Origin of the sequence: Streptomyces bikiniensis (assembly GCF_000716625.1) — a bacterium.
Lineage (GTDB): Bacteria > Actinomycetota > Actinomycetes > Streptomycetales > Streptomycetaceae > Streptomyces > Streptomyces bikiniensis.
This window is the reverse complement of record NZ_JNXJ01000041.1, coordinates 1-52,437: the sequence shown is the minus strand read 5'-3', so window position 1 is coordinate 52,437 and position 52,437 is coordinate 1. Positions and strand designations below refer to the sequence as shown.

The following is a 52,437-nucleotide window of genomic DNA, read 5'->3' as shown; positions in this document are numbered from 1 at the left end:
CCCCCCGGGCCCCACCCCCTGCCGCAACCCCGCCCCTGCCCCGCCACAATGGGAACGTGAACGAGCACATCCCCGTCGTCCGCGAGGTCGACCAGGGCACCGCGCGCCTCATGCCCGACGTGGACCGGGAGCGGGCCTGGCTCCTGACGGTCGACGGCGCACCCCAGTCGTACGTCGACCTCGACGACCCGGCGTACCTGGAGTTCGAGTACGCGCGCCGGCTCGCCCACGTCGTCGACGGCGCGGCCGGCGAGGGCGAACCGCTGGACGTCCTGCACCTGGGCGGCGGGGCGCTCTCCCTGCCCCGGTACGTCGCCGCCACCCGGCCCGGCTCACGCCAGGACGTCGTGGAAGCGGACCGAGGTCTGCTCGCCCTGGTCGCGGAGCACCTGCCGCTGCCGGAGGGATCGGGGATCGCCGTGCACGGCGCGGACGCCCGGCGCCGGCTGGAGGAGGCGCCCGCCGCCTCGGCCGACCTGATCGTCGGCGACGTCTTCAGCGGCTCGCGCGTCCCCGCCCACCTCACCTCCGTCGAGTACGCGCGCGAGGTCCGGCGCGTCCTGCGGCCCGGCGGCGTCTACGCCGCCAACCTGGCCGACGGCGCCCCCTTCGCCTTCCTCCGCTCCCAGCTCGCCACCTTCGCCGCCGTCTTCCCCGAACTCGCGCTCGTCGCCGAACCGGGCGTCCTGCGCGGCCGCCGCTTCGGGAACGCCGTCCTGGTCGCCTCCGCCCGCGCGCTCGACACCGCCCGCCTCGCCCGCCGGGCCGCGGCGGACGCGTTCCCCGCGCGCGTGGAGCACGGGGACGCGCTCGCCCGGTTCACCGGGGACGCGGAGCCGGTCGGGGACGCCGGGGCCGTGCCGTCACCCGTTCCCCCGGACGGCGCGTTCGGCATCGGCTGAGCGGGGCCCCGGCACGGCCGGGAGCTCCTTCCCGGTGGGCGGGGGCGTGGTTCCGTGCGGACGCCGGGTCAGGTTCCGCACGTCCGGCACCAACAGGACGAGGGCGGTGACGAGCACCATCAGCGCCGCCGCGCCCCACAGCGCCCCGCTCCGGCCGAACGCCCCCTCCGCCGGGCCCGCGAGCGCCGTGGTCAGCGGCAGCAGGGCCGTCGAGCCGAACCAGTCGTAGGCGGAGACCCGGGACAGCTTCTCCTCGGGGATCTCCTGGTGCATCGTCGTCATCCACGAGACGCCGAAGACCTCGATCGCCACCCCGCTCACGAACATCGCGGCCGTCAGGCCGATCGCGGGCAGCGGCACTGCGAGCGCCGCCGAGGGCAGCGCGATCGGGAAGACGCCCAGCGTCCCGACGAACAGCATCCGGCGCGGCTTCCACCGGGTCATCAGGACCGCGCCCGCGACCGTCCCCACCCCGTACGCGGCGAGCGCGAAGCCCCAGGGGCGCGCGCCGCCCAGCTCCTCCCGGGCGACCAGCGGCCCGTACACCGCCTCGACCGCCCCGATCAGGCCCACCACCACGGAGAACTGGGCGACGATCGACCACAGCCAGGGGCGGCCGACGAACTCCTGCCAGCCCTCCTTCAGGTCGGAGAAGAGCCCTCCGCCGGGGGCGCGCTCGGGGACGCCCTTCACGTCGAGGAAGGCCCGCAGTCCGCCCGCGACGGCGAAGGCGACGGCGTCGACCACGAGGACCCAGCCGGGCCCGACGAAGGCGACGAGCGCGCCGCCGAGCGCGGCACCGCCGATGGAGGCGCCGTGCATCGCCATCCGGAAGACGGCGAACGCCTTGCTCGCCTGCTCCCCGCTGACCGTGGCCAGGAGCATGCCCTCGGCCGCCGGGTTGAAGAAGGCCTGGCCGGTGCCGCAGAGCGCGGTGAGCACCATCATCTGCCAGACGCGGGCCTCGCCGGAGAGGACGAGGGCGGCGAAGACGGCCTGCGACACGCAGTTGAGGGCGTTGGCGGCGACCATCACCCGGTGCCGGGGCAGCCGGTCGGCGACGGCGCCGCCGACGAGCAGGAAGAGGACGAGCGGCAGGAAGCGCGCCATCGCCACGAGGCCGACGTCGCCCGCGTCGCCGCCGGAGTCGAAGACCGCCCAGGTGGTGGCGATCAGGGCGCCGTGCGTGCCGAGGTTGGTCACGACCGTGGCGGCGGTCAGCAGGAGGTAGTTCCGACCGGCCCACTCGGGGCGGCGGGCGCGGGTCGGAACGGGGGAGGGGGAGGAAGAGGGAGAGGAGGAGACGGGGGAGTCGGGGGAGCCGGCGGGTGATGTCACCCCGGGACTATCCCCGCCGCCCCGCCGAAGTGCCAAACCGATATCCGGGCGGGGTGGGGCGCCGGCCGCCGGGACGACGGGCACCGGCGGCCCACGGGCCCTGGTGGCCGGGCGCCCCCGATGTCACGATTCGCCCGCCGTCACGAGTCCTCGGCGAGGCGGACCGTGGAGAGGATCTGCTGGATCGTGGCGTCCGGCAGCTCGTCGGCGACGCCGTCGGCCGCGTTGAGGACCCAGGTCGAGAAGTCGTTCTTCGCGTTCTTGAAGGTGAAGGCGATCGCCTTGCCGTCCGACTCGCACTTGTTGCGCTTCTTGACGTTCGGGGCGGTGGCCGTCGACACGCTGCCGGTGAGACCGGACTTCGTCGTGTACGGCACGGCCTTGGTGATCTTGATCGTGTTCTGCGGCATGTGCTGCGCGTAGCCGCCCCACACCCACGTACCGGCCTCGTTGTACGCGGCCTCCCCGGTGCTCTTGGCGCCCTGGCCGCCCTTGGTGCCGGCCGACGCCAGGCTCCAGGACTCCTCGCTGCCGTCCTTGTCGGTGTCGTAGGTGCACCACTTGTCCTTGAGGTGCGTGGGCCCGGACATCGTGACGAGGGGGCTGCCGTCGCCCTTCTTCTCGTCCTCCAGGAAGCTGATCGTCCCGGGCTTCGACACCTCCCACTCCGGCGGCACGTCGAAGAGGGTGCCGTACTTCGGGTTGTGGACGACCTTCCAGCCGGGGATCGTCGGCTGCCGCGCGGCGCCGTCGCGCGGGTTGTCGAGCTCGGACGACCGGCTCGGCTCGGGGGCCGCCGACGGATCGACGGAGGCGGTGTTCGTCGCGGACGGCTTCGGGTCGGCGGCGGTCGGCTCCTTGTCGTCCTCGCCGAGCACCAGGTAACCGGTGACGCCGGCCGCGACGACCACGGCGGTCGCGGCGAGGACCGCCACGAGGGCCGTCTTCTTCTTCCCGCCGGGACCGCCGGGACCGGGCCGCCCCGGACCCGGGACCGCGTACTGCTGCGGCACGGTCGGCTGCTGGTACGGGTTCGGCTGCCCCGGCTGCGGGCCGTACCCCTGCTGCGGGTACCCGGGCGGGACCGGCGGCTGCTGGCCGTAACCCGGCTGCGCCGGCGGCTGCTGCGGGTATCCGGGCTGGGCCGGCGGCTGCTGGTACGGGTTCGGCTGCTGGTACCCCGGCTGCTGGTAGGGGTTCTGACTCTGGTCCTGCGGGTTCTGCTCGCCCCCGGGCGGCTGCTGTCCTGGCCACATGGCCAGTAACCATAGAGGTGCGGGGGCCGCCCGGCCACGCCCGCCCCCGGTCCGGGAGGGACGCGGGGGATGGCCAAGGGTGCTACTCGCGGGTAACATCACGCTCCATGAGCGCAGACCAGATGACCGTCGGCGAGATGCTCGCCGCGACGGTTCCCATGGCCGGAACCCTGAACCTCGAGTTCCTGGAGACCACCGCCGAGCGCGCCGTCGTGCGCCTGCCGGACCAGCCCGCCTACCACAACCACGTCGGCGGCCCGCACGCCGGAGCGATGTTCACGCTCGCCGAGTCCGCCAGCGGCGCCATCGTGCTCGCCGCCTTCGGCGACCAGCTCAGCCGCGCGGTCCCGCTCGCCGTCAAGGCCGAGATCGGCTACAAGAAGCTGGCCATGGGCGTCGTCACGGCCACCGCCACCCTGGGCCGCCCCGCCGCCGAGGTCGTCGCCGAGCTCGACGCCGGACAGCGCCCGGAGTTCCCGGTGCGGATCGACATCACCCGCGAGGACGGCGCCGTGACCGGCGAGATGACCGTCGTCTGGACCCTGCGTCCGAACGCCTGAGCCGGCCCGGCCGCACGCCTCCGCCCCCGTACCCCTTCCGGCACGGGGGCGGACGCGTTCCCGGCCCCGGGACAGGTCCCGACCGCGGCCCCGGCTCCGACCCCGACCACGGCCGTGGAACCGGCCCCGGCCCCGTCTTCCGCTGCGAGGTCCGTCTGTCCCGACCGGGTAGGCTGCCCCGGCGTGCCCGCCGAGGCGCACGCCGGCGCCACGCCCCCGACCACGGGCGGGGCGCGACAGGGGAGCCGAAACGGGAGGAAGCCGCGTTGCACGTCCAGGAGTGGCTGGAGACGATCCCCCCGATCGCCGTCTACGTCCTTGTGGGCGTGGTGATCGGCCTCGAGAGCCTGGGCATCCCGCTGCCCGGCGAGATCGTCCTCGTGAGTTCGGCGCTGCTCGCCTCGCAGCACGGCGACATCAACCCGTACGTGCTCGGCGCCTGCGCCACCGCCGGCGCGATCATCGGGGACTCGATCGGTTACGCCATCGGCCGCAAGGGCGGCAGACCCCTGCTCGCCTGGCTGGGCGGGAAGTTCCCCAAGCACTTCAGCGAGGCCAACATCGGACTCGCGGAGAGCTCCTTCCGGAAGTGGGGCATGTGGGCGGTCTTCTTCGGCCGCTTCGTCGCGCTCCTGCGCATCTTCGCCGGACCGCTCGCGGGCGTCCTGCAGATGCCGTACTGGAAGTTCCTCGTCGCCAACGTCTTCGGCGGCATCCTGTGGGCCGGCGGCACCACGGCCGTCGTCTACTCCGTCGGGATCGTCGCCGAGGCGTGGCTGAAGCGCTTCTCCTGGCTCGGCCTCGTCCTGGCCGTCCTGATCGGCCTCACTTCGATGCTGATCATCAAGAACCGCGCCAGGAAGGCGGCCGCGGAGCGGGCCGCCGCCCCCGTCGCGGAGCCAAGGCCTGAGCCGGAGCCGGTCCTGGCGGACTGAGTCCGTCCCGTACGGCGAGGAGGGCGGCACCCCGACCGGGGTGCCGCCCTCCGTCCGTTCCCGCGCACGGGACGCGCTCAGTCCTCGAAGGCCTCCGCGTGGTCCTTGGCGAGGTGCAGGTACATCTCGGCGTTGAGCCGGATGCCCGCCTGCTCCTCCTCGGTCAGCGGGCGGCGCACCTTCGCCGGTACGCCCGCGACCAGCGAGCCCGGCGGGACCTGCATGCCCTGCGGGACGAGCGCCTGGGCGGCGACGAGCGACCCGGCGCCGATCCGGGCCCCGTTGAGGACCGTGGCGCCCATGCCGACGAGCACGTCGTCCTCGATGACGCAGCCGTGCACGGTGGCGTTGTGGCCGACGGTCACCCGGGCCCCGATCGAGACGGGGAAGCCGGGGTCGACGTGGACCGTGCAGTTGTCCTGGACGTTGGAGTCCTCGCCGATCCCGATCGGGCCGCAGTCCGCCCGCAGCACCGTGTGGTACCAGATGTTCGCGCGGGCGCCGAGGGTGACCTCGCCGAGGACCACCGAGGTGGGGGCGGTGAAGGCCGTCGGGTCGATCCGCGGCTCCTTGCCGCCCACGCCCTTGATCAACGCCTCTGTCATGGTTCTTCGCTCCTGGTCGTCGGCCGTCGTGTCGCGCCCGGGGGTCTCCCCGGGCCGCAGCCTATGCCGTGCTCATGACGGACATCACAGCGCACGGCGGTGATCGGGCGCGACGGCGCCGACTACCGTGGCCGGGTGCCCAGGAACAGAAACACGTTCTCATCCCTCGCCGCCTGGCGGCGCCGGGCCGTCGCGCACGCCCTCCAGGGCGGCTGGCGCTGGGCGCAGCGGGCCGGCGCCGTCACCGCCGAGCACCAGGGGAGGCTGCGCTTCCGCCGGCTCGGCGAGGGGACCCGGCTCGCCTTCCCGCAGGGCACGGTCTTCGGCGAGCGGTGGATCGAGATCGGGGCGTGCTGCATCATCGCCGAGCAGGTCACGCTGACGGCCGGGATGCTCCCGGACCTCGACCTCGGGACGGAGACGGTCCTGACCCTCGGCGACGGGGTCGTCCTCGGCCGGGGCAGCCACGTCATAGCCGACGCGGAGGTGACGATCGGCTCGGACACGTACTGCGGCCCGTACGTCTACATCACCTCGACCAACCACAGCTACGACGACCCGGACGAGCCGGTCGGCCGCCAGTGGCCCCGCTCGGCACCGGTCTCCATCGGCCCCGGCTGCTGGCTCGGCACGGGCGCGGTGGTCCTGCCCGGCGCGCGCCTCGGCCGGAACGTGGTCGTCGCGGCGGGCGCGGTGGTGCGCGGCGAGGTCCCGGACCACTCGGTCGTGGCGGGCGCCCCGGCGAAGGTGGTCCGCAGCTGGAACCCGGAGAACGGCTGGCAGCCCCCGCTCCGCACCCCCGCCCCCGTCCCGATCCCGGAGGACGTCACCCCCGAGCAGCTCGCGGCGCTCGCGGAGTGGGAGATCGAACAGGCGGGCACGGCGGCGACCTGACGGGCGCGTGCGCGTACGCCTGTACGCGACTCCGCCCGCGTACGCCTGGACGTGCCTCCGCCCGCGTACACACCTACGTGCCTCCGCCCGCACCCCCGCATTGCGCGCCCCTGCCCGTACACGCGTACGCACCCCCGCCCGTACTCCGAGACGGCCCCGCCCGCCCCGGCACCGGTTGTCAGCGTGACGCACATGCGCGCACCCATCGGAGACTTCACCGACGCCCGGCCCGCCCCGGACTGCCTCGACCTCCTGACCGGCCCCGTCGCCGCCGCCGTCCGCGCCCGGACGGGCCCCGTCCCGGCCGACCAGGTGCTCTACGTCGACACCGACCCGGCCATCGCCGACACCGCCGTCTTCGTGGAGCACCACGGCGCCGACCTCCTCGACGCCTCCGCGAACTGCGTGGTCGTGGCGGCCGGGCGGGGCGGCGACACGACCCTCGCCGCCTGCGTCGTCGGCTCCGCCACCCGCGTCGACGTCAACGGGGTGGTGCGCCGTCACCTCGGCGCCCGCAAGGCCTCGTTCGCCCCGGCGGACACGGCCACCGGCGAGAGCGGCATGGAGTACGGCGGCATCACCCCCGTCGGCCTCCCCGCCGACTGGCCGCTCCTCGTGGACGCCGCCGTGGTCGACACGCCCTGGGTCCTCGTCGGCAGCGGCCGCCGCCGCGGCAAGCTCGTCCTCCCCGGCAAGGCCCTCGGCCGACTCCCCGGCGCGGTCGTCCTGGAGGGCCTCGGCGTCCCCGCCGCCTGACCCCGCTCAGCCCAGGCGCGGGATCTCGATCGCCGGGCAGCGGTCCATCACCATGTCCAGGCCCGCCTCGCGGACGCGGGCGAAGGCGGCCTCGTCGATCACGTCCAGCTGGAACCAGACCGCCTTGGCGCCGATCGCCACGGCCTCGTCCGCGACCCCGCCCGCCAGGTCGCTGTTGACGAAGACGTCCACGACGTCCACCGGGAAGGGGACGTCCGCCAGGGACGCGTAGCCCCGCTCGCCGTGGACCGTCTCCGCCTTCGGGTGGACCGGGACGACCCGCTTCCCGAAGCGCTGGAGGACGGCCGCGACCCCGTAGGCGGCCCGCGCCCGGTTGTTCGAGAGGCCCACCACCGCCCAGGTGTCGCCCGTGGACGTCAGGATCCGTCGTACCGCCTCCGAGGCGGAGTACCCGGCGGTACCGGTGGTGGTCGTGCTGTCGGCGCTCATCGTCTCTGCTGCCTCTCCTCGGCGCGGTCCGTCTCCCGGGGGAACGAGCCGCGCCGGCCCTTGATTCCCGAGGCCCCCCACCGGCCGCCGGGGAGCACCGGGCCGGCGGAACGTAGGCTGGTCGGATGCAGGAGCAGTACCGCACCCCGGCCCGCGAGGGCGTGCACGAGACCGAGATCAACCGCTCGCGCTTCCTCTGCGCCATCGCGCCCGTCGCCGACGAGCGGGAGGCGCAGGAGTTCGTGGCGAGGATCCGCCGCGAACACCCCACGGCGACCCACAACTGCTTCGCGTACGTCATCGGCGCCGACGCCTCCGTGCAGAAGGCGAGCGACGACGGCGAACCGGGCGGCACGGCCGGCGTCCCCATGCTCCAGATGCTGCTGCGCCGCGAGACGCGGTACGTCGCCGCCGTCGTCACCCGCTACTACGGCGGCGTGAAGCTCGGCGCGGGCGGTCTGATCCGCGCGTACGGAGGCGTGGTCGGCGAGGCCCTCGACGCGCTCGGCACCGTGACCCGGCAGCGCTTCCGGCTCGCCACCGTCACCGTCGACCACCAGCGGGCGGGCAAACTGGAGAACGACCTGCGGGCGACCGGCCGCGCCGTCCGGGACGTGCGGTACGCCGACGCCGTCACGATCGGGATCGGCCTTCCGGACGCCGACGTCGACGCCTTCCGCGCCTGGCTCGCCGACGCCACGGCGGGCACGGCGACGTTCGAGCTCGGCGGCGAGGCGTACGGCGACGTGTGACGCCGGACCCCGGTGCTCCGTCACCCGGACGGCCACCCCCGCACCCTGCTCGGGATAGCGTGGTGGGCGCACACGAACGAAGACCGGTGCGGGCACCGGTGGGGGAGGGACGGCACACATGCGGGGTGGGACGGCACCGTGAGGCTCCTGCACACCTCGGACTGGCACCTCGGCCGGTCCTTCCACCGCGTCGGACTCCTCGGCGCCCAGGCCGCGTTCCTCGACCACCTCGTGGCCACCGTCCACGAGCACCGCGTCGACGCCGTCCTCGTCGCCGGCGACGTCTACGACCGGGCCGTGCCCCCGCTGTCCGCCGTCGAACTCTTCGACACCGCCCTGCACCGCCTCGCCGAGGCCGGCGTCCCCACCCTCATGATCTCCGGCAACCACGACTCGGCCCGCCGCCTCGGCGTCGGCGCCGGACTCATCGAACGGGCCGGCATCCACCTCCGCACCGACCCGGGCGGCATCGGCACCCCCGTCGTCCTCACCGACGCCCACGGCGACGTCGCCCTCTACGGCCTGCCCTACCTCGAACCCGCCCTCGTCCGCGAGCGCCTCGGCGCCGGGAAGGCCGGCCACGAGGCCGTGCTCACCGCCGCCATGGACCGGGTCCGCGCCGACCTCGCGACCCGGCCCGCCGCCACCCGCTCCGTCGTCGTCGCCCACGCCTTCGTCGCCGGCGGCGCCCCCAGCGACAGCGAGCGGGACATCACCGTCGGCGGCGTCTCCGCCGTCCCCGCCGGGATCTTCGACGGCGTCGACTACGTCGCCCTCGGCCACCTCCACGGCAGCCAGACCCTCACCCCCCGCGTCCGCTACTCCGGTTCCCCCCTCGCGTACTCGTTCTCCGAGGCCGACCACCGCAAGACCATGTGGCTCGTCGACCTCGGCCCCGCGGGCCCCGAGGGCGCGGACCTCGACGCCGAACGCCTCGACTGCCCCGTCCCGCGCCCCCTCGCCCGGCTCCGGGGCCGGCTCGACGACCTCCTCGCCGACCCCGCGCACGCCCGCCACGAGGGCTCCTGGGTCGAGGCCACCCTCACCGACCCCGTACGGCCTGCCGACCCCATGAACCGGCTCGCCGAACGCTTCCCGCACACCCTCAACCTCGTCTTCGACCCCGAACGGACCGGGAGCGACACCGGCGCCTCCTACGCCCGGCGGCTCCGGGACCGCAGCGACCAGCAGATCGCGGAGGACTTCGTGGCCCATGTGCGCGGCGGCGCGGTGCTCGACGGAGCGGAACGGGCCGTCCTGTACGGCGCCTTCGACGACGTACGGGTCGACACGGCCGAGCGCGAGGTGGGCCGGTGAGGCTGCACCGCCTGGAGATCACCGCGTTCGGCCCCTTCGGCGCCACGCAGACCGTCGACTTCGACGCCCTGTCCTCCGCCGGTCTCTTCCTGCTCCACGGGCCGACCGGCGCGGGCAAGACCTCCGTCCTCGACGCCGTCTGCTTCGCCCTCTACGGAAGCGTGCCCGGCGTCCGCCAGACCCCCGGCACCACCCTGCGCAGCGACCACGCCCCCGTCGGCACGTACACCGAGGTCCTCCTCGAACTGACCGTGGGCGACCGGCGGTTGGAGATCACCCGCCGCCCGGCCCAGCAGCGGCCCAAGCGGCGCGGCACCGGCTTCACCACCGAGAAGGCCCAGACCTGGCTGCGCGAGTACGACCCGGCCACCGGCGCCTGGAACGGCCTCAGCCGCTCCCACCAGGAGACCGGCGAGGAGATCACCCAGCTCCTCGGCATGAGCCGCGAGCAGTTCTGCCAGGTCGTCCTCCTCCCGCAGGGCGACTTCGCCCGCTTCCTGCGCGCCGATGCCGAAGCCCGGGGCAGGCTCCTCGGCCGCCTCTTCGACACCCGCCGCTTCGTCGCCGTCGAGGAACGCCTGGCCGACCTGCGGCGCGTGGCCGAACAGCGGGTACGGGAGGGGGACGAGCGGCTGCTCGCCCTCGCCCACCGCATGGCCCAGGCTGCCGGCGGACTCGACGCCGCCCGCACCCCGGTCGAGGGGGCCGCCGGAGAACCCGGGCTCGCCGCCGCCGTCCTCGCCTGGGCCGCCGTCGCCCGCACCGAGGCGCGGGAGGCCCTGGACGTCGCGGGCCTGCGGCTCGCCGCCGCCGAGCGCCGCCGGGACGACGCCCGCGCCGCGCTCGACGCCGAGCGCGACCTCGCCGCCCGCCAGGCCCGCCACGCCGACGCCCTCCTGCGCCGCGAGCGGATCACCGAGCGGGCCCCCGAGCGCGACCGGCTCCGGGCCGTCCTCGACGGGAGCGTCCGGGCCGACCGGGTCGCCCCCGCCCTGGCCCTGCGCCGGGACGCCGAGCGCGAGCAGGCCGCCGCGCGCACCGCCCTCGCCCGCTCCCGCGCCCGGCTGCCGGCCGACCTCGCCGACGCCGGGGCCGAGCAGCTCGCCGCCCTGGAGAACCGGCTGCGCGGGGAGCTCGGCGGACTCGAACCGGCCCGCCGCGCCGAGCACCGCGCCGCCGCCGTCGCCGAGGAACGGGCCGTACTGGCACGGGAGGCGCGCGCCGACGAGGAGGCCCTGCGGGACGCGGCCGACTGGCTCGCCGGCTGGGAGCCGCGCCGCGCCCGGCTCGCCGGACACGCCGAGGCCGCCCGGGACGCCGTCGCCCGCGCCGAACACCTCGCCGGACGGCTGGAACCCGCCCGCCGCCGGCTCGACGCGGCCCGCCGCCGCGACGCCCTCGCCCGGGGCGCCGAGGCGGCCGAGGCCCGTCTGACGGAGGCCCGCGAGCGGCGGAACGACGCCCACGAGACCTGGCTCGACGTCAAGTCCCGGCGCCTGGAGGGCATCGCCGCCGAACTCGCGGCCGGCCTGGAGGCGGGCGCCCCCTGCCAGGTCTGCGGCTCCACCGACCACCCGGCCCCCGCCCGCACCACCGCCGGCCACGTCGACCGCGCCACCGAGGAGGCCGCCTACGAGGCCTACACCGCCGCGGAGGAGACCCGTACGGCCGCCGAACGCGAACTGGCCGTCACCCGCGGGTCCTGGGCGGCGGCCCGCGCGGAGGCCCGGCCCGCCCCGGACGGCGCCCCGGCCACCGCCGACCGAGCCACTGACCAGGCCGTCGACCACACCATCGGTCACACCATCGACTCCGTCGCCGACTCCGCCGCCGACCCCGCAGTCGAGGAAATCGCCCGCGAGGTGGAGGAGTTGACCCGGCTCCACGCCGAGGCCCACGCGCTCGCCGGACAGGCGCACACCGCGCGCCAGGCGCTCGCGCGGGCCGAGCACGAGCACGGGGAGCGGGTGGCGGCGCAGCGGGCGGCCGAGCGACGGGTCGCCGCCCGGACCTCGCGGCGCGAGGCCCTCGACCGGGAGCGGGCGGCGCTGGACGAGGAACTGGCCCGGGGCCGCGGCGCGTTCGCCACTGTGGCCGAACACGCCGCCCGCCTGGAGCGGCGGATCGACCTCCTGGCCGAGGCCGCCGACACCGTGCGCGCCGCCGAACTCGCCGACCTGCGCCTCAAGGAGGCCGACGCCCGGCTCGCCGACGCCGCCTACCAGGAGGGCTTCGCCACCCCCGACGAGGCCGCCGGGGCGCTCCTGGGCGAGGGGGAGCGGCGCGGCGTCGAGGAGCGCCTGGACGCCTGGCAGGCCGAGGAGGCCGTCGTCGCGGACCGGCTCGCGGAACCGGGCACCGCGGCCGCCGCCGCGCTCCCGCCCGCCGACCTCGCCGCAGCCGAGGCCGTCCACGCGGCGGCCGAACGCGCCCTGCGCGCGGCCGACTCCGCCCTCGCCGCCGCCCGCGAACGGGTCGCGGACCTCACCGAGCTCTCCCGGCGGGCCGCCGCCGAGGTCCACCGCCTGGGGCCGCTCCGCGAGGAGCACGAGCGGGTGGCCCGCCTCGCCGCCCTCACCGCCGGCACCTCCGCCGAGAACGAGCGCCGGATGCGCCTGGAGTCGTACGTCCTGGCCGCCCGGCTCGAACAGGTCGCGGCCGCCGCGACCGCCCGCCTCCTGCGCATGTCCTCGGGCCGCTACACCCTCGTCCACTCCGACGCCCGCTCCGGCGCCAAGCGGGCCGGCCTCGGGCTGCACGTCGTGGACGCCTGGACCGGCAGCGAGCGCGACACCGCCACCCTCTCCGGCGGCGAGACCTTCTTCGCCTCCCTCGCCCTCGCCCTCGGCCTCGCCGACGTGGTCACGGACGAGGCGGGCGGCGTCCGGCTCGACACCCTCTTCATCGACGAGGGCTTCGGCAGCCTCGACGAGCAGACCCTCGACGAGGTCCTCGACGTCCTCGACTCGCTGCGCGAGCGGGACCGCAGCGTCGGCATCGTCAGCCACGTCGGCGACCTGCGCCGCCGGATCCCGGCCCAGCTGGAGGTCGTCAAGGAGCGGCACGGCTCGGCGGTGCGGCTGCGCACCGGTGAGGACGCGCTCAGCGGCTGACGGGGCGCCGGGGCAGCGGCGAGGAGTAGACGACGCTGGTCGTCACCGGACCGAGCCCGGCGATCTTCCCGGTGACCGCCTCCAAGTCCCGCATGGAGCGCGCCGCGACCTTCAGGACGAAGCAGTCGTCGCCGGTGACGTGGTGCGCCTCCAGGACCTCCGGGGTGGTGTCGAGCAGGTCGTGGAACGGCTTGTAGTTGCCGTGCGGGTAGCGCAGCCGTACGAAGGCGAGGACGGCGAACCCGAGCCGTTCCCGGTCCACGAGGGCCGTGTACCCGGTGATCACCCCGGCCTCCTCCAGGCGCCGTACCCGGTCGGTCACCGCGGACGGCGACATCGACACGGCCCGCGCGAGTTCGGCGAAGCTGGCACGGCCCTCGGACTGGAGGGCTTCGAGGATGCGCCAGTCCGTGGCGTCCGGCGTGTAGGCGGTGGTCATGGGGGAGGAATAGCAGGCGGATCCCCCGTCGATCAAGGGAGGTCCCCGGCCGATCGGACGGACGGCCGGGGAAACGCCCCCGCCGAGGCCCGGAGGCGGGGATCACCCCGTCACGGCCTCGTGGCCGGGGACCGCCCCGCTGCCGGATCCTCAGAGCCGGGAGATCTCGTCCACCAGGTCGTCCAGGCCGAGGGGGCCCAGCGAGAGGGCCGCCATGTGCCAGGCCTTGGCGTCGAACGCCTCGCCGTGCGCCGCCCGGGCGTTGGCGCGGCCGAGCAGCCAGGCGCGCTCGCCCAGCTTGTAGCCGATCGCCTGTCCCGGCACCGACAGATAGCGGGTCATCTCGCTCTCCACGAAGGCCGGCGGACGGCTGCTGTGCCGCTGGAAGAACTCCTGGGCCAGCTCCGGGGTCCACCGCTCGCCCGGCCGGAAGGGCGAGTCCGCCGGGATCTCCAGGCCCAGGTGCATGCCGATGTCCACGACGACCCGGCACGCGCGCATCATCTGGGCGTCGAGGTACCCCAGGCGCCGCTCGGCGTCGGGCAGGAAGCCCAGCTCGTCCATCAGGCGCTCCGCGTACAGCGCCCAGCCCTCCATGTTGGCGCTGACCTTGCCGATGGTCGCCTGGTAGCGGGAGAGCCGGTCGGCGACGTGCACCCACTGCGCGCTCTGCAGGTGGTGGCCCGGCACGCCCTCGTGGTACCAGGTCGAGACCAGGTCGTACACCGGGAAGCGGGTCGTGCCGTCCACGGGCAGCCAGGTGCGGCCGGGGCGCGAGAAGTCCTCGGACGGGCCGGTGTAGTACGGCGCGGCGGCGCCGCCCGGCGGGGCGATCCGGGACTCCACCCGCCGTACCCGCTCGGCGAGTTCGAAGTGGGTGCCGTCGAGCGCCTCGACGGCCTCGTCCATGAGCCGCTGGAGCCAGACGCGGACCTCGTCGACGCCCTCGATGTGGGTGCCGTGCTCGTCCAGGTGGGCGAGCGCCTGCCAGGGGCTCGCGCCGGGCAGGATCCGTTCGGCCTCGGTCCGCATCTCGCCGAGGAGCCGGTGGTACTCGGACCAGCCGTACGCGTAGGCCTGGTCGAGGTCCAGGTCGGTGCCGTTGAAGAAGCGGGACCAGCGCCGGTAGCGCTCCCGGCCCACCGTGTCCGGGGCGCCGGCGACGGCCGGGGCGTACACGTCCCGCATCCAGTCCCGCAGCGCCCCGACGGCCGCGGTGGCCTCCTCGCCCGCCGCCGCCAGTTCGGCGCGGAGCCCGGCGGGGAGCGTGTCGGGCCCGGCGGCGGCGAACACCTCGAACCAGCCGGGCCGTTCGCCCCCGCCCGCCCACTCGGTGAGCTGCCCGACGAAGGTGGCGGCGGCGCGGGGGCCTCCGAACAGCTTGCGCTCCAGGCCGAGGGCGAGCGAGGAGCGGTAGCCCTCCAGGGCGGCCGGCACCGCGCGCAGCCGGGACGCCACCGCCGTCCAGTCCTCCTCGGTCTCCGTCGGCATCACGGTGAAGACGATGCGGACGCTGTGCGCGGGCGAGCGCAGGTTGCTGACGGCGCAGAGGCCCTCCTCGGCCTCGTGCACGGCCAGTTCCGCCGTCAGGCGCTCCCGCAACAGCCGGGCGCACCGCCGCTCGGCGTCGCTGTCGGCCCCCGGCACCCGCTCGGCCGCGTCGAGCCGGGCGAGCGTGCGGCGGGCGAGGTCGGCCACGGCCCGCTGGCCGGCGGGCGAGAAGTCGGGCAGCAGTCCGGCGCTCTCCCTGACTCCCAGGTACGTACCGGTGATCGGGTCGAGGGCGACGAGTGCGTCGACGTGGTCGTCGGCGACCTGGCGGGGCAGCGGGCTGCTGGAGATCTCTGGCATGGGGGTCATCCTGGCCTCTTCCGCGGGCCCGCGTCATCCTCGTCGGGCTTCAGTCGGCTGACAAGGAGGGGCTCGCGGAGGGCGGCAGGAGCGGGCCGCACTCCCACTGCTGGAAGATCAACCGGGTCTCCACCCGGGCCACCTCGCGGCAGGAGGTGAACTCGTCCAGGACGAGTCGTTGCAGGTCGGCGGGGTCCGCCACGGCCACGTGCACCAGGTAGTCGTCGGGGCCGGTGAGGTGGAACAGGGCCCGGGACTCCGGCAGGGCCCGGATGCGGTCGACGAATGGACCGATCAGTTCCCTTCGGTGCGGACGGACCTGGACGAGGAGGAGCGCTTCGAGGCCACGGCCGAGTTTGGCCGGATCCAGACGTAGCCGGTGTCCGAGGACCACACCCGTGCGCCGCAGCCGGGCCACTCGGTCCAGACAGGTGGAGGGAGCGACGCCGACCTCGGCGGCGAGCTCGCGGTAGGTGGTCCGGGCGTCGTTCTGCAGGAGGCGAAGAATGTGCAGATCGACCGCGTCCAGTACGACGGAATCGGTCATCGGCCGAACGTAGCACGGAGATTTTCCGCTACTTGCCGGTATCCGTTCACAGTGCCGCCATGGACGCCATGGATCTCGGACCCTCGGCCACCCCGAGGGCCCTCGCCACCGAAGCCGTGCACGCGGGCCGCGAGGACCTCGCCGGCCTCGGGCTGCACGCCCCGCCGATCGACCTGTCCACCACCTACCCCTCGTACGACGCCCGGGCCGAGGCCGCCCGGATCGACGAGTTCGCCACCACCGGTGCCCGGCTCGACGGCCCGCCCGTCTACGCCCGGCTCGACAACCCGACCGTCGCCCGCTTCGAGGAGGCCCTCGCCCGCCTGGAGGGCACCGAGGCGGCCGTCGCCTTCGCCAGCGGCATGGCGGCCCTGACCGCCGTCCTGCTCGCCCGGGCGAGCAGGGGCCTGCGCCACGTCGTGGCGGTCCGCCCGCTGTACGGCTGCAGCGACCACCTCCTGGACGCCGGTCTGCTCGGCACCGAGGTGACCTGGACCGACCCGGCCGGCGTCGCGGAGGCGATCCGGCCCGACACTGGCCTGGTCATGGTCGAGTCGCCCGCCAACCCCACCCTCGCCGAGGCCGACATCCGGGCCCTCGCCCACTCCTGCGGCTCCGTGCCACTCCTGGTCGACAACACCTTCGCCACCCCCGTCCTCCAGCGGCCGGTGGAACAGGGCGCCCGGATCGTGCTGCACAGCGCGACCAAGTACCTCGGCGGCCACGGCGACGTCATGGGCGGGGTCGTCGCCTGCGACGAGGAGTTCGCCCGCACCCTCCGCCAGGTCCGCTTCGCCACCGGCGGGGTGCTCCACCCGCTGGCCGGATACCTGCTGCTCCGCGGCCTGGCCACCCTGCCGGTACGGGTCAGGGCGGCGTCCACGACGGCCGCCGAGCTCGTCCGGCGGCTCGCCACCGACCCCCGGATCGCCCGCGTCCACTACCCGCGGATCGGCGGCGCGATGATCGCCTTCGAGGTGTACGGGGAGCCGCACGACGTGATCGCCGGGGTACGGCTCATCACCCCGGCGGTCAGTCTCGGCAGCGTCGACACCCTCATCCAGCACCCGGCCTCCATCAGCCACCGGATCGTGGCCGAGGGCGACCGGCGTTCGGCGGGCGTCAGCGACCGCCTGCTGCGGATGTCGGTCGGCCTGGAGGACGTCGAGGACCTCTGGCGGGACCTGACGCAGGCGCTCAGCGCTCCGCCGGCCGGGACCCCTCGTGCCGCTGCGTCCGGGCGGCCGGTCGGTGTGCCGAGGCCAGCCGGGCGGTGATCACCAGGGTGCCCTCCTCGATCTGGTAGTCGAGGGGCAGGTTGAGCGCCCGCATCGCGGCCACCATCCCCGTGTTGGACGACTGGGTCACGGCGTACACGCTGTCGCAGCCGGCCTCCTCGGCCATCGCCACGAGCCTGCCGAGGAGTTCGGACCCGATGCCGCGCCGCTGCCAGTCGTCCTCGACCACCAGCGCGACCTCCGTCTCGTCCCCGTCCCACAGCAGGTGGCCCAGGGCGACGAGGCGGCCGGAGGCGGTCTGCACGGCGAGGGTGCGCCCGAAGCGGGGGCTGAGCAGGTGGTCGAGGTAGCGGTCGGCGTCGCCCACCGGGCCGTGGTAGCGCAGGCCCAGGGTGCGGGCCGAGCAGCGGTCGTGCATGGCCCGCGCGGCGGCCAGGTCGCGCTGGTCGGCGCGGCGGACGGTGATCTCGTTGCCCTCGGGCAGGGTCAGCACGTCCCGGCCGCGCGGGAGGCGCGGGCCGAGCCGGGCGTCCAGCTCGACCAGGGCGCGCGCCCGGGCGAACTCGGTCGGGGTGAAGGGGAGGTAAGGGCGCTCGACGACGAGCGTGCCGCCGTGCGGGTCGCGCAGCCGCATCACGGTCTCCTCCAGGACCCCCTCGACCGGGGCCTGTTCGCCGGTGGGGCGCCCGGTGAGCGAGACGGCCGGTACGGAGTGGAGGGTGCAGCGGCCGAGGAGCTGGCGCAGCGCGAGCGGCAGTTCGGCCGCGTCGAGCGCGGTACGGGTGGCGAGTCCGAGGACCCGGGTGGGCGTGTCCACCAGGTCGTGGGCGTCGGCCCGCTCGGTCCAGGTGTCCCGGCCGCCGGCCGCCGCGACCTCGTGGGCCAGGGTGCGGGCGGAGAGGTCGGCGGGCGCGCGCAGCAGGAACTCGTCCACCGTGCCGTCCGCCAGCGGGTGGGTCTGGAGGGTGAGGATGTCCACGTCCAGGCGGGCGAGGACCGTGCACAGGGCGGCGAGGCTGCCCGGGGTGTCCGCGACGGTGGTGCGCATCCGCCACAGCGAGGTCCCGACGGCCCGGCCGGACACGTCGTCCGCGCCGGTCCCGCCCTCTGCCGCCGGTCCCTTCGCCGCCGCGGGCTCCGGCCGCGCGGCGGGGACGGCGGCCGGCCGCCCGCCGGTATCACCGGCGGGCGGGGCGTGGCTGGCATGACTGCGCCTCCGCGCCCACCAGGTGTGGAAGGCGGCGGTGGCGATCAGCGCGATCGCCGAGAACACCAGCAGGTAGGGGCCCTCCGGGCCCTTGGCGATGGTCTTGGCGATCGTGTCGGCCACCACCACGGCGGTGAACAGCGCGGCCAGCTCGATCAGGTCGTGCCGCCAGTGGTGCGGATGGCGGGCACTCTTCGAAGACGTCACATCGGTCATGGCTTCACTGTGACCCAGTGGTGTTGCGTGATCACGAACGCTTTGTGACTGACGGGTTAAGCGCCCATCTGGCGGCTTAACGACCGATTCAGGCCGTTTCTGCCAGAGGCTGATCGGCCCCTTGACGGAGTGCGCTCAGCAGCCGCTTGGCCTGGACCACCAGCTGCGAGGAACCCCGCACCGAGGCCACGGCCTCCAGCCCGGCGAGCCCGCCCCGCGCCCCGCACCGCTCCACGCAGTCGGCCGCGACCGCGAGCAGCTCGCCCAGCCCCCGCACCGGCTTCTCCGCGCCGAGCAGCTCCGGCAGCGTCGCCTCCAGGACCGCCCAGACCGTCCCGTACGCCCCGGTGGCGGCGGCCGTACGGACCGCGTCCGTCAGCCGGTTCGGCTTGAGGGACCCCTCCGCCACCAGCCACGCCAGCTCCGCCCCGAGCGCCCGGGCGTTCAGCTCGCCCCGCGACGCCAGGACGAGCAGCGCGTCCACCGCGCGCAGCCGGTCGTCGGAGTCGACGCCGCCGAGACCGAACGCCAGCGCCAGGTGCACCGCGCGGCCGACCGGCCCCCCGGCCTCGGCCAGCGCGGTCAGCGGCTCGGTCGTCCCGCGCTGGTCCCCGTCGACGGAGTGCGCCATGGCCGGGAGCAGGCAGGCCGCCAGGACCTCGCGGTCGGCCGGGAGCACCGGGGCCCACTGCACCCGGTGGTCGATCCAGTGGTAGCAGCGGCGCGGGGTCGCCCGCACGGCCCCGCCCAGCCAGTGGAAGGCGGCCGGGAACTCCTCCCGCACCACGGCGCGCTCGCCGAAGTCGACCGTGATCCGGTCGACCAGCCACCACTTCCCTGAAGACTGCTGGACGCCCCGGGGGAACAGCCGCACGGTCGCACCCAGCGCGTCCTCGTCCCGCAGCCAGGCGGCGAGCCGCAGACCGGCCGGAGTGCCGAGCGCAGCCGCCTCCCCGGCCGCCCGCCCCGCCGCCGGGTCGCCCCGCAGGACCCGGAGCAGCGCCTGGGCGAAGTCCACCGGGGCGGGCTCCACGCCCGCGTCCCGGTAGGCCCGCAGCCGCTCCACGAGGGCCGGCGGGTCGATCGCGCCGGTGTGCAGGGTCGGCGTGGCGAGCAGGAACGGCAGCTCGTCCGTGCCCACCAGGGCGGCGGCCTCCCACAGGCGCGCCTCCAGGATCCCCGACAGGCCCTCGTGGATGCAGGTGTCCCGCTCGGGCGCCTCCGCCCGGCGGACGTCGATCACCGACCGCCTCACCAGACCGAGCAGCGCCGCGAGGACCACGTGGATGCCGTGGGTGTAGTGCGTGAAGTGGTGGGGCGCGTCCCACGACGCCCTCGGGAACGCCTCCCGCACCGCCTCCGCCACCGCCGCCCGGTCCCGGTGCGCGTGCCGCACCAGACCGTCGAGCGCCCGCTCGAACGCCACGGGGTCCTCCATGAGCCCCTTCGCCACCAGCTCCTCCACCAGCACCGCGACCGTGGCCGCCGGGGGCGCCACCGGCTCCGGCCCCGGCACCGGCGGCAGGATCTCCTCGTACGGCCCGGGGTCGGCCTCTCCCAGCGCGTCCCCGAACAGCTCCACGGCCGCCCGCCGGTGCGCCGGGCCGAGCAGCCCGGCCGCCTCGGCCAGCTCCGCCCGCACCTCCGCGTCCACGGCGGACAGGTACGTGCCCACCAGCTTGAGCGCCCGCTCCTGGACACCGGTGTCCTCGTGCCCGAAGGCCTCCGTGACGGCGGGCAGCAGCTCGCCGGCCGCGCCCCGCTCCCGCGCGAGCACCCTGCCGACCAGGGTCAGCTGGGCCCGCACCAGCTTCTTCTCGGTGCGGAAGAGCACCGCGCCCGTCATCTCGGCCAGCGCTCCGACCGGCAGCGCCCCCTCCGCGGCGAGCCCCGCCAGGACCTCCTGCGCGTACCCGGCGACCTGCGACGGCGCGTCGGCCGCCATCCCGACCCAGTCCGGGACCCGCTCCCGCAGCTCCTCCCCGGTCGGTGCGAGGAGCCGCAGCACCTCCAGCGGGAACCGCAGGTCCCGCACCCGCCCGCCGCGCAGCAGCCGGGAGACGCACAGGTCCAGCACCCCGGCCCGGTCGAGCACCCCTTCCGCGACGAGCGTCGCAAGCGCCGTGGGCCAGTGCGTCGGCGCCTCGGGACCGACCGACCAGACCAGTGGGCCCGGGGTCTCGCCCATCGACAGCGCGTGCGCCACCAGGACCGGGGTCTGCGGGTCCGCGCGCAGCCGCTCCAAGAGCCGCTTGTCGGTGACCTTCCGCGTCCAGCCCAGGACGTAACCGTCGGTCGCCGGGACCGGACAGCCGGAGCGCACCACGAGCCCGTGGATCAGTTCGTAGACGGTCTCTGCGACGTTCCGCCGCTTGGCGAGCCGTCCCGCCACGTCCGCCAGCCAGGCCGGGTCCCGGTCGGCGAGCACCGCCAGGACCGGGGTCGCGTCCTTGAGGTCCCAGCCCAGCATGTCGCTGCCGGCCAGCCAGGTCGCGGCCGCCGCCGCGCCCGTGTGGCACCCGGCCCCCGCCACGTACAGGCCGCGCCGGATCCGGGCCGCCTCCTGTCCTCGCTTCCAGTCCCAGGAGCGGACCTCGGCGCGCAGCGCCTTCAGCTTCCCGAGGGCCTTCTTGCGCGCGTCGGCGTCCAGCGGCTCCAGGAGCTTCGGCACCTGGTGGGCCCGCCCGGCGCGCACCGCGTCGAGCAGCGCCTCGACCGCCGCGCCGTCCGGGGCCGCACCCCGCGCTCCGTCCTCCACCGACACCGCCGCACCGCTCTCCGTACCGATTCCCACGCCTGCCCCCATTGTCTTCCGCACCGCCCCTTCGACCCGTGCCCTGATCCCGGCCACCGCTCCGGCCGCCCGTTCCCCGATCCCGGTCACGGGGCCCGTCACGGCGCGACCCCCGCCGCGGCCCGGGTCGCGACCACCACGCCCCGCCGGACCATCCGCACCGCGAGCGCGTGCTTGCACGGCCCCCGGCGCCCCCGGTAGTCCGCCCACCACTGGCAGGTGCAGCTCAGGACCCCGTCCGACTCCCGCACCCGGTAGCGCCGGTCGCCCGAGGCCACCGCCGCCGACTCCCCGTCGAGCTCCACGGCACCCTCCGCGACCAGGCGGCGCGCGCTCACCAGACGCGGGTTGTGGCGCTCGGCGCGGTCCGCGTCGTACGGCAGCTCCCGGTGGAAGTAGGCCGCGTCCGCCACGTCGTACCCCACCCGGCCCGCCGTCCCGAGGCGGATCAGCGCCGCCCGCACCCGGTCGGCCGTCAGACCCGCCTGCGCCGCGAGGTCGGCCGGGTCGATGCGCGGCTCCCAGGCGAGCAGCACCGCGACCAGCTCGGCGTCCTGCTCCGCCTCCTCCGTCGCGAGCGCCTCCAGGACCCCGCCCTCGCCGGAGAAGCCCCGCGCCGGGTCGGGCGACAGCGTCAGCGTCAGCCGCATCCCCGGCAGGGTCACCTCCCAGGCGCTCGCCGCCGCCGTGCCGTCCGGCACCGGCCCGTACACCCGCAGCCCCGTCGCGTACCGCAGCACCCGCTCCAGGGCGATCAGCCGGTCCGGCCCCGGCAGGCACACCGCGCCCGCGCCCGGCCGGGTCGTCGGTCGCAGGGTCCGGCCCGACTGCGCGATCCACAGCGGACCGCGCCCCCGGGTCTGCGTGCGCGGCAGGGACCGCAGGAACCGCACGGCCTCCGCCCCCGTCAGCTCCGCCCGCAGGTCGAACCGCGCCGAGGCGACCTGGGCCTCGGCGAACCCCCGAAGCCAGCGGTCCGGCAGCGGCACCTTCTTCTCCACGACCGAGCCCGCGAGCGTGCTCACCGCCATCTCGTCCGGGCCGACCCGCAGGTGCAGCGGATCGTCCCCCGTCATCCGCGACAGCGCCTCGCGCAGCGGGTCGTTGACGTCGACGTTGGTGGTGCCGTGTCCCGTCCCCGCGCCGCCGAGCCCCTCGTCGAGCACGTCCAGGCGCGCGTACACCCCGCCGCAGCCGGAGAAGGACTCGAACCGCAGCCGGTCCCCGTTCCCCGTCACCACCGGATCCAGCGAACCCGGCCGTATCCGCTGGTGGTAGCGGGCCGCGGCCACGTCGGCGACCGCGAGCAGGCCGCGGGCGGCGACCTGCGGCGAGGCCAGGAAACCGGAGAAGAAGCGGGGATGGGCCTCGGCCCCGCGGGGCGTGAGACCCCCCGCCGTCTCCAGACCGAGCAGCCGGCCGGAGCCCGTGGACTCCAGCGCGGACGGGCGTGCGTAGGCGAGTGCCTGTACGGATCGCGTCATGGAAAAAACCGTAGGGCTCGCCACTGACAACGCCCCTGACCAGCGGGTTCCGCACCGGGGGCCGTGCTCGGGCCGGTGCCGTCCGACGCCCCTGTTGCTACTGTCCGACGCGCCCCGGCCGCAGCACCTTGCTGAACAGGACCTTCCCGCCCTCCGCCCGCAGCCGCACGGTCAGGTCGCCGCTGTGGCCGTCGACGTCGACCTCGCCGAAGTACTGCGGGCTCTCCATCGGCGACAGGTTCGCCCGCTCCGGCGCCCGTACGAAGACCCGCTCGGGGCCGAAGGTCCCGTCGAGCGCGTTCGCCGGGAACCCGCCCGCCGCCAGCGGCCCGGACACGAACTCCCAGAAGGGCGCGAAGTCCTTGAAGGCCGCCCGCTCCGGCGCGTAGTGCTGCGCCGAGGTGTGGTGCACGTCCGCCGTCAGCCACAGCGTGCCGGTGATCCGCCGGTGCTTGACGAACCGCAGCAGCTCCGCGATCTGGAGCTCCCGGCCCAGCGGCGCGCCCGGATCGCCCTGCGCGATCGCCTCGAAGTCCGCCGCCCCGTCCGGCACCACCAGGCCGATCGGCATGTCCGCCGCGAGCACCTTCCACACGGCCGTCGACGCGGCCAGCTCCCGCTTCAGCCAGGCCAGTTGCCCCGCGCCCAGGATGCCGGTGGTGTCGTCGGCCTGCCGGTTGGGCGAGTTGGGGTTCCGGTACGAGCGCATGTCGAGCACGAACACGTCGAGCAGCGGCCCGTACCGCACCACCCGGTGCACCCGCCGCCCGCGCCCGCCGGGTCCGCCGTGTCCGCCCGGCAGGTGGAGGGTGGAGACCGGCGTGTACTCGCCGAAGGCGCGCGCCGCGCGGGCGGCGAGGACGTCCACGTCCTTCTCCGTGTACCGGGGGTCGTCCAGGATCTGTCCCGGGTACCAGTTGTTCCGGACCTCGTGGTCGTCCCACTGCACGATCGACGGCACGCGCGCGTTGAACGCCCGGACGTTGTGGTCGAGGAGGTTGTACCGGAAGTTGCCCCGGTACTCGTCCAGGGTCTCGGCGACCTTCGACTTCTCCGGCGTGGTGACGTTCCGCCAGATCCGCCCGTCCGGCAGGGTGACGCTCGGCTCGATCACCCCGTCCGCGTAGATCGCGTCGCCGCTGCACAGGAAGAAGTCCGGGTCGAGCCGGCGCATCTCGTCGTACGCCCGGAACCCGCCGACGTCCGGGTTGATGCCCCAGCCCTGCCCGGCGACGTCCCCGGACCACAGGAAGCGGACGCCGTCGCGGCGCCGGTCCGGGGCGGTGCGGAACGTGCCGGTGACCGGCTCGCCCGTACGGCGCGGGTCGTCCGGGTCCGCCAGGGTGACCCGGTAGTGGATCTGTTCGCCGGCCGGCAGGCCGCGCAGGGCCGTCGTGCCGGTGAAGTCCGTGCCCGCCCCGAGCAGCGGTCCGCGGTGGCGGCGCGCCCGCCGGAAGGACTCGGTGGCGGAGGTCTCGACGATCATGCGCGCGGGGCGGTCGGAGCGCACCCACACCAGTCCCGAGGAGACCGTGACGTCGCCCGTCTGCACGCCCCACGCGGCCCGGGGCCGGCCCGAGAGCGCGAACGCGGGGGCGGCGAGGCCGGCGCCGCCGAGGGCGAGCGCGGCCGAGGCGGCCAGCGAGCCGCGCAGGACGCCGCGCCGGGCGGGCGCGGATGCCGGGACGGGAAAGGAGCCGGGCACGGGGGAGGAGCCGGGCACGGGGTGGGACATGGAGGGGCCTCCGGGAGGTGGTCGATTCCGGTCGTGGGCGGTGCGCCGCCCCATGCCTAACGGCCGGGAACGGCGCCCGCGCGAACCCCGCGTGAACAGATCACCCGGCCGGCCCCCCGGGAGATCGGTTCACACCCGGCCGCCCACCGCCCCCGCCAGCAGCCCGATCCCCTCCGCCACCGTCGACGGCGACAGGTGCGCGTAGCCGATGACGAGCCGTACGTCCCCGTCCTCCGGCCGTGCCGTGCCGTACTCCTCCAAGGGCCGCAGCGCCACCCCCGCCTCCGCCGCCCGCGCCAGGAACCGCTCCGGCGGCCCGAAACGCGCCGGTACGCGCGCGATGACGTGCAGCCCGGCCGCGATGCCGCTCACCCCCGTGCCGGGAAGGTGCTCGGTGAGGGCGGCGAGCAGCGCGTCCCGCCGCTCTCGGTAGGCGCGCTGGCAGCGGCGCAGCTGCCGGTCGTACCCGCCTCGCGTCACGAACTCCGCCAGGACGGCCTGGTCGAGCACCGGATTGCCCAGGTCCATCGTCCGCTTCCGTTCCACGACCTCGGCGAGCAGCTCCTCCGGGACGAGCATCCAGCCGAGCCGCAGCCCCGGCGCCAGCGACTTGCTGACCGACCCCGCGTAGACGACCCGCTCCGGGTCGAGCCCCTGGAGCGCGCCGACCGGCGCCCGGTCGTACCGGAAGTCGCCGTCGTAGTCGTCCTCCAGGACGTGGCCGTCGACCGCCCGCGCCCAGTCCAGGAGCGCGGCGCGCCGCTCCGCCGACCAGGCGATGCCGGACGGGAACTGGTGCGAGGGCGTCACCACCACGGCCCGTACGCCCGAGGCGGCGAGCGGTCCCGGGCGCAGGCCCTCCCCGTCCAGCGGCAGCCACACCGTCTCCATGCCGGTCGAGGCGAAGAGGCGGCCGTGCTCCGGGCTGCCGGGGTCCTCGACGCCGACCGTGCGCAGCCCCCGCGCCCGCAGGACGAAACCCAGGAGCGTCGACGCCTGCGCCACGCCCGAGCAGACCACGAGCCGTTCCGGATCGGCCACCACGCCCCGGCGCCGGGCCAGCAGCCCGGCCAGCGCCCCGCGCAGCTCGGGCAGGCCGCGCGGGTCCGGATAGCCGAGGGCCCGGTGGGGAAGCCGCGCCAGGACGGAACGCTGCGCCGCCGCCCACGCGCTCCTCGGGAACAGCGACAGGTCCGGGGTCCCCGGGCGGAAGTCCACCCGCACCCCCGGCACTCCGGCGCCCCCACCGGTACCGACACCCCCACCGGTACCGAAGCCCCCACCCGCCCGGCCCGCTCCGAGGCCCCTGCCCACCCCGCTCGCGCCGCCTGCCCGACCCGCCCCGGCACCCCCGGTCGCACCGACGTCCCCGCCTGCCCCGACCGCACCTACCACCCCACTCGTCCCACCGGCCCCGGCTCCGCCCGTCCCGGCCCCGCCACCGCCCCTGGCCGCCCCGCGCACCCAGGTCCCCGCGCCCCGTTCGCCGCGCAGGTACCCCTCCGCGGTCAGCTGCTCGTACGCCTCGGTGACGAGGCCCCGCGAGACGCCGAGGTCGGCCGCGAGCTCGCGGGTGGACGGCAGCCGCGTCCCGGCCGCGAGCCGCCCCGAGCGGACCGCCTCGCGCAGCGCCTCCTGGAGCGCCCGTCCCCGCCGCCGCGCCGGTGCCCCGACGGCCGGGAGCAGCAACTCCCAGGCGGGCTGTCCCGCGGGGCCCGCAGCCCCGCCCGAAGTGGTCCCCGATGGCGTCATGGAAGTGGACCTTAACCGGGGCCGCGCGGATTCCTAGCGTCGGAGCCATGAACGCGAACTCCCTGCGCGGGGTCCTGACCGTGACCCTCGCCTACGCCCTCGTCGGCGCCTCCTTCACCGCCAACAGCCTGCTGGGCGCCTACCCGTACGCGGGCGGCCAGGCGATCCGGTACGGAGCCGCCTGCCTCCTCCTGCTCCCGCTGCTCGGCCGGGGCGGGGCCGCCCCGCTCCGGCTCCTGACCGCCCGTCACTGGCTGCGGCTCGCCGTCCTCGCGGCCGTCGGCATGGTCGGCTTCAACCTCGCCGTACTGGCCGCCGAGCGGACCGCCGAACCGGCCGTCCCGGGGGTCCTGGTGGGCTGCGCGCCGGTCGTCGTCGCCGTCCTCGTGCCGCTGGCCGCGGGCCGCGGGCCGTCTCGCGCCGTGCTGTACGGGGCGCTGCTCGTCACCGCCGGCGCCTTCACCGTGCAGGGCTGGGGGCGGACCGAAGCGGCCGGGATCGGCTGGTCGCTGGCGGCGCTCGCGGGTGAGGTGGGCTTCACGGTCCTCGCCGTCCCGGTGCTGCGGATCCTCGGCCCGAAGCTGCTCACCGCCGCCGTCTGCGCGGTCGGCGCGGCCGAGGCGGCGCTCCTCGGACTGCTCGTGGACGGCGCCGGTTTCGTCCGGATGCCGACGGGCGTGGAGGCGGGGGCGCTCGTCTGGCAGGCGGTCCTGGCCACGGTCGTCGGCTTCGTCCTCTTCTACATGGGCGTCCAGCGGATCGGGGTGGAGCGGGCCACCCTCTTCACCGGGGCGATCCCGGTCGCCGCCGCGCTGAGCGCCGCCCTGGTCGCGGGCGCCGCCTTCGGCCTCCCCCAGGTGGCGGGCAGCCTGCTCGTGGGGGCCGGCGCCGCCCTGGGCACCGGCCTGTTCACCCGTACGAAGACGGCCTCAGCGGCTGCCGTCCAGGAGCACGCGCGCGACGAGGGCCGGGTCGTCGTTCATGGGCACGTGGCCGCAGCCGGGCAGCCGGACGAGCCGCGCGCCGGGCAGGACCCGCTTCGCGCGGACGCCCTGGCGGCGAAGGAGCAGCCGGTCGCGGGTGCCCCAGGCGACGGTGACGGGCACCGAGGAGGAGAAGTCGTCGCGGAAGAGCACGGCCCGGCCCGCCGCCAGGGTCTGGTGGAAGCCGGTCGCACCGCGCAGCGCGAGCGTCTCGGAGACGACCGCCTCGGGTGAGCGGCGCGCGGGCCGGGCGTAGATGGTGCTGGTGAGGGCGGTGCGCCCGGCGGGGGTGCGGGACAGCCGCTCGATCACCGGCACGGGCAGCGACAGGGCCGCGCCGCGCATGGCCCGCAGCGTCCCGAAGGCGTACCGGCGTTCGGCCTCGGTCCAGAAGCCGGCGGGGGAGAGGGCGGTGACCGAGCGCACCAGCTTCTCCCGGCCGAGCTCCAGCGCGAGCAGCCCGCCGAGCGAGTTCCCGGCCACGTGCGGACGCTCCACGCCGAGGGCCTCGCAGAAGGCGCCGAGGACGGGGACGACGGTGGACAGGTCGTACGGGGAGCCCTCCGGCAGCGCGTCGGAGGCACCGAAGCCGGGCAGGTCGACGGCGATCACGTCCCGCTCGGCGGCCAGGACGTCGAGGACGGGCTCCCAGGCCTGCCAGTGGTGCCCGATGCCGTGCAGGAGCAGCAGCGGCTCGCCCGCGCCCCTCCGCTCGTACGTCAGGGACGTCGTCCGGCGACCCGTGGGGGTCTCGATCGTGAACGTGATCCGTGCGGGCATGCGGACTCCCTGTCGTGACACCTCTTAGACGACCCGTCAGCAAGAATTACCGGTCGGTAGCCGGGAGTTCAAGGGCCCGGACCGAACTGGACAGGCCGGAGGAGGTGGGCTGGGATGGCCGGGTGCCCACCGACATCCCCACCGACACCACCGACCCCGCCCCCGGCGGCACCACCGGCCCCGCCGACCTCGCTCCCGGCGGCACCACCGGCCCCGCCGCCACCCGTACGACCGATCCCGCCGGCCCCGCCCCCACCCGTACGACCGGCCCCGCCCCCACCGGCCCTCCCGCCGACGTCCTGACCGAACTCTTCGAGGAGCACCGCCCGATGCTCCTCGGCGTCGCCTACCGGATGCTCGGGCGCGCCGCCGACGCCGAGGACGTCGTCCAGGAAGCCTGGCTGCGCTGGACCGCCGAGGACCGGGCCGCCGTCCGCGAGCCGCGCGCCTTCCTCGTACGGATCACCACCCGCCTCGCCATCGACCGGCTCCGGCTCGCCCACGCGCGCCGCGAGACCTACGTCGGCCCCTGGCTGCCCGAGCCCGTCGTCACCGACTTCGGCCCGGCCGCCCCCGACACCGCCGAGCGCGCCCTGCTCGCCGACTCGGTCTCGCTCGCCGTCCTCGTCGTCCTCGAATCCCTCTCGCCCCTGGAGCGGGCCGTCTTCGTGCTGCGCGAGGCCTTCGGCTTCCCGTACGGGGAGATCGCCACCGCCCTGGACCGCTCGGAGGCGGCCGTGCGCCAGCTCGCCGGGCGCGCCCGGCGCCACGTGGACGAGGGCAGGCCGCGCTACGACGTCGACCCGGCCGAGCGCCGCGACCTCACCGAGCGCTTCCTCGCCGCGGCCGCCGGCGGCGACCTCGGCGAACTGCTCGCCCTGCTCGCGCCGGACGTGCGCCTCGTCGGCGACAGCGGCGGCAAGGCCAAGGCGCCGCTGCGGGTCATCGAGACCGCCGACAAGGTCGGCCGCTTCCTCAACGCCGTCGCCGGGGACGAGAACTTCCGGCACGAGCGCCGCGTCGTCGAGCTCAACGGCGCCCCGGCCCTGGTCGCGTTCGTCGACGGGCGCCCCGACACGGTCATCCAGATCGAGGTCAGGGACGGGCGCGTCCAGACGGTCCACATCATCCGGAACCCCGACAAGTTCCACGGCCTGAAGGACGTCTGACCCTCCGGGCACGGCGACGGGCCTCCCGCCGCACCGCGAGGGGAGGCCCGTCGCCCGTCAGGGACGGAAGCGCGTCACACGCCCGCGATCGACCTGATCCAGGAGCGGTACGCCGTCACGTTGGTGTACGCCGTGGTGGTCTGGCGGTCGCTGGTGGAGGCGACGCCGACCTGGACCCCGGCGGCCATCATCGGGCCGCCGGAGTCGCCGCCCGCGGTGATGCCGTCGCCCCGGCGGGCGCAGATCGCGGAGCCGCCGTAGGCGTCGGTGCAGCCGCTGGTGACGGTGACGTTGGCGACCTTCAGGTAGCGGGACTGGCAGTTGGCCTCCGAGCCGCACTGGGACGTGGCGCCCCAGCCGTACACCTGGACGTTCTGGCCGACGCGCACGGTGCCCGGCTGGCCGAGCGTGGCGTAGGTCGCCGACACGGAGCGGTCGAGGCGGACCAGGGCCAGGTCGGAGCTGTGCGTGTAGGTCTGGACGCCGTTGGCCAGGGTGCCGCCGCTGTGCTGGTCGAGGCTGCCGATGCGGAACGAGAGCCCGCCGCCGGTGACGCAGTGCTTGGCGGTGAGGATCCACGTCGGGGCGATGATCGTGGCCGAACAGGTCTCCCGGCCGTTGGAGAGCAGCCGGGCCGCCCACGGGGCGTTGGAGGCGTAGCCGCCGCCGATGATCGGCTGCACGGCCTGGACGGCCGGGGGCGCGGGCGCGGGTGCCGCGGAGGCGGCGGGGGAGAGCAGGGCGAGGACGGAGACCGCCGCGGCCGCGAGGGCGGGCACGAGCCGTGTGATGCGCAAGGGTTCCTCTATTCGGACGGGCGCGCCGGTCGGGCGCGCGTGTGGGGGGCGGCGGCCCCGAGGGGCCGCGCGCATGCCGGAGCCCCGCCGGCGGGGCGGTGACTCGGCATGAACATGACCCATGATTCCGAAGAGGAGGGCGAGCGCGGTAATAACACTTGGCCATAACACGGCGCTCTCTCCCCGGGGCGACCCCCGGGAGCGCGCTCTTCGCCGTCCGGCGCCGCCGGCGCCGCACGAACCCCCGCCCCCGCCGGCTCCCGACGGGGGTTTTCCGCTACCGGAGCCTCACAGGAGTGCGAACGTCCTGTGAACGATCTAGGTCAGAGGGCCACATTCCGGGGTTTTCGACGGAGGATTGGTCTTGACCAAGGGGGTGGCTCGCCTTATGGTCGCAGAGTTAGTGCAGGAACCTTTAATAAACAAGGGCGCGGAAAAACGCCGCGGGACACGGCGAATTGCGGAGGATCAGGGTGGGGACCACGCAGCTGGCATCGGTGCCGGAACCGAAGTACCAGCACCTCAAGACAGTGATCGGCGAAGCGCTCGACTCGGACTTCGCGGTCGGGGAGATCCTTCCCAACGAGCGCGAGCTCGCCGCGCGCTTCGGCGTCGCCCGGGCCACGCTCCGGCAGGCCCTGGAGCAGCTGGAGCTCGAAGGGCGCCTCCAGCGCCGCCGCGGCGTCGGCACCACGGTCGCCCCGCCGCGCGTCGGCGTGGACGTCTCCACCACCCAGCACGCCTGGCCGGGCGTCGGCGACGAGGCCTGGCAGGCCCTGGACTCCGCCTCCGACGTCCCTCCGGCCGCCGTCGCGCGCGTCCTGGAGACCGGCGCCGAGGACCGGGTGCACGTCGTCCGCCGCCTCCGGATCACCCAGGGCCAGCCGGTCGCCGCCGAACTGCTCTACGTGCCGGCCGGCTCCGTCCCCGGCCTCAGCGGCATCGACGCCCCCGCGGGCCCCGCCCGCGCCCGCGCCGTGCTCCGCGAGCTCCAGCACCTCGCCCTGGACGGCCAGGACCGCTCCGTCGAGCTCGGCTCCGCCCGCGCCGACGACGCCAAGGAGCTCGACCGGCTGCCCGGCGCGCCCGTCCTCGTCGTGACGACCCGCTACCTCTCCGGGGGCCGCACCGCCGCCGTCTCCGTGGCCACCTACCGCGCCGACACCTGCCGCCTCACCTTCGGCGACTCGGTCGACCTGGTCATGGCCTCGTAGCCGTACTCCGTACGCCCTTCACGAAAACCGGCCCGTCCCGGGACCGCCCCTCCGGCGGTTCAGCGGCGGGCCGTCACCGTCGCGTCGACGGCGAACAGCTGCTCCTCGACGTGGTCGAGGGCGAGGCGCAGCGCGCCCGTGCCCACCGCGGCCTCGCCGAGCAGGGACAGCACCACCCGGGGCGGCCGCAGGCAGAACCGCGCCAGCTCCTCCCGGAGCGGCTGGAGCACCCCGTCGAGCCCGGCCGCCCAGCCGCCCACCACCACCAGCTCGGGGTCGATGGCGAGGACGAGGGCCGCCACGTCGTGCACGAGCCGCTGGATGAACCGCTCCACCGCCGCCCCGGCCCGCGCGTCGCCCTTCCTGGCCAGCGCGAAGACCTCGGCGACCGCCTGCTCGTCCAGCGGGTGCAGCGGCTCGTCCGTGGTCGAGAGCAGGTGCTCCGGTGTGACGCCCCGGCCGAGCAGGTGCAGGGCGCCGATCTCCCCCGCGGCCCCGCCGAAGCCCCGGTGCAGCCGGCCGCCGATCAGCGAACCGGCCCCCGGGCTCAGTCCGGCCAGGACGAAGACGATGTCGTCGGAGTCGGTCGCGGCACCCTTCCAGTGCTCGGCGACGGCCGCCGCGTTGGCGTCGTTCTCCACGATCACCGGGCAGCGGAAGGAGCGCCGCAGCCGCTCGCCGAGCGCGAGGCCCGTCCAGCCGGGCAGCGCCGTGCCGAGCCGTACGGTCCCGTCGGCCTCCACGATGCCGGGCGTGCCCACGCCCACGGCCCGCAGGTTGGACCGGGCGACCCCGGCCCTGCGCAGCACGTCCGCGACGACCGTGCGGACCCGGTCGAGCCGCTCGTCCTCGGACGCCGTCTCCGACACCTCCCGGGACCCGGCGCCGATGATCCGGCCGTCGAGACCGGAGAGCAGGGCGGCCACCCGGTGCGGGCCGATCTCGATGCCGAGCAGATGGCCGGCCTCCGCGCGGAAGCGGAACCTTCGCGCCGGCCGCCCCTGCCGCCGGGCCTCGCCCTCCTCGGGCGCCGACTCGACGACGAGCCCGCCCTCCATGAGGCCTTCGACGACGCCCTCGACCGTGGGCCGCGACAGACCGGTGATCCGGGTCAGATCGGTGAGCGTGGGCGCGTCGGCGCCCCGCAGCGCATGGAGTACCACCGCGGAGTTGATCCGCCGCAGCAGAGACGGATCCCCGCCGGTCAGCCGCCCCACCGTGTGTCCTCCCAGCTCGTGAGCCATTCAGCCGGATGGTACTCAATGGGTCCGGATGCGGCGAGTGCCGCCCCTGTCACGCTTGGGTGACGGCCCGTGCGCGCGGCCGCGACGACGGCCCCGGACCCCGGCCGGCGGAACCGGCGGCGGGCGGACGCTTCAGGGGGAGGCGGCCCGCGTCACGGGGAGGACCCCGGAGGCGCGGAAAGCGGAACGGCACGCCCCGGACGGCCCGTTCACCGCCCGACGGAACCGGCTTGCCGCGGACCCGGCCGTGCACGGCAACCGGCTCGCCGCGAGCCCGGCCGTGCACGGAGCCCGCTCGCCGCGAGCCCCGGCCGCGTGCGGGACCGGTGGAGTCCCGGTCCCGCACGGCGGATCACGGCCGGGCGGGACCCAGGGCCTGTCCGGCGGATCACGGCCGGGGCCGCGACGCCCGGCACGGCACCTCGCCGCGTCGCCGCAACATCCCGACAGCTCCGCTGTCGAACCGCTCCGGCGCCTCGCGAGGCCCCGCACCGGACGCCGCGGCCCACCCGTCCCTGATCCGCCGGACAGGCCCTACGCCTCCGTGCGCCGCTCGACCCCCGCCGCCTCGCGGAGCCGGGCGAACTCCTCGGCCATCGCCGCCGTCGACCAGTGGGCGTTGAGCCCGCTCGGGCTGGGCAGCGCCCAGATCCGGGTGGTGCCGATCGTCCGCTCCTGCGGCCCGATCACCGCCTTCGGCTCGTCGAAGGCCGCGCGGTACGCGGTGACGCCGGCGATCGCGAGCCAGCGCGGCGCAAGGCGCTCCACCCGCGCGGTGAGCAGCCGCCCGCCCTCCAGGTACTCCTCGCGGGTCAGCTCGTCGGCCCGCGCGGACGGCCGCGCCACCACGTTCGTGATCCCGAGGCCGTACGCCAGGAGCTCGTCCTGCTCGTCCGGCCGCAGCTGCCTCGGGGTGAACCCCGACAGGTGCAGCACCGGCCAGAACCGGTTGCCCGGCCGGGCGAAGTGATGGCCGGACGCCGCCGTCATCAGGCCCGGGTTGATCCCGCAGAAGAGCACCGAGAGGCCGTCCGCGACCACGTCCGGAACGACGCGGTCGCGGGCGGCCTCCAGCTCCTGCCGGGTGTACCGGGGGGAGGGGGTCAGAGGATCGCCCCGGGGGCGTAGGCGGCGGCCTCCGGATGCTGCTTCACGATCTCCTCGATGCGGGAGACCACGGCGGCGACCTGGTCGGCGGCGGCGCCCGTGAAGGACAGCTTGTCCGCCATCAGCTCGTCGAGCTGCGCCCGGTCCAGCGGGATGCGCTCGTCGGCGGCCAGCTTGTCCAGCAGCTCGTTGCGCTCGGCGCCCTGCTCGCGCATGGCGAGCGCGGAGGCCACGGCGTTCTCCTTGATGGCCTCGTGGGCGACCTCGCGGCCGACCCCGGCGCGCACGGCGCCCATGAGGACCTTGGTGGTCGCCAGGAAGGGCAGGTAGCGGTCGAGCTCGCGGGCCACGACGGCCGGGAAGGCGCCGAACTCGTCCAGCACGGTCAGGAAGGTCTCCAGGAGGCCGTCCAGGGCGAAGAAGGCGTCCGGCAGCGCGACCCGGCGGACCACGGAGCAGGACACGTCGCCCTCGTTCCACTGGTCGCCGGCCAGCTCGCCGGTCATCGAGGCGTAGCCGCGCAGGATGACCATGAGGCCGTTGACGCGCTCGCAGGAGCGGGTGTTCATCTTGTGCGGCATCGCCGAGGAGCCGACCTGGCCGGGCTTGAAGCCCTCGGTGACCAGCTCGTGGCCCGCCATCAGACGGATCGTCCTGGCGGTCGAGGACGGCGCGGCGGCGAGCTGGACGAGGGTGGTGACCACGTCGTAGTCGAGCGAGCGCGGGTAGACCTGGCCGACCGAGGTGAAGGCGTGCGCGAAGCCGAGGTGGCCGGCGATCCGCTGCTCCAGGTCGGCCAGCTTGCCCGCGTCGCCGCCGAGCAGGTCGAGCATGTCCTGCGCGGTGCCGACCGGGCCCTTGATGCCGCGCAGCGGGTAGCGGCCGAGCAGCTCCTCCAGGCGCGCGTACGCCACGAGCAGTTCGTCCGCCGCCGTCGCGAACCGCTTGCCGAGGGTGGTCGCCTGCGCGGCGACGTTGTGCGAGCGACCGGCCATGACCAGCTCGGCGTACTCGGCGGAGAGCCTGCCCAGACGGGCGAGGACGGCGACCGTGCGGTCCCGCATCAGCTCCAGGGAGAGCCGGATCTGCAACTGCTCGACGTTCTCGGTGAGGTCGCGCGAGGTCATGCCCTTGTGGACGTGCTCGTGGCCGGCGAGGGCGTTGAACTCCTCGATGCGGGCCTTCACGTCGTGCCGGGTGACCTTCTCGCGCTCGGCGATGGAGCCGAGGTCGACCTGGTCGAGGACGCGCTCGTAGTCGGCGAGGGCCTCCTCCGGAACCTCGATCCCGAGGTCCTTCTGCGCACGCAGCACGGCGAGCCACAGCTGCCGCTCCAGCCTCACCTTCTGCTCGGGGGACCAGAGGACGGCGAGCTCCGCGGAGGCGTAGCGGCCGGCCAGAACGTTGGGGATGCGGGGCTTCGCAGTCACAGCAGTCACGTGGGCAGAGTTTACCTGGCGGTTTCTGCAGGTCGGCGCCGCCGTCCGATGTGGAGCTTGCTACGAGACGCGGGTCACGGGCGCTCGGACCGGACGCTCACCGAGGGCGCGTACGGAAGCAGCTCCGGGCGCTTGGGCGCGCGGCCGTCGCCGGAGGAGCGACCGGTCAGGCGCCGCCCGATCCAGGGGCCGAGGTGCTCCTTGGCGAAGCGGGCGTCCGCGAGCCGCCGGCTCGCCCAGCGCGGGCGCGCGGTCGGCGGCAGCGGGGTGCGCCAGTCCTCCTCGGGCTCCAGGCCGAGGGTCTGCCACACGGCCTCGGCGACCCGCCGGTGCCCCTCGGCCGTCAGATGGAGCCGGTCCGCGTCCCAGAGCCGGGGGTCGCCGAGCGACGGCGCCCCGTACAGGTCGACGACCAGGGCGCCGTGCCGGGCGGCGAGCGCGTCGATGTGGGCGAACAGCTCCTCCATCCGGGGCCGGAAGCGCTCCATGACGGGCCCGTTCCGGCCGGGGCTGCGCATGAGGACCAGTTGCCCGCAGGCGGGTGTGAGGCGTTCCACTGCCTCGGTGAGGAGGTCCCTCACCCGGACCATGTCGACCTTGGGGCGGAGGGCGTCGTTGAGGCCGCCGACGAGGGTGATCACATCGGCCTCCATCGTTGCGGCCGGGCCGACTTGCTCCTCGACGATCTGTCCGATGAGCTTCCCGCGCACGGCGAGGTTCGCGTAGCGGAAGCCGGGGGAGCGGGCGGCGAGACGGCCCGCGAGGGCGTCCGCCCAGCCGCCGTAGGAACCGTCGGGCCTCAGGTCCGACATACCCTCGGTGAAGCTGTCGCCGAGGGCGACGAAACTGTTGTACGTGGCATTGATCTCCATGGCGGAGCGATCATACCGCGCGGTATGCGAGGCGTGCCGTGGAGAACCCGGGAGGGGAAATCCGATGAGCGAAGCGCTCCTGAGCGCCCTGGCCGAGGCCCTGGCCGGTCTGGTGACGGAGGTGGAGACCGCCGACGAGGAGGTCCTCGACCCCGACACGGCGGTGAAGTGGCTGGAGTCCACCGGCCACACCCTCGCCGGACTCACGGCGGCCGACCGGCGGACCCTCGACGGACTGTTCCGCGCGGCCGCCCTGCGCGCGCCCGAGGGCCCCCGGCGGGACGGGCTGCTCAGGGCCGCCGGGGGCTTCGGACTCACCTCCGGGCCCGCCTCCGGACTCCCCGAGGACGCCCACGCCGCCGCCTGCGACGTCGTCCTGGCCCTCACCAGGCGCCTCGCCGCCGTCGTCCGCGACGCCGACCCCGCCCTCCCCGTCCCCGGCTGCCCCGACTGGACCCTCGCGGACCTCGCCCGGCACGTCGGCACCGTCCACCGCTGGGCCGAGCACCTCGTACGGACCCGCTCCGCCACCCGCGTCCTCGCGGAGGACGTCCCCTTCGACCCGCCGGCCGGCCCCGCCGCGTACGCCGACTGGCTCGTCGCCGGGGCCGAGCGGTTCGCCGCCACCGCGCGCGACGCCGACCCGGACGCCCCCGTCTGGTCCCCGGGCGCCGACCCGCACGTCCGCCACTACCCCCGGCACGTGCTCTTCGAGACCCTGGTCCACCTCGTCGACGCCGAACTCGCCGTCGACGGGAAGGCCGGCCCGCTCGACCCCGCCACGGCCGCGGACGCCGTCGACCACTTCCTGACCGACGCCCCCTACATCGCCCGGATCGCGGAGCCGGTCTCCCGGCTCGGCCGGGACGGGACGGTCCTGCGCCTCACCGCCCGCGACGCCGGCGCCGTCTGGACCCTCGCCCTCGGCGGGGGCGGCTTCACCTGGACCCGGGGGAGCGGCGGCGCCGAGCCGACCGCCGCCGTCGAGGCGGACGCCGGGGAGCTGCTGCTCCTGCTGCACCGCCGGTACGGCGCCGACGAGCCGTGCTTCGCGCACACCGGCGACCGGGGCCTGCTGGACGCCTGGCTGGCCGCCACCGCGCTCTGAACCCCGAAACCCCGGACGAAGCCCGAAGGGCCCCGGGACGGATCCCGGGGCCCTTCTCCGTTCACGCGGACCGGTCACGGCGCCGCGGGGCGCCCCACCAGCTCGCGCAGCACGTCCTCCATCGCCACGAGACCGGCCGGCCGGTCGTTCTCGTCGAGCACCGCCGCCAGGTGCGTCCGGCTGCGGCGCATCGCGGTCAGGGCGTCGTCCAGCGGCGTGTCCGCCCGCACCCGGGCGATCGGCCGCAGCGACGACACCGGGAACGGCAGGTCGCGCGGGACGATGTCCAGGGCGTCCTTGACGTGCAGGTAGCCCAGGATGTGCCGCTCCGGGTCGACCACGGGGAAGCGGGAGAACCCGCTCCGCGCCGACAGCGCCTCCAGTTCCTCCGGGGTGGTGCCGACCGGGGTGGACACCACCTTCTCCGCCGGCATCACCACGTCCCGTACGGGGCGGCGGCCCAGCTCCAGGGCGTCGTGCAGCCGCTCGGCGGCCCGGCCGTCCAGGAGCCCGGCGTCACCGGCGTCGGTGACCATGCGGGCCAGCTCGTCGTCCGAGAAGGTCGCGGAGACCTCGTCCTTGACCTCCACCCGCAACAGCTTGAGCAGGGTGTTCGCGAAGGCGTTGATCGTGAAGATCACCGGCCGCAGCGCCCGCGCGAGCGCCACCAGGGGCGGCCCGAGGAGCAGCGCGGAGCGCGTCGGCTCGGCGAGCGCGATGTTCTTCGGCACCATCTCGCCGAGCAGCATGTGCAGGTACGTCGCGAGCGACAGGGCGATCACGAACGAGATCGGGTGCACCAGGCCGTGCGGGACGCCGACCGCGTCGAAGACCGGTTCGAGCAGGTGCGCGATGGCCGGCTCGGCGACGATGCCGAGCACCAGGGTGCAGAGCGTGATGCCGAGCTGGGCCGCCGCGAGCATCGCGGAGACGTGTTCCAGACCCCAGACGACACTGCGCGCCCGCTTGTTCCCGGCCTCGGCCAGGGGCTCGATCTGACTGCGGCGGACCGAGATCAGGGCGAACTCGGCGCCGACGAAGAAGGCGTTCACGACCAGGGTGAGCAGGCCGATCAGCAGCTGGATCGCGATCATCGGCCGGCCTCCCGGGTCTCGTCCTCGGTGTCGTGCGCGGGTGCGTGCAGCAGCATGCGGGCCGCGCGGCGGCCCGAGGCGTCCACGACGTCGAGCCGCCAGCCGTCGAGCTCCACGCCGTCGCCGACGGCCGGGATGCGGCCCAGCTCGTGGGCGACGAAGCCCGCCAGCGTCTCGTACGGGCCGTCCGGCACCTTCAGGCCGATCGCACCGACCTGGTCGGTGCGGGCCGCGCCGTCGGCGGACCACAGCTCGCGTCCGTCCGCGTCCTCGCCGGCCCGCGCCAGGTCCGGCGTCTCGTGCGGGTCGTGCTCGTCGCGGACCTCGCCGACGACCTCCTCGACGATGTCCTCCAGGGTGACGACCCCGGCCGTACCGCCGTACTCGTCGATGACGACCGCCATCGTCTGCTTCCCGGACAGCCGGTCGAGCAGCCTGTCCACGGTCAGCGTCTCGGGGACGAGCAGCGGCTCGCGCAGCATCTCCCCGATCGGGCGGCGGGGCCGCTCGTCGGCCGGTATGGCGAGGACGTCCTTGATGTGGGCGATGCCGACGACGGCGTCCAGGCTGTTGCGGTAGACGGGGAAGCGGGACAGGCCGGTCGCGCGGGTCGCGTTCGCCACGTCCTCGGCGGTGGCCTGCACCTCCAGGGCGGTGACCTGCACGCGGGGCGTCATCACGTTCTCGGCGGTCAGCTCCGCCAGGTTGAGGGTGCGGACGAACAGTTCGGCCGTGTCCGCCTCCAGGGCCCCCTCCTTCGCGGAGTGCCGGGCGAGCGCCACCAGCTCCTGCGGGGAGCGCGCGGAGGCCAGCTCCTCGGCCGGCTCCATGCCGAGCCGGCGCAGGATCCGGTTCGCGGTGTTGTTGAGGTGGCTGATCAGCGGCCTGAAGGCGGCCGTGAACACGCGCTGCGGGTTGGCCACGACCTTCGCCACGGCGAGCGGCGAGGAGATGGCCCAGTTCTTGGGGACCAGCTCGCCGACCACCATCAGGACCACGGTCGACAGGGCGGTGCCCAGGACCAGGGCCACCGAGGAGGCGACCGAGGAGGAGAGGCCGAGGGCCTCGACCGGGCCCTTGATCAGCTTCGCGACCGACGGCTCGGCCAGCATGCCGACCACCAGGTTGGTGACGGTGATGCCCAGCTGGGCGCCGGAGAGCTGGAACGTCAGCGACCTGACGGCCTTGAGCGCGCCCGCCGCGCCGCGCTCGCCGCGCTTCGCGGCGGCTTCGAGTTCGCCGCGCTCGACCGTGGTCAGCGAGAACTCGGCCGCGACGAAGGCGCCGCACGCGAGGGAGAGCAGGAGCGCGAGGAGGAGCAGCAGCACTTCGGTCATCGGTTCACCTCCGTCCCATGATCACGCGGCGGGAGGAGGATCGCTCGGCGTCGACGGCCGGATCCGGAGCCGTGGTCGGAGCTTTCGGGTCTTTCGGAACCAGTGCTATTGGGGGGCTCGCCCATGGGCGGACGCTCACACCTTTCGTTCGTCGGGAGGGGAGACCATGGTAAAGGAAGGGCAAAGCGGCGTGTCGATCACCCCCTGTGCTCTTCATTGCGCGAGCGGCTTCACCCAGCGGCGCCAGTGGTCCTCGCGCTCGTACCCGGCCGCCGCCCACAGCATCCGCCCCGTTCCGTTCGCCTCCAGGACCATGGCGTCCGCGCGCCGCCCGCCGAGCGCGGCGAACCGCTCCTCGGCCGCCCGCAGGAGCGCGGTGGAGATCCCCCGGCGCCGGTACGCGGGCAGGACGGCGAGCCGGTAGAGCGAGGCGCGCCAGCCGTCCCAGCCGGCGATCACGGACCCCACGATCCGTCCGTCGGCCAGCGCGAGGAGCAGGGCCTCCGGGTCGCGCTCCACGAGCCGGGTGACCCCGGACACGTCGTCCGAGACGGACGTCCCCTCGGCGGACTCCCGCCAGAAGGCGAGGACGGCCTCGGCCTCGTCGGCGGTGGCGGCGCGTATCTGCAGATCGATCATGGCCGGATCTCATCACGAAACCATCCGGCCGTGCCGGCGGGTTCCGGAGGGCGGGACGGCGGCGCCTCACCGGCGCGCCGTGCCCAGGACGCAGGGGGAGAACGGCAGCCGGGGCCCGCCCTCCGGGACGTCGAAGGAGCGGTACGGGCCGAGGGCGAACCCGGCCTCCCGGATCTCCGCCAGCGGGTCCCGGGAGGTGTGGCAGCCGCCGAAGAGCAGCGGCCACACCGTGCGGTCCAGGCCCCGCTGCACCCGCGCGAGCCCGGGTGTACCCGCCGCCCCGTGCTCGAAGAAGCGCAGCTCGCCGCCCGGGCGCAGGACCCGGCGCAGCTCCGCGAGGGCCGCGGGCACGTCCCGTACCGTGCACAGCACCAGGGAGACCACCGCCGCGTCGAAGGAGCCGTCCGGCGCGGGCAGCGCCTCGGCCGTCCCCGGCACCACGGTCACCGGAACGGCCGCCCGCCGCGCGGCCTTCCCGGCCAGTTCGCGCAGCCGGTCCTCCGGCTCGACGGCCACCACCTCCGTGACCCCGACCGGGTAGTGCGTGAAGTTCAGCCCGTTCCCGGCCCCGACCTCGACGACCCGTCCGGCGAGTCCGGCGAGCAGCTCCGCCCGGAGCGCCCCGATCCCGCCCCGCGTCTCGGCGGAGACGCTGAACCGGGCGTAGAAGCGGGCGAAGAGGGGGTGGTGCACCCGGGGCGGACCCCCGGCCACCGGCCGCGAAGACGTCATCGGAGGCTCCTCGTGCCTGGACGCGCGTACCTCCAGCCTACGGAGCCGCACGCCCCGGGGCCGGACGACGGGGCCGGTCGCCGAGGCGGACCCCTCCGGTCCCGGACCGGGGCCCGGCCCGGGACCGCACGGAAGGGCGCGCGCATCCGGCCGTACGAGAGGGCCCGCGCCCCGGGTGTACGGGAGGCTGCCGGCCGTACGGGAAGGCCCGCGCCCCGGGTCTGTCGGGGCCGCGCTCCGGTTCGTGCGGGCCCGGCGGTGTCAGCCCCCGTACGGCTCCGCGTGCGTCCGCGCGAACGACTGCGCGTCCCACGTCCCGCCCAGGGGCGGGGCCAGCCAGCCCCCCGCCGCCGCCCGGAACTCCGCCGGTGACAGGGCGCCCGAACCCTCCGGTACGGCTCCGAGGAGCGGCGCGCCCGCCGCCCCCGGCAGGTCGGCCAGGTTGCAGCGGGCCGCCAGGTCCGGCGCGGCCGGCCAGCTGCCGACCACCACGCCCAGTTGCCCGATCCCGCGCGCCCGCAGCGCCTCGGCCGTCAGGGCGGTCGAGTTGAGCGTCCCCAGCCCGGCCGGGGCCACCACCAGGACCGGCGCGCCGAGCAGCGCCGCCGCGTCCGCGAGCGTGCCGCCCTCCCCGTCGAAGCGGACGAGCAGCCCGCCCGCCCCCTCCACCAGGACCAGGTCGTGCGCGGCGGCCAGCTTCCGGGCGGCCCCGGCGACCTCCCGGGGCCCGACCGGCGCGAGCCCGGCCCGCCGGGCGGCCGTACCGGGGGCCAGCGGCTCCGGGAAGCGGCCCAGCTCGGCGGAGGCGGCGGCGCCCGAGAGCCGTACGACCTCGTCCGCGTCGCCCCGCTCGTCCGGCCCGACGCCCGTCTGCGCCGGCTTCAGGACCGCGACCGACCGCCCGGCGGCGGTCGCGACGGCGGCGACGGCCGCGGTCACGACCGTCTTGCCGATCTCGGTCCCGGTCCCGCTGACGACGACGATTCCCACTGTCCGCTCCATCCCTCTTCCGTTCAGCCCGCCGCCGCGGCGGCCCGTACCGCCGCGCAGATCCGGGCCACGTCCCCGTCGCCCGTCACGTACGGCGGCATCGTGTAGATCAGGTCCCGGAACGGGCGCAGCCACACGCCCTCCCGGACCGCCGCGCGCGTCGCCGCCGCCATGTCGACCCCGTGGCCGAGCTGGACGACCCCGATCGCGCCGAGCACCCGCACGTCCCGCACGCCCGGCAGGGCGGCGGCCGGGGCGAGCCCGTTGCGCAGCCCGGCCTCGATCCGCTTGACCTCGACCTGCCAGTCCTGCGAGAGCAGCAGGTCGATCGAGGCCAGGGCCACGGCGGAGGCCAGCGGGTTGCCCATGAAGGTCGGCCCGTGCGCCAGGACCGGCACCTCGCCCCGGGAGATCCCGTCGGCCACCCGGCTCGTGCAGAGCGTCGCGGCCATCGACAGGTAACCGCCCGTCAGGGCCTTGCCCACGCACATCACGTCGGGCGAGACCCCGGCCGCGTCGGCCGCGAACAGCGTGCCCGTGCGCCCGAACCCGGTCGCGATCTCGTCGAACACCAGCAGCACGCCGTGCTCGTCGCAGGCCTCCCGCAGCACCCGCAGGTACGCCGGGTCGTGGAAGCGCATCCCGCCCGCGCCCTGCACCACCGGCTCCACGACCACTGCGGCCAGCTCATGCGCGTGCCGCCCGATCGAGGCCCGCAGCAGCTCCGCGTACGACTCCTCGTACGCGGCCGGCGGGGCGTCCGTGAAGACCTGGGGCTGGAGGACCCCCGACCACAGCTCGTGCATCCCGCCCTCGGGGTCGCACACCGACATCGGCTGCCAGGTGTCCCCGTGGTACCCGCCGCGCCAGGTGAAGAGCCGCCGCTTCCCGGGACGGCCGAGCGAACGCCAGTACTGCAGGCACATCTTGACCGCCACCTCGACGGAGACCGAGCCCGAGTCGCTGAGGAAGACGTGCCGCAGCGGCTCGGGGGTGATCTCCACGAGCCGGCTCGCGAGGCGGACGGCCGGCTCGTGGGTGAGTCCGCCGAACATCACGTGGCTCATCCGGTCGAGCTGGCCGCGCACCGCCTCGTTGAGGACGGGGTGGTTGTAGCCGTGCACCGCCGACCACCACGAGGACATGCCGTCGATCAACTCGTCCCGGCCCTCGGCGGGTTCGGCGAGCCGGAGGCGCACCCCGGACGCGGACGCGACGACCAGCGGGTCCGTGCGGCCCGGCATGGGGCCGTACGGGTGCCAGACGTGCGCCCGGTCCAGGGCGAGGAGCTCGTCGTTACGCATTCGGCGCGAGGTCCGTCCCGGCTCCCCGGCGGCGCACCGCCACCAGATCGGTCCGGGCCCCGCCCGGCACGGCCTCGGCGGCCGGCGCCTCGGCGGGCTCGGGGACCGGGGCGTGTCCGCCGCACGGACCGCAGCCGCCGCCGGAGTGCGACCCGCACCCGGCACCGCTCTCCGCCGGCGCGCCCGCATGCGAACCGCAGCCCGCGCCGCTCCCCGCCGGGGCGCCCGAACCGCAGCCGCCGCCGGCCGCCGCGAGCGCGTCCGCGCGGTGGGCGGGCAGCGTGGGCGTGCCCGTGCCCTCCACCTCGAAGCCCGCGTCCGCGATCATGTCCAGGTCGGCCTGGCCGGCCTGTCCCTCGCTGGTCAGGTAGTCGCCCAGGAAGATCGAGTTCGCGATGTGCAGCGCGAGCGGCTGCATCGAGCGCAGGTGCACCTCGCGGCCGCCCGCGATCCGCACCTCGACGTCGGGGCAGACGAACCGCACCATCGCCAGGATCCGCAGGCAGCGCTGCGGGGTCAGGTTCCACTCCTTGGCGAGCGGGGTGCCCTCGAACGGGATGAGGAAGTTGACCGGCACCGAGTCCGAGCCCAGCTCCCGCAGCGCGTACACCACGTCGACCAGGTCCTCGTCGGCCTCGCCCATGCCCGCGATCAGGCCCGAGCAGGCCGACAGGCCCGCCGCGTGCGCCTTCTGCACGGTGTCCACCCGGTCGGCGTACGTGTGGGTCTTGGTGATCCCGCCGTACGTCGCCTCGGACGTGTTCAGGTTGTGGTTGTACGCGTCGGCGCCGGCCTCCCGGAGCCGCTCCGCCTGGCCGTCCGAGAGCAGACCGAGGCAGGCGCACACCTCGACGCCCTCGTTCTGCTCCTTGATGGCCTCGATGGTCCTGCCGACCCGCTCGACGTCCCGGTCCGTCGGACCGCGTCCGCTCGCCACCAGGCACACCCGCTTGGCGCCGCCCGCGACGCCCGCCGCGGCCGCCCGGGACGCCTCGTCCGGCTTCAGCCAGGTGTACTTGAGGATCTCCGCCTTGGAGCCGAGCCGCTGCGAACAGTACGAGCAGTCCTCGGGGCACAGGCCGGACTTGAGGTTGACCAGGTAGTTGAGCTTCACCCGCCGCCCGAACCACTGACGGCGCACCTTGCCGGCCGCGGCCACCACATCGAGCAGTTCGTCGTCGGAGGTCGCCAGGACGGCGAGCGCTTCTTCACGGGTCGGCGGCTCGCGCCGCAGCCCCTTCTCCACCAGCGTGTTCAGCAGGTCCATAACCGCTGATCCTGGCCTACCGCCCGCCCCCGGGCCAAGGAGGATCCGAACAAACGCCCCCGATCGGGGTGTGTGGATGACCACACCACGATCCCGGTCTCCTGCGGCTAGGGTCTGTGCGCTGCCTACAAAAGGCACCGGCCGGGCGGCCGGAGGCGCCGACGGAGGATCCCGCATGCCACAGGCCGACGACGCACGGGCGCACGAGACACGGGCGGACGACGCACAGGCGTATGAAACCCGGGCCGATGATGTACGGGCGCACGAGACACAGGTGGACGGCGCACAGGCGTACGAGACCCGGGCCGGCGACGTACGGGCCGCGGGCCCGCGCCGCGCCGCCTTCGACTGGACCGAGGCCGAGGCGCGCCGCCGGGCCGACGCCGGCCTCGTCCGCGCGCTGCGGCCCCGGGCGGCCGACTCCGACCTCCTCGACCTGGCGGGCAACGACTACCTCGGCCTCACCCGCAGGCCCGAGGTCACCGGGGCGGCCGCCGAGGCGGCCCGGCGCTGGGGCGCGGGCTCCACCGGCTCCCGGCTCGTCACCGGCACCACCCTGCTCCACACCGACCTGGAGCGCGAACTCGCCGCCTTCTGCGGCTTCGAGGCGGCCCTCGTCTTCTCCTCCGGCTACGCCGCCAACCTCGCCGTGCTCACCGCGCTCGGCGGCCGGGACTCCCTGATCGTCTCGGACGCCGCCAACCACGCCTCCCTGGTGGACGGCTGCCGCCTGGCGCGCGCCGGGACCGCCGTCGTCCCGCACGCCGATCCCGAGGCCGTGCGGAAGACCCTGGAGGCGCACCCCGGGCGCCGGGCCCTCGTCGTCAGCGACTCCGTCTTCTCCGTCGACGGCGACCGGGCCCCGCTCGCGGACCTCGCCGCCGCCTGCCGCGCGCACGGCGCCGGTCTCGTCGTGGACGACGCCCACGGCTTCGGGGTCCTCGGCGACGGGGGCCGGGGCGCGGTGCACGGGGCCGGGCTCGCGGGCGACGAGGACGTGGTCGCCACCCTGACCCTCTCCAAGTCCCTGGGCAGCCAGGGCGGCGCGGTCCTGGGCCCGGCCCGGGTGATCGAGCACCTGGTGAACGCCGCCCGCACCTTCATCTTCGACACCGGCCTCGCCCCGGCCGCCGTCGGCGGCGCCCTCGCGAGCCTGCGCCTGATCGCCGCCGAACCGGGGCTGGCCGAGCGGGCCCGTACCGTCGCCACCGCCCTGTACGAGCGGCTGACCGCGGCCGGTCTGACCGCGGCCCGGCCCGACGCGGCCGTGGTCTCGGTCCGCGCCCCTTCCCCGGAGGCGGCACTGCGCTGGGCGGCGGACTGCCGGGCACGAGGCCTGGCGGTCGGCTGCTTCCGTCCCCCGTCCGTCCCCGACGGCGTCTCGCGGCTGCGCCTGACGGCCCGCGCCGACCTGACGGACGCGCAGATCGGCCGCGCGGTGGAGACGATCCTGGAGACCGCGCCCGCCGCCTGACGTACGCCCAAGGGCGTTCAGGCGTCGTACGGTTCACCGCTTCGGGCGACAGATGCGGTATTGCCCTGGTGGAACCCGATACGGCGCGGCACCATCGGTGGGACTCTGACGCGCAGTGCGATCCGGGGCGGTGGCCCCGGCGGGAAAGGGACAGAGTCGCCATGGCAGACCATCAGGAAGCATCCGTCACCCTGGCGAGCGAGCCCGCCTCGGTCCCCACCGCCCGGCGGTACGTCGCGCGGGTCCTCGCCGACTGGGGCCTCGACGCGCTCTCGGACCAGGCGGACGCGGTCCGCCTGATCGTCTCGGAACTGGCCACCAACGCCGTCCTGCACACCTTCGGCCAGTCGCCCACCTTCACGGTCGACGTACGCCTGGAGCGTGGGGAGCAGCTCCACGTCGGCGTCACGGACAGCCATCCGCGCCGCCCCCGCCGCCTTCCGGCGGCGGTCCAGCAGGACAACGGCCGCGGCATGGCCATCATCCGCTCCCTCGCGGTGGAGTCCGGCGGCCGCCTCTCGGTGACCCCCACCCCGGACGGCGGCAAGACGGTCGGCATCACCCTGCCGTGGAAGGCGGCGGCGCCGGTGGTCTGTTAGCCGGGGCCGTTCGCGAAACCACGGGACCCCGCCGGGCCGGGTACGACCGTCGTCTCAGCGCCGCCCGGTACGCACACGACCCGCGCGTACCTCCCGGAACTGTTCCCGTGGTCCCTCTCCCGGTGCGCGGAGAAGAGCAGCGGCAGCGGAACGTCCCCGGCGGACGGCCGCTCCGTGCCCACCGGCAGCCGGGGCAACCCGCCGAACCGCCCGACCGGAGGACCACCGCTGTCTCCGAACAACCCGATCGACGGACGAGGGTGCCGGCCGGACCTGCTGACCTCGTCGTCCGGGCCGCCCGATTCGAGCGCTGTCCGACGAGACTCCCCCTGATGGTCCGTGCCCGGGAGGACACCCCCCCTTCCCGCCACCCTCCTGCCGGTCGGAGGGCCGCGGCCGGGCAGCGGTCCGCCGATGTGCCCGGAGGCCGGGGCGGGAGGGGCGGCGGCGCCACCGCACCCCCGGCTTCCTCCACCGCGCCCGGTCAGCGCCCGGGCGGGGTCACCGGACGCGTCCGTAGGAGACCTTCGACGTCCAGATCTTGTCGAGCTTCACCCAGGAGCCCGTCTTGGGCGAGTGCCAGAGCTTGCCGCTCCCGGCGTAGATGCCCACGTGGTAGACCTTCCCGCCGGAGTGGAAGAAGACCAGGTCCCCCTTCTGGCGGCCGGAGGCGGAGACGCGGCTGGTCTTGTTGTACTGCTGCTGCGCGGTGCGGGGCAGCGACTTGCCCGCCTGCTTGTACGCGTAGAGCGTCAGGCCCGAGCAGTCGAACCGGGAGGGGCCGGTGGCCCCGTAGCGGTAGGGCGCCCCCTTCTTGGAGGCGGCGACGCTCAGCGCCTTGTTCGCGTGTGCGGTGGCCGCCTGGGCCTCCGGTGCCGCGCCCGGCGCGAGCAGCGTGCCGCCGACGGCGGCGAGGGTGAGAGCCGAGACGGCTCCGGCCCGGGACAGCAGGGACGGGACGTGCATCTGCGCACTCATGCGCAACCCTTCGTCAGCCGCCTGTGAAGGATGACCTGTCGGGTTCGGGCAGGCGAAGATGCCCGGCCGCGGCTGCGGCTTCACCCCAAGGGCCGGCCCCGCTGCGGAAGCAGCGCGTACGGCCCGTACTGCTCGGGTCCTCCACTCCTGCCGATCCAATCCTGTCGACCAGGCGTCCGGGACGGCGGCAGGACTCGGCGTCCGCCCGGACCGCCCCGCCTCGGATGGCGGGGGCTTGTCGTCGGCAGGGATCTTGCCCCACAGCTTGGTCGAAATCCGAGTGGAAACAGCGATATGTGAGAGTCCTCACGACTGATCCATTCGGGTGGACAGGATGGTTTCGTGATCGTCGGAGGTTTGGGCGACGAGCCTCGCACCAGCAAAGGAACGCCCGATTCCGCCAGATGTGTACACCCCGTGCGCAACTCGCCCGAGCCATATGTCGACTCGTCGACTCCACCGAACGGACGAGTGCTTCCGGCATGTCGTGTCGGCCGTCCGGCCCTCGACACGACATGCCGGAATGTCAACTCCGTCATGCCCGGGGGAGCGTGACCCGGTGCGCCCGCCGCTCCCCGTCCAGCACCCGCAGGGCGCGCGCCAGGGTGTCCGCGTGGATCTCGCTCTCGCCCCGCGCGTGCATGAGCGCCAGGGCCCCGCGCAGCTCCTCCGCGCGTCCCACCAGGGCCTGAGCCGCCCTCAGGGCGCCATAAGTGTGCGTGCTCCTGGACGGATTGATCCTCCCCAGGAGGTCGACGGCCGCGAGGTACGCGTCGACCAGTCCGCCTTCGGCCCGCGTCAGGGCGGGCAGCGGCGGCAGTTCGGGAACCACGGTCCGCTCACCGCGCCGCGCCGCCGGCCGCGGCGCGCCGGCTCGTGATCACGTGGTCCACGAGGCCGTACTCGACCGCGGCCGGGGCGTCCAGGACCGTGAGGCGGTCGAGGTCGGCGTCGACCCGCTCGCTGCTCCGTCCGGTGTGCTCGGCGAGGAGCCCGGCCATCAGGGCGCGCTGGCGGAGCAGTTCGCGGGCCTGGATGTCGAGATCGCCCGGCTGCCCGCGCAGGGGCTCCTCCACGGCGGGCTGCCGGAGCGTGACCCGGGCGCCGGGGAGCATCGTGCGCTTGCCCGGGGTGCCGGCGGCGAGCAGGACGGCGGCGGTGGAGGCGGCCTGCCCCAGGCAGGTGGTGGCCACGTCGCAGGCGAGCGTCCGGATCGTGTCGTGGATCGCGGTCATGGAGGCGACGGAGCCGCCGGGGGAGTTGATGTAGAGCGCGATGTCCCGCTCGGGTGCCGCGTACTCCAGGTACAGGAGCTGGGTGATCACGTCGTTGGACGAGGTCTCGTCCACCCGGGTGCCGAGGAGGACGATCCGGGACTCCAGCAGCTTCGCGTACGGATCGAGGGTCCGGATCCCGAAAGCGGTCCGCTCCGTGAACTCGGGCAGGACGTGTCGAGCGTCCATGACGGGTACCTCCATCTGTGAAAAATGTACAGGACGTACAGACCGTAAGATGAGGAGCATGACCTACGAGATCCCGGTGACGCAAGCGCGAGCCGAGCTCGCGGACCTCATCAACCGCGTCGTGTACGGCGGTGAACGCGTCGTCGTCACCCGCCACGGGAAGCCCCTCGTCGCCCTGGTGTCCGCCGCCGACCTGGACGTACTCGAAGCGGCGGCGCAGCCGGAGGAGGAGCGGGTGGTCCGCTCGGTCTCCGGCTTCCACTCCGTCGACTCCGCTCCCGGCGAACAGGGACACTTCGGCCTCGCCGCCCGCCATCGCGAGCCCGGCGCCCCGTAGGCCCCGCCGGGGCGTCACCGGTCGGATGATCATGGGAACGCAAAGCCGGAGTTAACGAGCCGGAAAAACTTCCGCCCTAACGTGCAATGTCTCGCCGCGGGCCGCATCCAGGCAGTTCAACAGAGTGTTGACGGTCGGTAGGGTCCGCAGCTGTCCGGGTGCCGTCCCGGTCGACGACTGTGAGGTGGAAGAGTGCAACTGAGCCCGCACGAGCAGGAACGCCTGCTCATCCATGTGGCGGCGGACGTGGCCGAGAAGCGCAGGGCCCGGGGCGTACGGCTCAACCACCCCGAGGCCGTCGCCCTCCTGACCTCCCACATCCTGGAGGGCGCCCGCGACGGCCGGACCGTCGCCGAGCTGATGGCCTCCGGACGCAAGGTCCTCACCCGCGACGACGTCATGGAGGGCATCCCCGAGATGATCCACGACGTCCAGGTCGAGGCCACCTTCCCGGACGGCACCAAGCTCGTCACCGTCCACGACCCCATCGTCTGAACGGGCGCCGCCGATGATCCCCGGAGAGATCCTGTACGCGGACGGCCCCGTCGCCCTCAACGAGGGGCGCCCCGTCACCCGCCTCACCGTGCTCAACGCCGCCGACCGGCCCGTCCAGGTCGGCTCCCACTACCACTTCGCAGAGGTCAACCCCGGTCTGGAGTTCGACCGCGCCGCCGCGCGCGGGCGCCGGCTGCACATCGCCGCCGGGACCGCCGTCCGCTTCGAGCCCGGCATCCCCGTCGAGGTCGAGCTCGTCCCGGTCGCCGGCCGCCGGATCGTGCCCGGACTGCGCGGCGAGACCGCCGGCCCGCTCGACGCGGAGACCGTCCCGGGCGCCGACGCGACCCCCGCCGGGGCGAACGGAGACTCCCGTGCCTGAGCTGCACCGCGCCGTATACGCCGACCTGTTCGGCCCCACCACCGGCGACCGGATCCGCCTCGCCGACACCGACCTCCTCGTGGAGATCGAGGAGGACCGCTGCGGCGGCCCCGGCCGCGCCGGCGAGGAGGCCGTCTTCGGCGGCGGCAAGGTCGTCCGCGAGTCCATGGGGCAGGCCCGCACCACCCGCGCCGAGGGCGCCCCCGACACCGTGATCACCGGCGCCGTGGTCATCGACCACTGGGGGATCGTCAAGGCCGACATCGGCATCCGCGACGGACGGATCACCGCCCTCGGCAAGGCCGGCAACCCCGACACCATGGACGGCGTCCACCCCGGTCTCGTGATCGGCCCCGAGACCGAGATCGTCGTCGGCAACGGCCGGATCGTCACCGCCGGAGCCGTCGACGCGCACGTCCACTTCATCTCGCCGACCGTCGTGGAGCAGGCCCTCGCCACCGGCGTCACCACCCTCGTCGGCGGCGGCACCGGACCCGCCGAGGGCACCAAGGCCACCACCATCACCCCCGGCCCCTGGCACCTGGCCCGGATGTTCGAGGCCCTCGACACCTTCCCGGTCAACATCGGCCTCCTCGGCAAGGGCAACACGATGTCCCGCGAGGCCATGCACTCCCAACTGCGCGGCGGAGCCCTCGGATTCAAGATCCACGAGGACTGGGGCGCCACCCCGGCCGTCATCGACGCCTGTCTGACCGTGTGCGAGGAGACCGGCGCCCAGCTCGCCATCCACACCGACACCCTCAACGAGGCGGGCTTCGTCGGCGACACCCTCGCCGCCGTCGCCGGGCGCACCATCCACGCGTACCACACCGAGGGCGCGGGCGGCGGGCACGCCCCCGACATCATCACGGTCGTCTCCGAGCCGTACGTCCTGCCCAGCTCCACCAACCCGACCCGGCCGCACACCGTCAACACCATCGAGGAACACCTCGACATGCTGATGGTCTGCCACCACCTCAACCCGGCCGTCCCCGAGGACCTCGCCTTCGCGGAGTCCCGCATCCGGCCCTCCACCATCGCCGCCGAGGACGTCCTGCACGACCTCGGCGCCATCTCGATCATCTCCTCCGACTCCCAGGCCATGGGCCGGATCGGCGAGGTGGTCATGCGGACCTGGCAGACCGCCCACGTCATGAAGAAGCGGCGCGGCGCCCTGCCCGGCGACGGCCGCGCCGACAACCACCGGGCGCGCCGCTACGTCGCCAAGTACACGATCAACCCGGCCGCCGCCCAGGGCATGGACCACCTCATCGGCTCCGTCGAGCCCGGGAAGCTCGCGGACCTGGTGCTCTGGGAGCCCGCCTTCTTCGGCGTGAAGCCGCTCCTCGTCATGAAGGGCGGCCAGATCGCGTACGCGCAGATGGGCGACGCCAACGCCTCCATCCCCACGCCCCAGCCGATCCTGCCCCGGCCGATGTTCGGCGCGCTCGGCAAGGCCGCGGCGGCCGGTTCCCTCAACTTCGTCGCCGAGGCGGCGATCGAGGACGACCTGCCGCAACGCCTGGGCGTGCACAAGGAGTTCACCCCCATCCGGAGCACCCGGCGGGTCACCAAGGCCGACATGCGCGAGAACGACGCGCTGCCCCGGGTCGAGGTCGACGCGGACACCTTCACGGTGACCGTCGACGGCGAGGCGGTCGAGCCCGCCCCCGCCGCCGAACTGCCCATGGCCCAGCGTTACTTCCTCTTCTGATGGGGACGCGAACGGAGATGCGGACGGGGACGCGCTCGGCCCTGCTCGTGCTCGCCGACGGGCGGTTCCCCGCCGGCGGGCACGCCCACTCCGGCGGCGCCGAGGCCGCCGTCAAGGCGGGCCGGATCAAGGACGCCGACGACCTGGAGGCCTTCTGCCGGGGACGCCTGCACACCACGGGCCTCACCTCCGCCGGACTCGCCGCCGGAGCCGCGCACGGGCTCGACCCGCACGCGCTCGACGCGGCGGCCGACGCCCGCACCCCCTCGCCCGCCCTGCGCGCCGCCGCCCGCAGGCTCGGCCGCCAGCTGATGCGGGCCGCCCGCGCCGCCTGGCCCGATCCCGGGCTCGACGCGCTCGCGGCGGCCTTCCCGCGCGGCGCCCACCAGCCCGTCGTCCTGGGCGCCGCCGCCCGGGCCGCCGGACTCGGCCCCGAGGACGCGGCGCACTGCGCGGCGTACGAGACGGTCGGCGGTCCCGCGACCGCGGTGGTGCGCCTCCTCGGCCTCGACCCCTACCGGGCCACCGCCGTCCTCGCCCGCCTCGCCCCCGACATGGACCGGGTGGCCGAGCGGGCGGCGGCCGCCGCCGGGGAAGGAGTGGACGCCCTGCCGGCCGCCTCCGCGCCCCTGCTCGACCTCACCGCCGAACAGCACGCGACCTGGCCGGTCCGCCTCTTCGCGTCCTGAAACCCCCGGCCCCCGAAGCCCCGGCCCCAAAGCCCCTGCCTCCCAAACCCCCCGCCCCCGGTGGTGGTCGCGGTGGACGGGCCCGTGGT

The 52,437-nt window shown here is 75.1% G+C and carries 47 protein-coding genes, 1 pseudogene and 1 riboswitch; of the genes and pseudogenes, 20 read left to right on the top strand and 28 right to left on the bottom strand.

Going from position 1 to position 52,437, the window contains the following annotated elements:
• The first annotated feature begins 56 nt into the window (after positions 1–56).
• A complete protein-coding gene (locus OO47_RS26825; protein ID WP_030214421.1) occupies positions 57–902 on the top strand; it encodes a spermidine synthase in 846 nt (281 codons plus the stop codon).
• Here the strand turns inward: OO47_RS26825 and OO47_RS26820 are convergent.
• Both OO47_RS26820 and OO47_RS26815 read right to left on the bottom strand, forming a co-directional pair.
• The gene (locus OO47_RS26820) at positions 864–2,240 is read right to left on the bottom strand and encodes an MFS transporter (protein WP_051716040.1); all 1,377 of its coding nucleotides are present in this window, start codon (positions 2,238–2,240) and stop codon (positions 864–866) included. The two genes, OO47_RS26825 and OO47_RS26820, sit on opposite strands and share 39 nt — an antisense overlap.
• A gap of 140 nt (positions 2,241–2,380) precedes the next feature.
• Positions 2,381–3,496, bottom strand: coding sequence for a hypothetical protein (locus OO47_RS26815; protein ID WP_030214416.1), 1,116 nt, complete (start codon positions 3,494–3,496; stop codon positions 2,381–2,383).
• A 122-nt stretch (positions 3,497–3,618) separates the two neighbouring features.
• Here OO47_RS26815 and OO47_RS26810 point away from each other — a divergent pair, with 122 nt between their 5' ends.
• On the top strand, positions 3,619–4,056 hold the full coding sequence (locus OO47_RS26810) for a DUF4442 domain-containing protein (protein WP_030214413.1): 438 nt from the start codon (positions 3,619–3,621) through the stop codon (positions 4,054–4,056).
• A 266-nt stretch (positions 4,057–4,322) separates the two neighbouring features.
• Complete coding sequence (locus OO47_RS26805) at positions 4,323–4,991, top strand: DedA family protein (RefSeq protein ID WP_030214401.1); 669 nt, start codon at positions 4,323–4,325, stop codon at positions 4,989–4,991.
• Positions 4,992–5,068: 77 nt separating this feature from the next.
• On the opposite strand, the gene OO47_RS26800 is transcribed toward OO47_RS26805, so the two are convergent.
• Positions 5,069–5,596: a gamma carbonic anhydrase family protein gene (locus OO47_RS26800; RefSeq protein ID WP_030214399.1), complete on the bottom strand. Its 528-nt coding sequence runs from the start codon at positions 5,594–5,596 to the stop codon at positions 5,069–5,071.
• A 135-nt stretch (positions 5,597–5,731) separates the two neighbouring features.
• Between OO47_RS26800 and OO47_RS26795 the strand changes: the two genes are divergently transcribed.
• Together OO47_RS26795 and OO47_RS26790 are read left to right on the top strand one after the other, a co-directional pair.
• Entirely contained in the window at positions 5,732–6,490 is a 759-nt protein-coding gene (locus OO47_RS26795; RefSeq protein WP_030214396.1) for an acyltransferase, read from the top strand.
• A 192-nt stretch (positions 6,491–6,682) separates the two neighbouring features.
• Positions 6,683–7,246: a YbaK/EbsC family protein gene (locus OO47_RS26790; protein WP_030214394.1), complete on the top strand. Its 564-nt coding sequence runs from the start codon at positions 6,683–6,685 to the stop codon at positions 7,244–7,246.
• A 6-nt stretch (positions 7,247–7,252) separates the two neighbouring features.
• On the opposite strand, the gene OO47_RS26785 is transcribed toward OO47_RS26790, so the two are convergent.
• Positions 7,253–7,696 (bottom strand): CoA-binding protein, encoded by a 444-nt coding sequence (locus OO47_RS26785; protein WP_051716038.1) that lies wholly within the window; start codon positions 7,694–7,696, stop codon positions 7,253–7,255.
• A 125-nt stretch (positions 7,697–7,821) separates the two neighbouring features.
• On the opposite strand from OO47_RS26785, the gene OO47_RS26780 reads away from it, so the two are divergent.
• From OO47_RS26780 to OO47_RS26770, 3 genes are all read left to right on the top strand, one after another.
• Complete coding sequence (locus tag OO47_RS26780) at positions 7,822–8,448, top strand: YigZ family protein (protein WP_030214388.1); 627 nt, start codon at positions 7,822–7,824, stop codon at positions 8,446–8,448.
• A 138-nt stretch (positions 8,449–8,586) separates the two neighbouring features.
• A complete protein-coding gene (locus tag OO47_RS26775; RefSeq protein WP_030214385.1) occupies positions 8,587–9,765 on the top strand; it encodes an exonuclease SbcCD subunit D in 1,179 nt (392 codons plus the stop codon).
• Complete coding sequence (locus OO47_RS26770; protein WP_030214383.1) at positions 9,762–12,878, top strand: AAA family ATPase; 3,117 nt, start codon at positions 9,762–9,764, stop codon at positions 12,876–12,878. The genes OO47_RS26775 and OO47_RS26770 overlap by 4 nt, the downstream gene beginning before the upstream one ends.
• Here the strand turns inward: OO47_RS26770 and OO47_RS26765 are convergent.
• The 3 genes from OO47_RS26765 to OO47_RS26755 all read right to left on the bottom strand — a co-directional run bounded on the left by OO47_RS26765 (position 12,868) and on the right by OO47_RS26755 (position 15,715).
• Entirely contained in the window at positions 12,868–13,317 is a 450-nt protein-coding gene (locus tag OO47_RS26765; RefSeq protein ID WP_030214381.1) for an Lrp/AsnC family transcriptional regulator, read from the bottom strand. The genes OO47_RS26770 and OO47_RS26765 overlap by 11 nt on opposite strands.
• A 150-nt stretch (positions 13,318–13,467) precedes the next feature.
• Positions 13,468–15,168, bottom strand: coding sequence for a DUF885 domain-containing protein (locus tag OO47_RS26760; protein WP_030214379.1), 1,701 nt, complete (start codon positions 15,166–15,168; stop codon positions 13,468–13,470).
• Positions 15,169–15,217: 49 nt separating this feature from the next.
• Complete coding sequence (locus OO47_RS26755; RefSeq protein WP_030214377.1) at positions 15,218–15,715, bottom strand: Lrp/AsnC family transcriptional regulator; 498 nt, start codon at positions 15,713–15,715, stop codon at positions 15,218–15,220.
• A 59-nt stretch (positions 15,716–15,774) separates the two neighbouring features.
• Between OO47_RS26755 and OO47_RS26750 the strand changes: the two genes are divergently transcribed.
• Positions 15,775–16,992 (top strand): trans-sulfuration enzyme family protein, encoded by a 1,218-nt coding sequence (locus OO47_RS26750; RefSeq protein ID WP_033210417.1) that lies wholly within the window; start codon positions 15,775–15,777, stop codon positions 16,990–16,992.
• On the opposite strand, the gene OO47_RS26745 is transcribed toward OO47_RS26750, so the two are convergent.
• From OO47_RS26745 to OO47_RS26725, 5 genes are all read right to left on the bottom strand, one after another.
• Positions 16,913–18,376, bottom strand: coding sequence for a GNAT family N-acetyltransferase (locus tag OO47_RS26745; protein WP_030214371.1), 1,464 nt, complete (start codon positions 18,374–18,376; stop codon positions 16,913–16,915). The two genes, OO47_RS26750 and OO47_RS26745, sit on opposite strands and share 80 nt — an antisense overlap.
• 88 nt (positions 18,377–18,464) lie before the next feature.
• Positions 18,465–21,170, bottom strand: coding sequence for a DUF7824 domain-containing protein (locus OO47_RS26740; protein WP_234323303.1), 2,706 nt, complete (start codon positions 21,168–21,170; stop codon positions 18,465–18,467).
• Between the two features lie 98 nt (positions 21,171–21,268).
• Positions 21,269–22,654 (bottom strand): SWIM zinc finger family protein, encoded by a 1,386-nt coding sequence (locus OO47_RS26735; RefSeq protein WP_030214365.1) that lies wholly within the window; start codon positions 22,652–22,654, stop codon positions 21,269–21,271.
• A gap of 97 nt (positions 22,655–22,751) precedes the next feature.
• A complete protein-coding gene (locus OO47_RS26730; protein WP_199812345.1) occupies positions 22,752–24,389 on the bottom strand; it encodes an alkaline phosphatase D family protein in 1,638 nt (545 codons plus the stop codon).
• 129 nt (positions 24,390–24,518) lie between these two features.
• Positions 24,519–26,141 carry an aminotransferase-like domain-containing protein gene (locus OO47_RS26725; RefSeq protein WP_033210412.1) on the bottom strand — a complete coding sequence of 541 codons (1,623 nt, stop codon included), beginning with the start codon at positions 26,139–26,141 and terminating at the stop codon, positions 24,519–24,521.
• On the opposite strand from OO47_RS26725, the pseudogene OO47_RS26720 reads away from it, so the two are divergent.
• Positions 26,132–26,977 (top strand): annotated as a pseudogene (locus tag OO47_RS26720) (EamA family transporter); the annotation flags it as partial. The gene OO47_RS26725 and the pseudogene OO47_RS26720 sit on opposite strands and share 10 nt — an antisense overlap.
• 93 nt (positions 26,978–27,070) lie before the next feature.
• Here OO47_RS26720 and OO47_RS35510 read toward each other — a convergent pair.
• Positions 27,071–27,904: an alpha/beta fold hydrolase gene (locus OO47_RS35510; protein ID WP_030214354.1), complete on the bottom strand. Its 834-nt coding sequence runs from the start codon at positions 27,902–27,904 to the stop codon at positions 27,071–27,073.
• A 299-nt stretch (positions 27,905–28,203) separates the two neighbouring features.
• Between OO47_RS35510 and OO47_RS26710 the strand changes: the two genes are divergently transcribed.
• The gene (locus OO47_RS26710; RefSeq protein ID WP_030214352.1) at positions 28,204–29,073 is read left to right on the top strand and encodes an RNA polymerase sigma-70 factor; all 870 of its coding nucleotides are present in this window, start codon (positions 28,204–28,206) and stop codon (positions 29,071–29,073) included.
• Between the two features lie 74 nt (positions 29,074–29,147).
• Here OO47_RS26710 and OO47_RS26705 read toward each other — a convergent pair whose 3' ends face one another.
• The gene (locus OO47_RS26705) at positions 29,148–29,870 is read right to left on the bottom strand and encodes a S1 family peptidase (RefSeq protein WP_030214350.1); all 723 of its coding nucleotides are present in this window, start codon (positions 29,868–29,870) and stop codon (positions 29,148–29,150) included.
• 473 nt (positions 29,871–30,343) lie between these two features.
• On the opposite strand from OO47_RS26705, the gene OO47_RS26700 reads away from it, so the two are divergent.
• Positions 30,344–31,084 carry a GntR family transcriptional regulator gene (locus tag OO47_RS26700; protein WP_030214348.1) on the top strand — a complete coding sequence of 247 codons (741 nt, stop codon included), beginning with the start codon at positions 30,344–30,346 and terminating at the stop codon, positions 31,082–31,084.
• 59 nt (positions 31,085–31,143) lie between these two features.
• Here the strand turns inward: OO47_RS26700 and OO47_RS26695 are convergent, their stop codons facing one another.
• From OO47_RS26695 to OO47_RS26680, 4 genes are all read right to left on the bottom strand, one after another.
• Positions 31,144–32,301: an ROK family transcriptional regulator gene (locus tag OO47_RS26695; protein WP_030214345.1), complete on the bottom strand. Its 1,158-nt coding sequence runs from the start codon at positions 32,299–32,301 to the stop codon at positions 31,144–31,146.
• Positions 32,302–32,862: 561 nt separating this feature from the next.
• The gene (mug, locus tag OO47_RS26690; protein ID WP_033210406.1) at positions 32,863–33,369 is read right to left on the bottom strand and encodes a G/U mismatch-specific DNA glycosylase; all 507 of its coding nucleotides are present in this window, start codon (positions 33,367–33,369) and stop codon (positions 32,863–32,865) included.
• A gap of 62 nt (positions 33,370–33,431) precedes the next feature.
• On the bottom strand, positions 33,432–34,874 hold the full coding sequence (gene purB / locus OO47_RS26685) for an adenylosuccinate lyase (protein ID WP_030214343.1): 1,443 nt from the start codon (positions 34,872–34,874) through the stop codon (positions 33,432–33,434).
• A gap of 74 nt (positions 34,875–34,948) precedes the next feature.
• Positions 34,949–35,746 (bottom strand): SGNH/GDSL hydrolase family protein, encoded by a 798-nt coding sequence (locus tag OO47_RS26680; protein ID WP_033210404.1) that lies wholly within the window; start codon positions 35,744–35,746, stop codon positions 34,949–34,951.
• A gap of 64 nt (positions 35,747–35,810) precedes the next feature.
• Between OO47_RS26680 and OO47_RS26675 the strand changes: the two genes are divergently transcribed.
• Entirely contained in the window at positions 35,811–36,854 is a 1,044-nt protein-coding gene (locus OO47_RS26675) for a maleylpyruvate isomerase N-terminal domain-containing protein (RefSeq protein WP_030214337.1), read from the top strand.
• A 74-nt stretch (positions 36,855–36,928) separates the two neighbouring features.
• On the opposite strand, the gene OO47_RS26670 is transcribed toward OO47_RS26675, so the two are convergent.
• The 7 genes from OO47_RS26670 to bioB form a co-directional block, all read right to left on the bottom strand.
• Positions 36,929–37,948: a hemolysin family protein gene (locus OO47_RS26670; protein WP_030214334.1), complete on the bottom strand. Its 1,020-nt coding sequence runs from the start codon at positions 37,946–37,948 to the stop codon at positions 36,929–36,931.
• Positions 37,945–39,285 (bottom strand): hemolysin family protein, encoded by a 1,341-nt coding sequence (locus OO47_RS26665; protein ID WP_030214332.1) that lies wholly within the window; start codon positions 39,283–39,285, stop codon positions 37,945–37,947. Before OO47_RS26665 ends, OO47_RS26670 begins: the two co-directional genes overlap by 4 nt.
• Positions 39,286–39,498: 213 nt before the next feature.
• Positions 39,499–39,924 carry a GNAT family N-acetyltransferase gene (locus OO47_RS26660; protein WP_030214329.1) on the bottom strand — a complete coding sequence of 142 codons (426 nt, stop codon included), beginning with the start codon at positions 39,922–39,924 and terminating at the stop codon, positions 39,499–39,501.
• A gap of 66 nt (positions 39,925–39,990) precedes the next feature.
• Entirely contained in the window at positions 39,991–40,656 is a 666-nt protein-coding gene (locus OO47_RS26655) for a class I SAM-dependent methyltransferase (protein WP_030214326.1), read from the bottom strand.
• Between the two features lie 261 nt (positions 40,657–40,917).
• Positions 40,918–41,658 carry a dethiobiotin synthase gene (bioD, locus tag OO47_RS26650; RefSeq protein ID WP_407696363.1) on the bottom strand — a complete coding sequence of 247 codons (741 nt, stop codon included), beginning with the start codon at positions 41,656–41,658 and terminating at the stop codon, positions 40,918–40,920.
• A gap of 11 nt (positions 41,659–41,669) precedes the next feature.
• Positions 41,670–42,950 carry an adenosylmethionine--8-amino-7-oxononanoate transaminase gene (locus OO47_RS26645; RefSeq protein WP_030214321.1) on the bottom strand — a complete coding sequence of 427 codons (1,281 nt, stop codon included), beginning with the start codon at positions 42,948–42,950 and terminating at the stop codon, positions 41,670–41,672.
• Complete coding sequence (gene bioB / locus OO47_RS26640; protein ID WP_030214319.1) at positions 42,943–44,217, bottom strand: biotin synthase BioB; 1,275 nt, start codon at positions 44,215–44,217, stop codon at positions 42,943–42,945. The genes OO47_RS26645 and bioB overlap by 8 nt, the downstream gene beginning before the upstream one ends.
• 175 nt (positions 44,218–44,392) lie before the next feature.
• Between bioB and OO47_RS26635 the strand changes: the two genes are divergently transcribed.
• Both OO47_RS26635 and OO47_RS26630 read left to right on the top strand, forming a co-directional pair.
• Complete coding sequence (locus OO47_RS26635; protein WP_078489937.1) at positions 44,393–45,691, top strand: 8-amino-7-oxononanoate synthase; 1,299 nt, start codon at positions 44,393–44,395, stop codon at positions 45,689–45,691.
• A gap of 161 nt (positions 45,692–45,852) precedes the next feature.
• On the top strand, positions 45,853–46,290 hold the full coding sequence (locus tag OO47_RS26630; protein ID WP_030214306.1) for an ATP-binding protein: 438 nt from the start codon (positions 45,853–45,855) through the stop codon (positions 46,288–46,290).
• 501 nt (positions 46,291–46,791) lie between these two features.
• On the opposite strand, the gene OO47_RS26625 is transcribed toward OO47_RS26630, so the two are convergent.
• From OO47_RS26625 to OO47_RS26615, 3 genes are all read right to left on the bottom strand, one after another.
• Positions 46,792–47,268, bottom strand: coding sequence for a C40 family peptidase (locus OO47_RS26625; protein WP_030214304.1), 477 nt, complete (start codon positions 47,266–47,268; stop codon positions 46,792–46,794).
• Between the two features lie 3 nt (positions 47,269–47,271).
• Positions 47,272–47,402, bottom strand: a riboswitch (cyclic di-AMP (ydaO/yuaA leader).
• Positions 47,403–47,803: 401 nt separating this feature from the next.
• Positions 47,804–48,100, bottom strand: a complete 297-nt coding sequence (locus tag OO47_RS26620) for a hypothetical protein (RefSeq protein WP_030214301.1) — start codon at positions 48,098–48,100, stop codon at positions 47,804–47,806.
• A gap of 7 nt (positions 48,101–48,107) precedes the next feature.
• Positions 48,108–48,731, bottom strand: a complete 624-nt coding sequence (locus OO47_RS26615) for an ATP-dependent Clp protease proteolytic subunit (RefSeq protein WP_234323302.1) — start codon at positions 48,729–48,731, stop codon at positions 48,108–48,110.
• A gap of 58 nt (positions 48,732–48,789) precedes the next feature.
• Between OO47_RS26615 and OO47_RS26610 the strand changes: the two genes are divergently transcribed.
• From OO47_RS26610 to OO47_RS26590, 5 genes are all read left to right on the top strand, one after another.
• Positions 48,790–49,068 (top strand): type II toxin-antitoxin system Phd/YefM family antitoxin, encoded by a 279-nt coding sequence (locus tag OO47_RS26610; protein ID WP_030214291.1) that lies wholly within the window; start codon positions 48,790–48,792, stop codon positions 49,066–49,068.
• 192 nt (positions 49,069–49,260) lie between these two features.
• The gene (locus OO47_RS26605; RefSeq protein ID WP_030214289.1) at positions 49,261–49,563 is read left to right on the top strand and encodes an urease subunit gamma; all 303 of its coding nucleotides are present in this window, start codon (positions 49,261–49,263) and stop codon (positions 49,561–49,563) included.
• A gap of 13 nt (positions 49,564–49,576) precedes the next feature.
• Entirely contained in the window at positions 49,577–49,945 is a 369-nt protein-coding gene (locus tag OO47_RS26600) for an urease subunit beta (protein WP_051716036.1), read from the top strand.
• Positions 49,938–51,659, top strand: a complete 1,722-nt coding sequence (locus OO47_RS26595) for an urease subunit alpha (protein WP_030214283.1) — start codon at positions 49,938–49,940, stop codon at positions 51,657–51,659. Before OO47_RS26600 ends, OO47_RS26595 begins: the two co-directional genes overlap by 8 nt.
• Positions 51,659–52,348: an urease accessory protein UreF gene (locus OO47_RS26590; protein WP_234323301.1), complete on the top strand. Its 690-nt coding sequence runs from the start codon at positions 51,659–51,661 to the stop codon at positions 52,346–52,348. Before OO47_RS26595 ends, OO47_RS26590 begins: the two co-directional genes overlap by 1 nt.
• Positions 52,349–52,437: the final 89 nt, after the last annotated feature.

Coding starts and splice junctions, on each gene's coding strand:
- OO47_RS26815 (WP_030214416.1), bottom strand. CDS start 3,496: ATGTGGCCAGGACAGCAGCCGCCCGGGGGCGAGCAGAACCCGCAGGAC.
- OO47_RS26810 (WP_030214413.1), top strand. CDS start 3,619: ATGACCGTCGGCGAGATGCTCGCCGCGACGGTTCCCATGGCCGGAACC.
- OO47_RS26800 (WP_030214399.1), bottom strand. CDS start 5,596: ATGACAGAGGCGTTGATCAAGGGCGTGGGCGGCAAGGAGCCGCGGATC.
- OO47_RS26790 (WP_030214394.1), top strand. CDS start 6,683: ATGCGCGCACCCATCGGAGACTTCACCGACGCCCGGCCCGCCCCGGAC.
- OO47_RS26785 (WP_051716038.1), bottom strand. CDS start 7,696: ATGAGCGCCGACAGCACGACCACCACCGGTACCGCCGGGTACTCCGCC.
- OO47_RS26780 (WP_030214388.1), top strand. CDS start 7,822: ATGCAGGAGCAGTACCGCACCCCGGCCCGCGAGGGCGTGCACGAGACC.
- OO47_RS26765 (WP_030214381.1), bottom strand. CDS start 13,317: ATGACCACCGCCTACACGCCGGACGCCACGGACTGGCGCATCCTCGAA.
- OO47_RS26760 (WP_030214379.1), bottom strand. CDS start 15,168: ATGCCAGAGATCTCCAGCAGCCCGCTGCCCCGCCAGGTCGCCGACGAC.
- OO47_RS26755 (WP_030214377.1), bottom strand. CDS start 15,715: ATGACCGATTCCGTCGTACTGGACGCGGTCGATCTGCACATTCTTCGC.
- OO47_RS26750 (WP_033210417.1), top strand. CDS start 15,775: ATGGACGCCATGGATCTCGGACCCTCGGCCACCCCGAGGGCCCTCGCC.
- OO47_RS26745 (WP_030214371.1), bottom strand. CDS start 18,376: ATGACCGATGTGACGTCTTCGAAGAGTGCCCGCCATCCGCACCACTGG.
- OO47_RS26735 (WP_030214365.1), bottom strand. CDS start 22,654: ATGACGCGATCCGTACAGGCACTCGCCTACGCACGCCCGTCCGCGCTG.
- OO47_RS26730 (WP_199812345.1), bottom strand. CDS start 24,389: ATGTCCCACCCCGTGCCCGGCTCCTCCCCCGTGCCCGGCTCCTTTCCC.
- OO47_RS26725 (WP_033210412.1), bottom strand. CDS start 26,141: ATGACGCCATCGGGGACCACTTCGGGCGGGGCTGCGGGCCCCGCGGGA.
- OO47_RS35510 (WP_030214354.1), bottom strand. CDS start 27,904: ATGCCCGCACGGATCACGTTCACGATCGAGACCCCCACGGGTCGCCGG.
- OO47_RS26680 (WP_033210404.1), bottom strand. CDS start 35,746: ATGGAGATCAATGCCACGTACAACAGTTTCGTCGCCCTCGGCGACAGC.
- OO47_RS26675 (WP_030214337.1), top strand. CDS start 35,811: ATGAGCGAAGCGCTCCTGAGCGCCCTGGCCGAGGCCCTGGCCGGTCTG.
- OO47_RS26670 (WP_030214334.1), bottom strand. CDS start 37,948: ATGATCGCGATCCAGCTGCTGATCGGCCTGCTCACCCTGGTCGTGAAC.
- OO47_RS26665 (WP_030214332.1), bottom strand. CDS start 39,285: ATGACCGAAGTGCTGCTGCTCCTCCTCGCGCTCCTGCTCTCCCTCGCG.
- OO47_RS26660 (WP_030214329.1), bottom strand. CDS start 39,924: ATGATCGATCTGCAGATACGCGCCGCCACCGCCGACGAGGCCGAGGCC.
- OO47_RS26655 (WP_030214326.1), bottom strand. CDS start 40,656: ATGACGTCTTCGCGGCCGGTGGCCGGGGGTCCGCCCCGGGTGCACCAC.
- bioD (WP_407696363.1), bottom strand. CDS start 41,658: ATGGAGCGGACAGTGGGAATCGTCGTCGTCAGCGGGACCGGGACCGAG.
- OO47_RS26645 (WP_030214321.1), bottom strand. CDS start 42,950: ATGCGTAACGACGAGCTCCTCGCCCTGGACCGGGCGCACGTCTGGCAC.
- bioB (WP_030214319.1), bottom strand. CDS start 44,217: ATGGACCTGCTGAACACGCTGGTGGAGAAGGGGCTGCGGCGCGAGCCG.
- OO47_RS26635 (WP_078489937.1), top strand. CDS start 44,393: ATGCCACAGGCCGACGACGCACGGGCGCACGAGACACGGGCGGACGAC.
- OO47_RS26630 (WP_030214306.1), top strand. CDS start 45,853: ATGGCAGACCATCAGGAAGCATCCGTCACCCTGGCGAGCGAGCCCGCC.
- OO47_RS26625 (WP_030214304.1), bottom strand. CDS start 47,268: ATGAGTGCGCAGATGCACGTCCCGTCCCTGCTGTCCCGGGCCGGAGCC.
- OO47_RS26615 (WP_234323302.1), bottom strand. CDS start 48,731: ATGGACGCTCGACACGTCCTGCCCGAGTTCACGGAGCGGACCGCTTTC.
- OO47_RS26610 (WP_030214291.1), top strand. CDS start 48,790: ATGACCTACGAGATCCCGGTGACGCAAGCGCGAGCCGAGCTCGCGGAC.
- OO47_RS26600 (WP_051716036.1), top strand. CDS start 49,577: ATGATCCCCGGAGAGATCCTGTACGCGGACGGCCCCGTCGCCCTCAAC.
- OO47_RS26590 (WP_234323301.1), top strand. CDS start 51,659: ATGGGGACGCGAACGGAGATGCGGACGGGGACGCGCTCGGCCCTGCTC.